The 54,854-nt window shown below is 60.4% G+C and carries 59 protein-coding genes (1 of these 59 running past the window's edge); 25 read left to right on the top strand and 34 right to left on the bottom strand.

Features of this window, described 5'->3' with window-relative positions:
- A protein-coding gene (locus ACR1XU_RS09675) for an FAD-dependent oxidoreductase (protein WP_480906024.1) crosses the window boundary here: on the bottom strand, positions 1–839 show its start. The gene continues 1,189 nt to the left of window position 1, outside the view; 839 of the gene's 2,028 nt are visible here — the first part of the coding sequence; it begins with the start codon at positions 837–839; its stop codon lies off the left edge, out of view.
- Positions 840–977: 138 nt separating this feature from the next.
- On the opposite strand from ACR1XU_RS09675, the gene ACR1XU_RS09670 reads away from it, so the two are divergent.
- On the top strand, positions 978–1,463 hold the full coding sequence (locus ACR1XU_RS09670; protein WP_480906021.1) for an RNA pyrophosphohydrolase: 486 nt from the start codon (positions 978–980) through the stop codon (positions 1,461–1,463).
- Between the two features lie 49 nt (positions 1,464–1,512).
- On the opposite strand, the gene ACR1XU_RS09665 is transcribed toward ACR1XU_RS09670, so the two are convergent.
- The 6 genes from ACR1XU_RS09665 to ACR1XU_RS09640 form a co-directional block, all read right to left on the bottom strand.
- Positions 1,513–2,286 carry an extensin-like domain-containing protein gene (locus ACR1XU_RS09665; protein ID WP_480906018.1) on the bottom strand — a complete coding sequence of 258 codons (774 nt, stop codon included), beginning with the start codon at positions 2,284–2,286 and terminating at the stop codon, positions 1,513–1,515.
- A gap of 126 nt (positions 2,287–2,412) precedes the next feature.
- A complete protein-coding gene (locus ACR1XU_RS09660; RefSeq protein ID WP_480906016.1) occupies positions 2,413–2,628 on the bottom strand; it encodes a hypothetical protein in 216 nt (71 codons plus the stop codon).
- A gap of 7 nt (positions 2,629–2,635) precedes the next feature.
- Positions 2,636–3,625 (bottom strand): adenosine kinase, encoded by a 990-nt coding sequence (locus tag ACR1XU_RS09655; RefSeq protein ID WP_480906013.1) that lies wholly within the window; start codon positions 3,623–3,625, stop codon positions 2,636–2,638.
- Positions 3,622–4,266 (bottom strand): endonuclease III, encoded by a 645-nt coding sequence (gene nth / locus ACR1XU_RS09650; RefSeq protein ID WP_170613035.1) that lies wholly within the window; start codon positions 4,264–4,266, stop codon positions 3,622–3,624. Before nth ends, ACR1XU_RS09655 begins: the two co-directional genes overlap by 4 nt.
- 101 nt (positions 4,267–4,367) lie before the next feature.
- Positions 4,368–5,006: a cysteine hydrolase family protein gene (locus ACR1XU_RS09645; protein WP_480906010.1), complete on the bottom strand. Its 639-nt coding sequence runs from the start codon at positions 5,004–5,006 to the stop codon at positions 4,368–4,370.
- Between the two features lies 1 nt (position 5,007).
- Entirely contained in the window at positions 5,008–5,457 is a 450-nt protein-coding gene (locus tag ACR1XU_RS09640; protein ID WP_480906007.1) for a MarR family winged helix-turn-helix transcriptional regulator, read from the bottom strand.
- A gap of 120 nt (positions 5,458–5,577) precedes the next feature.
- Between ACR1XU_RS09640 and ACR1XU_RS09635 the strand changes: the two genes are divergently transcribed.
- Positions 5,578–6,420, top strand: a complete 843-nt coding sequence (locus ACR1XU_RS09635) for a methylated-DNA--[protein]-cysteine S-methyltransferase (RefSeq protein ID WP_480522952.1) — start codon at positions 5,578–5,580, stop codon at positions 6,418–6,420.
- 54 nt (positions 6,421–6,474) lie between these two features.
- Here the strand turns inward: ACR1XU_RS09635 and ACR1XU_RS09630 are convergent, their stop codons facing one another.
- Positions 6,475–7,914 carry an aldehyde dehydrogenase family protein gene (locus ACR1XU_RS09630; RefSeq protein WP_170619085.1) on the bottom strand — a complete coding sequence of 480 codons (1,440 nt, stop codon included), beginning with the start codon at positions 7,912–7,914 and terminating at the stop codon, positions 6,475–6,477.
- A 202-nt stretch (positions 7,915–8,116) separates the two neighbouring features.
- Here ACR1XU_RS09630 and ACR1XU_RS09625 point away from each other — a divergent pair, with 202 nt between their 5' ends.
- The gene (locus tag ACR1XU_RS09625; RefSeq protein WP_170613045.1) at positions 8,117–8,767 is read left to right on the top strand and encodes a peroxiredoxin; all 651 of its coding nucleotides are present in this window, start codon (positions 8,117–8,119) and stop codon (positions 8,765–8,767) included.
- Between the two features lie 81 nt (positions 8,768–8,848).
- On the opposite strand, the gene ACR1XU_RS09620 is transcribed toward ACR1XU_RS09625, so the two are convergent.
- From ACR1XU_RS09620 to ACR1XU_RS09610, 3 genes are all read right to left on the bottom strand, one after another.
- Positions 8,849–9,571 (bottom strand): glycosyltransferase family 25 protein, encoded by a 723-nt coding sequence (locus tag ACR1XU_RS09620; protein WP_480906004.1) that lies wholly within the window; start codon positions 9,569–9,571, stop codon positions 8,849–8,851.
- A gap of 70 nt (positions 9,572–9,641) precedes the next feature.
- Positions 9,642–10,331: an outer membrane protein gene (locus ACR1XU_RS09615; RefSeq protein WP_480906001.1), complete on the bottom strand. Its 690-nt coding sequence runs from the start codon at positions 10,329–10,331 to the stop codon at positions 9,642–9,644.
- A 222-nt stretch (positions 10,332–10,553) separates the two neighbouring features.
- Positions 10,554–11,861 carry an aminotransferase class I/II-fold pyridoxal phosphate-dependent enzyme gene (locus tag ACR1XU_RS09610; RefSeq protein WP_480905998.1) on the bottom strand — a complete coding sequence of 436 codons (1,308 nt, stop codon included), beginning with the start codon at positions 11,859–11,861 and terminating at the stop codon, positions 10,554–10,556.
- Positions 11,862–11,994: 133 nt separating this feature from the next.
- Between ACR1XU_RS09610 and ACR1XU_RS09605 the strand changes: the two genes are divergently transcribed.
- Positions 11,995–12,879, top strand: coding sequence for a LysR family transcriptional regulator (locus ACR1XU_RS09605; RefSeq protein ID WP_480905996.1), 885 nt, complete (start codon positions 11,995–11,997; stop codon positions 12,877–12,879).
- A gap of 52 nt (positions 12,880–12,931) precedes the next feature.
- On the opposite strand, the gene pnp is transcribed toward ACR1XU_RS09605, so the two are convergent.
- The 9 genes from pnp to rbfA form a co-directional block, all read right to left on the bottom strand.
- Complete coding sequence (gene pnp, locus ACR1XU_RS09600) at positions 12,932–15,082, bottom strand: polyribonucleotide nucleotidyltransferase (protein ID WP_170613054.1); 2,151 nt, start codon at positions 15,080–15,082, stop codon at positions 12,932–12,934.
- Positions 15,083–15,091: 9 nt separating this feature from the next.
- Positions 15,092–15,781, bottom strand: coding sequence for a hypothetical protein (locus ACR1XU_RS09595; protein WP_480905993.1), 690 nt, complete (start codon positions 15,779–15,781; stop codon positions 15,092–15,094).
- 162 nt (positions 15,782–15,943) lie between these two features.
- Positions 15,944–16,213, bottom strand: a complete 270-nt coding sequence (rpsO, locus tag ACR1XU_RS09590; protein ID WP_170613058.1) for a 30S ribosomal protein S15 — start codon at positions 16,211–16,213, stop codon at positions 15,944–15,946.
- A gap of 162 nt (positions 16,214–16,375) precedes the next feature.
- Positions 16,376–17,380 carry a calcium-binding protein gene (locus ACR1XU_RS09585; protein ID WP_480905990.1) on the bottom strand — a complete coding sequence of 335 codons (1,005 nt, stop codon included), beginning with the start codon at positions 17,378–17,380 and terminating at the stop codon, positions 16,376–16,378.
- A gap of 84 nt (positions 17,381–17,464) precedes the next feature.
- Positions 17,465–17,968: a DUF1643 domain-containing protein gene (locus ACR1XU_RS09580; RefSeq protein ID WP_170613062.1), complete on the bottom strand. Its 504-nt coding sequence runs from the start codon at positions 17,966–17,968 to the stop codon at positions 17,465–17,467.
- A gap of 43 nt (positions 17,969–18,011) precedes the next feature.
- Positions 18,012–18,776, bottom strand: a complete 765-nt coding sequence (locus tag ACR1XU_RS09575) for a hypothetical protein (RefSeq protein WP_480905988.1) — start codon at positions 18,774–18,776, stop codon at positions 18,012–18,014.
- A gap of 46 nt (positions 18,777–18,822) precedes the next feature.
- Entirely contained in the window at positions 18,823–19,731 is a 909-nt protein-coding gene (gene truB / locus ACR1XU_RS09570) for a tRNA pseudouridine(55) synthase TruB (RefSeq protein WP_170807001.1), read from the bottom strand.
- A 54-nt stretch (positions 19,732–19,785) separates the two neighbouring features.
- The gene (locus tag ACR1XU_RS09565; protein WP_480813809.1) at positions 19,786–20,529 is read right to left on the bottom strand and encodes a phosphodiester glycosidase family protein; all 744 of its coding nucleotides are present in this window, start codon (positions 20,527–20,529) and stop codon (positions 19,786–19,788) included.
- Positions 20,526–20,921, bottom strand: a complete 396-nt coding sequence (gene rbfA / locus ACR1XU_RS09560; RefSeq protein WP_170613070.1) for a 30S ribosome-binding factor RbfA — start codon at positions 20,919–20,921, stop codon at positions 20,526–20,528. Before rbfA ends, ACR1XU_RS09565 begins: the two co-directional genes overlap by 4 nt.
- Before the next feature lie 103 nt (positions 20,922–21,024).
- Here rbfA and dapB point away from each other — a divergent pair, with 103 nt between their 5' ends.
- On the top strand, positions 21,025–21,834 hold the full coding sequence (gene dapB, locus ACR1XU_RS09555; RefSeq protein ID WP_170679858.1) for a 4-hydroxy-tetrahydrodipicolinate reductase: 810 nt from the start codon (positions 21,025–21,027) through the stop codon (positions 21,832–21,834).
- Positions 21,835–21,872: 38 nt separating this feature from the next.
- Positions 21,873–22,556 carry a DUF2306 domain-containing protein gene (locus ACR1XU_RS09550; RefSeq protein WP_480905983.1) on the top strand — a complete coding sequence of 228 codons (684 nt, stop codon included), beginning with the start codon at positions 21,873–21,875 and terminating at the stop codon, positions 22,554–22,556.
- Here ACR1XU_RS09550 and ACR1XU_RS09545 read toward each other — a convergent pair.
- Genes ACR1XU_RS09545 through tmpA form a run of 3 tightly spaced genes read right to left on the bottom strand, consistent with a single transcriptional unit; the run spans position 22,543 to position 24,931 of the window.
- The gene (locus ACR1XU_RS09545) at positions 22,543–23,211 is read right to left on the bottom strand and encodes an ureidoglycolate lyase (protein WP_480905981.1); all 669 of its coding nucleotides are present in this window, start codon (positions 23,209–23,211) and stop codon (positions 22,543–22,545) included. The genes ACR1XU_RS09550 and ACR1XU_RS09545 overlap by 14 nt on opposite strands.
- Complete coding sequence (gene tmpB, locus ACR1XU_RS09540; RefSeq protein ID WP_480905977.1) at positions 23,208–23,798, bottom strand: (R)-1-hydroxy-2-trimethylaminoethylphosphonate oxygenase; 591 nt, start codon at positions 23,796–23,798, stop codon at positions 23,208–23,210. Before tmpB ends, ACR1XU_RS09545 begins: the two co-directional genes overlap by 4 nt.
- A complete protein-coding gene (tmpA, locus tag ACR1XU_RS09535) occupies positions 23,795–24,931 on the bottom strand; it encodes a 2-trimethylaminoethylphosphonate dioxygenase (RefSeq protein WP_480905973.1) in 1,137 nt (378 codons plus the stop codon). The genes tmpB and tmpA overlap by 4 nt, the downstream gene beginning before the upstream one ends.
- A 98-nt stretch (positions 24,932–25,029) precedes the next feature.
- On the opposite strand from tmpA, the gene ACR1XU_RS09530 reads away from it, so the two are divergent.
- Positions 25,030–25,884, top strand: coding sequence for a LysR family transcriptional regulator (locus tag ACR1XU_RS09530; protein ID WP_170806996.1), 855 nt, complete (start codon positions 25,030–25,032; stop codon positions 25,882–25,884).
- A gap of 4 nt (positions 25,885–25,888) precedes the next feature.
- Here the strand turns inward: ACR1XU_RS09530 and ACR1XU_RS09525 are convergent, their stop codons facing one another.
- Positions 25,889–26,071 (bottom strand): DUF1674 domain-containing protein, encoded by a 183-nt coding sequence (locus ACR1XU_RS09525; RefSeq protein WP_480905970.1) that lies wholly within the window; start codon positions 26,069–26,071, stop codon positions 25,889–25,891.
- Between the two features lie 89 nt (positions 26,072–26,160).
- On the opposite strand from ACR1XU_RS09525, the gene ACR1XU_RS09520 reads away from it, so the two are divergent.
- From ACR1XU_RS09520 to ACR1XU_RS09490, 7 genes are all read left to right on the top strand, one after another.
- Entirely contained in the window at positions 26,161–27,417 is a 1,257-nt protein-coding gene (locus tag ACR1XU_RS09520; RefSeq protein WP_480905967.1) for an RsmB/NOP family class I SAM-dependent RNA methyltransferase, read from the top strand.
- A gap of 90 nt (positions 27,418–27,507) precedes the next feature.
- Complete coding sequence (locus ACR1XU_RS09515) at positions 27,508–29,247, top strand: heparinase II/III family protein (RefSeq protein WP_480905964.1); 1,740 nt, start codon at positions 27,508–27,510, stop codon at positions 29,245–29,247.
- A 22-nt stretch (positions 29,248–29,269) separates the two neighbouring features.
- Positions 29,270–30,859 (top strand): bifunctional phosphoribosylaminoimidazolecarboxamide formyltransferase/IMP cyclohydrolase, encoded by a 1,590-nt coding sequence (purH, locus tag ACR1XU_RS09510; protein ID WP_480905961.1) that lies wholly within the window; start codon positions 29,270–29,272, stop codon positions 30,857–30,859.
- Positions 30,859–31,335, top strand: coding sequence for a signal peptidase II (gene lspA, locus ACR1XU_RS09505; protein ID WP_170613090.1), 477 nt, complete (start codon positions 30,859–30,861; stop codon positions 31,333–31,335). The genes purH and lspA overlap by 1 nt, the downstream gene beginning before the upstream one ends.
- Before the next feature lie 50 nt (positions 31,336–31,385).
- Complete coding sequence (locus tag ACR1XU_RS09500) at positions 31,386–31,904, top strand: DUF3035 domain-containing protein (protein ID WP_170613092.1); 519 nt, start codon at positions 31,386–31,388, stop codon at positions 31,902–31,904.
- Between the two features lie 81 nt (positions 31,905–31,985).
- A complete protein-coding gene (locus ACR1XU_RS09495) occupies positions 31,986–33,326 on the top strand; it encodes a M16 family metallopeptidase (RefSeq protein WP_480905958.1) in 1,341 nt (446 codons plus the stop codon).
- Complete coding sequence (locus ACR1XU_RS09490; protein ID WP_480905955.1) at positions 33,323–34,633, top strand: M16 family metallopeptidase; 1,311 nt, start codon at positions 33,323–33,325, stop codon at positions 34,631–34,633. Before ACR1XU_RS09495 ends, ACR1XU_RS09490 begins: the two co-directional genes overlap by 4 nt.
- A gap of 21 nt (positions 34,634–34,654) precedes the next feature.
- On the opposite strand, the gene ACR1XU_RS09485 is transcribed toward ACR1XU_RS09490, so the two are convergent.
- Genes ACR1XU_RS09485 through deoC form a run of 3 tightly spaced genes read right to left on the bottom strand, consistent with a single transcriptional unit; the run spans position 34,655 to position 38,870 of the window.
- Positions 34,655–35,464, bottom strand: coding sequence for an SDR family oxidoreductase (locus ACR1XU_RS09485; protein WP_480905952.1), 810 nt, complete (start codon positions 35,462–35,464; stop codon positions 34,655–34,657).
- A 25-nt stretch (positions 35,465–35,489) separates the two neighbouring features.
- On the bottom strand, positions 35,490–37,823 hold the full coding sequence (locus ACR1XU_RS09480) for an aldehyde dehydrogenase family protein (RefSeq protein ID WP_170679826.1): 2,334 nt from the start codon (positions 37,821–37,823) through the stop codon (positions 35,490–35,492).
- Positions 37,824–37,871: 48 nt separating this feature from the next.
- Entirely contained in the window at positions 37,872–38,870 is a 999-nt protein-coding gene (gene deoC / locus ACR1XU_RS09475) for a deoxyribose-phosphate aldolase (RefSeq protein ID WP_480905948.1), read from the bottom strand.
- A gap of 199 nt (positions 38,871–39,069) precedes the next feature.
- Here deoC and ACR1XU_RS09470 point away from each other — a divergent pair, with 199 nt between their 5' ends.
- From ACR1XU_RS09470 to ACR1XU_RS09445, 6 genes are all read left to right on the top strand, one after another.
- Positions 39,070–40,023 (top strand): metal ABC transporter solute-binding protein, Zn/Mn family, encoded by a 954-nt coding sequence (locus ACR1XU_RS09470; RefSeq protein ID WP_480905945.1) that lies wholly within the window; start codon positions 39,070–39,072, stop codon positions 40,021–40,023.
- A gap of 4 nt (positions 40,024–40,027) precedes the next feature.
- The gene (locus ACR1XU_RS09465) at positions 40,028–40,831 is read left to right on the top strand and encodes a metal ABC transporter ATP-binding protein (protein ID WP_321249758.1); all 804 of its coding nucleotides are present in this window, start codon (positions 40,028–40,030) and stop codon (positions 40,829–40,831) included.
- 3 nt (positions 40,832–40,834) lie between these two features.
- Entirely contained in the window at positions 40,835–42,040 is a 1,206-nt protein-coding gene (locus ACR1XU_RS09460) for a metal ABC transporter permease (RefSeq protein ID WP_170679819.1), read from the top strand.
- Entirely contained in the window at positions 42,037–42,966 is a 930-nt protein-coding gene (locus ACR1XU_RS09455; RefSeq protein ID WP_480905940.1) for a metal ABC transporter permease, read from the top strand. Before ACR1XU_RS09460 ends, ACR1XU_RS09455 begins: the two co-directional genes overlap by 4 nt.
- A 280-nt stretch (positions 42,967–43,246) precedes the next feature.
- The gene (mutL, locus tag ACR1XU_RS09450; protein WP_480905937.1) at positions 43,247–45,112 is read left to right on the top strand and encodes a DNA mismatch repair endonuclease MutL; all 1,866 of its coding nucleotides are present in this window, start codon (positions 43,247–43,249) and stop codon (positions 45,110–45,112) included.
- A gap of 52 nt (positions 45,113–45,164) precedes the next feature.
- A complete protein-coding gene (locus ACR1XU_RS09445; protein ID WP_170613113.1) occupies positions 45,165–46,394 on the top strand; it encodes a DNA recombination protein RmuC in 1,230 nt (409 codons plus the stop codon).
- A 9-nt stretch (positions 46,395–46,403) separates the two neighbouring features.
- Here the strand turns inward: ACR1XU_RS09445 and ACR1XU_RS09440 are convergent, their stop codons facing one another.
- Together ACR1XU_RS09440 and ACR1XU_RS09435 are read right to left on the bottom strand one after the other, a co-directional pair.
- Complete coding sequence (locus ACR1XU_RS09440; RefSeq protein ID WP_480905934.1) at positions 46,404–47,054, bottom strand: ChrR family anti-sigma-E factor; 651 nt, start codon at positions 47,052–47,054, stop codon at positions 46,404–46,406.
- 7 nt (positions 47,055–47,061) lie between these two features.
- Complete coding sequence (locus ACR1XU_RS09435) at positions 47,062–47,718, bottom strand: sigma-70 family RNA polymerase sigma factor (RefSeq protein ID WP_170613167.1); 657 nt, start codon at positions 47,716–47,718, stop codon at positions 47,062–47,064.
- 149 nt (positions 47,719–47,867) lie between these two features.
- On the opposite strand from ACR1XU_RS09435, the gene ACR1XU_RS09430 reads away from it, so the two are divergent.
- From ACR1XU_RS09430 to ACR1XU_RS09415, 4 genes are all read left to right on the top strand, one after another.
- Positions 47,868–48,638 (top strand): DUF1365 domain-containing protein, encoded by a 771-nt coding sequence (locus ACR1XU_RS09430; RefSeq protein WP_480905931.1) that lies wholly within the window; start codon positions 47,868–47,870, stop codon positions 48,636–48,638.
- Between the two features lie 99 nt (positions 48,639–48,737).
- On the top strand, positions 48,738–49,055 hold the full coding sequence (locus ACR1XU_RS09425) for a DUF3775 domain-containing protein (RefSeq protein ID WP_170613119.1): 318 nt from the start codon (positions 48,738–48,740) through the stop codon (positions 49,053–49,055).
- A gap of 177 nt (positions 49,056–49,232) precedes the next feature.
- Positions 49,233–49,466, top strand: coding sequence for a YjiS-like domain-containing protein (locus tag ACR1XU_RS09420; protein WP_170613121.1), 234 nt, complete (start codon positions 49,233–49,235; stop codon positions 49,464–49,466).
- 54 nt (positions 49,467–49,520) lie between these two features.
- Complete coding sequence (locus tag ACR1XU_RS09415; protein ID WP_170613123.1) at positions 49,521–49,721, top strand: DUF1127 domain-containing protein; 201 nt, start codon at positions 49,521–49,523, stop codon at positions 49,719–49,721.
- A 68-nt stretch (positions 49,722–49,789) separates the two neighbouring features.
- Here the strand turns inward: ACR1XU_RS09415 and ACR1XU_RS09410 are convergent, their stop codons facing one another.
- Genes ACR1XU_RS09410 through ACR1XU_RS09395 form a run of 4 tightly spaced genes read right to left on the bottom strand, consistent with a single transcriptional unit; the run spans position 49,790 to position 53,290 of the window.
- Positions 49,790–50,932, bottom strand: coding sequence for a saccharopine dehydrogenase family protein (locus tag ACR1XU_RS09410; RefSeq protein WP_480905928.1), 1,143 nt, complete (start codon positions 50,930–50,932; stop codon positions 49,790–49,792).
- A gap of 3 nt (positions 50,933–50,935) precedes the next feature.
- Positions 50,936–51,991, bottom strand: a complete 1,056-nt coding sequence (locus tag ACR1XU_RS09405) for a saccharopine dehydrogenase (protein WP_480905925.1) — start codon at positions 51,989–51,991, stop codon at positions 50,936–50,938.
- 14 nt (positions 51,992–52,005) lie between these two features.
- On the bottom strand, positions 52,006–52,620 hold the full coding sequence (locus tag ACR1XU_RS09400) for a glutathione S-transferase family protein (RefSeq protein WP_480905922.1): 615 nt from the start codon (positions 52,618–52,620) through the stop codon (positions 52,006–52,008).
- A 19-nt stretch (positions 52,621–52,639) separates the two neighbouring features.
- On the bottom strand, positions 52,640–53,290 hold the full coding sequence (locus ACR1XU_RS09395) for a histidine phosphatase family protein (RefSeq protein WP_480905919.1): 651 nt from the start codon (positions 53,288–53,290) through the stop codon (positions 52,640–52,642).
- A gap of 155 nt (positions 53,291–53,445) precedes the next feature.
- On the opposite strand from ACR1XU_RS09395, the gene ACR1XU_RS09390 reads away from it, so the two are divergent.
- Positions 53,446–54,648, top strand: a complete 1,203-nt coding sequence (locus tag ACR1XU_RS09390; RefSeq protein ID WP_480905916.1) for a Zn-dependent hydrolase — start codon at positions 53,446–53,448, stop codon at positions 54,646–54,648.
- A gap of 14 nt (positions 54,649–54,662) precedes the next feature.
- On the opposite strand, the gene ACR1XU_RS09385 is transcribed toward ACR1XU_RS09390, so the two are convergent.
- On the bottom strand, positions 54,663–54,854 hold a 192-nt coding region (locus ACR1XU_RS09385; RefSeq protein WP_480813832.1), incomplete at its 5' end, for a hypothetical protein.

Below are 54,854 nucleotides of genomic sequence, written 5' to 3'. Positions count from 1 at the left end.
ACCTTGCCCATCAGCTTTTTGGTCACCCACGCAAAAGCTGCGCGTGGGACGCTGGTGGCAATCGTCGGAATTCGCGCTTCGTGCCAGCCGATTCCGGTATTCAGGATCGTAGCCCCCGCCTTCTCGATCTCCTGTGCCAGTTGCACAACTTCGTCATGGGTCGAGCCGTTGGGGATCAGGTCAATCATCGACAGGCGATAGATGATGATGAATTCGGCACCCACTGCCTCGCGCGTGCGGCTCACAACCTCGATCGGCAGGCGCATCCGGTTTTCGTAGGAACCACCCCAGCGGTCGGTGCGCTTGTTCGTGTGCGTCACAAGAAACTGGTTGAGGAAATACCCCTCGGACCCCATGATCTCGACCCCGTCATAGCCCGCTTTCTGCGCCAGAACGGCGGCAGTCACGATGTCGCTGATCTGCTTCTCGATACCCTCTTCATCCAGCTCATGCGGGGGAAACGGCGAGATCGGGGATTTGACCGGGCTGGGGGCCACGCATTTGGGGCCATAGGCATAACGGCCCGCATGCAGGATTTGCATGGCGATCTTGCCGCCCGCGTCGTGCACGCGCTGGGTCACGATGGAATGGTTCGCCACTTCTGTCTCGTTGGTCATCATCGCCGCCCCGGGCAGCACCGATCCCTCAAGGTTCGGGCCAATTCCGCCTGTCACCATCAGCGCCACGCCGCCCCGCGCCCGGTCGGCATAGAATTCGGCCACCCGGTTCCAGTCGCCGGTTTCCTCAAGCCCCGTGTGCATCGACCCCATCAACACGCGGTTTTTCAGCGTGGTAAAGCCCAGATCCAGCGGGGCCAGCATGTTTGGGTACGCAGTCATGGCGGAACTCTCCCTCGTAAACTCGGCTGATAGATTGACGTTCGCGTCAACATTGTCACGTGAAACCTAACGTCATACTCTTTGCCTTCGCCGTGCCGCTTGTTACAGACGCTACACAGCATTTTCACGAGGCCGCACATGACACCTGAAGAAATCGCCAGTCTGCCGTATCGTCCCTGCGTCGGGCTGATGCTGATGAATGGCGAGGGCAGGATATTCGTCGGTCAGCGCAACGACCGCCACGCCGAGGCCTGGCAAATGCCGCAAGGTGGCGTGGACAAGGGCGAAGACCCCCGCGATGCGGCCCTGCGCGAACTGATGGAAGAGACGGGCGTGACCGCGGACCTGGTTCAGATCGTGGCCGAGACCGACGGCTGGCTGCCCTATGATCTGCCGCATGACATCGTTCCGAAAATCTGGAAGGGCCGCTTTCGCGGGCAGGAGCAGAAATGGTTTCTGCTACGCTTTACAGGTCGTGACGATCAGATCGATATCCAGACCGAACACCCGGAATTTACCCGCTGGAAATGGCAGGAGCCCGCACACCTGGTCGACGAGATCGTTCCGTTCAAGCGGGACGTGTACCAAAGGGTGCTGGAAGCTTTTGAAGAACACCTTTTCTAAGTCAGGCGTCCGTCAGCCGACTTGACTGCGTGATGGCCATGCCTTGCGCCTACCGGCACAACGGCCCACCGCCGCGTCGGGCGGTGTCGAAATGAAAATGGCCTTTGTGAAACCGGTCTGAATCGGGGCCTAGAACTGTTCCGAACAGACCACAGGCACCCTTGTGCAGTTCACGCAAAACGTCGCTGTTGTCCTCATCTGTCCAACCGTCGCCCACCGTGATGATGGTGCCGTCCCAGAGCACAAAGGAAGAAATGTCCACGGCGCGGCCTCTGGCGTGTTCCGACAGGCGCGCGCGCGGCCTGTTGTTCTGCGTCCGACAGGCGTAGTGGCCTGCAAGCCGCATTCCTTTCAGGCCGCCGCCCTGATCCGCGAATGCCGGCTTGGCCGTGTTTTCAATCCAGGTCTTCAGCGTGATTGCGGTTTCGCAATCCATCAACGCCAATTGACTGAGCGCAACATCCGAGATCTTTCGGACACGAACCGGGTTCGCGATCCTGCACCCCCTGTATGGCCCCGATATCTGTTTGAGCGTTTCGCCCAGAATGGTCCAGTCTTTGCACACTGCACCCCGATTGCGCATGCGTTCGCGTCCCAGGGCAATGTTGCGGAACTTGCAGGGCCTTAATTGCGGTCGCCGTGACTCGGTGACTTCGGTCCCGGGTGTTTCGGCAGGCAGGTCCGATGCCTTGTCCGATTCAAGCGCGTCGATTTCAAAGGCAACCAGATCGACCGCGTTTCGCACCGGGCTTTCGGCACAATCCGGTTCGGCCTGCGCTGCGGCGGCCCATAGCACCAGAAGTGCGACCAGACCCCGCCTCAACGCGCTGAATCCACCGAAAGGTTCTTCACCTTCAAATCCCGGGACGCCGCTGACTTGTGGGCACATCTGGATCGGGAACGGGTAAAGAATGGGCCCAGAAAGGAATTATCAGATTTACGTGCCAAATTAAGTTTCGCTTTTCAAACAGTGCCAGAACGCCGGGAGCAGCGAAGGGCTTTGGCTGAATGATAAGAAGAAATGCCTTCTGTTGTTAAACAGTTTTTTCCAAGCGATCAGAACACGTCGGCGCAAGGCTACGCAGAAAAACCCGCGCCCGATCCGCCGATCCTGAAAAAGAAAACCCGCCAGCCGATCCGGCAGGCGGGTCAGGAACGCATCCATGCAGGGGTCAGAGCAATCCTTCTTCCTGCAACAGCGCGACCAGATCCGCTTCGGGCCTCGGTCCGATATGGCTGATGACTTCACGGGCGCAGATATTGCCGATCCGGGCGCATGTCTCATAATCCCGGCCTGTGGCCATACCGAACAGGAACCCGGCAGCGAACTGGTCGCCTGCGCCGGTCGCATCCACCGGTACAACCTTCTGAACGGGAACGTCGATGCGCTGTCCTTCGTGCAGAATAGTCACACCGTCGCCCGAGCGGGTGCATACAACCAGCCGGCAAATCTCGGCGGTTTTGGCCAACGCTTCTTCCAGGTCGTCAGTTTCGAACAGCGATTTGATCTCGGCTTCGTTGCCGATCACGAAGTCCAGCTCGTTCTCGATCAGCAGAAGGAAATCCACCCGGTGGCGTTCAACGCAGAAGGGATCGGAAATGGCGATACCCGCCTTGCCGCCGCCTTTGTGGCAATTGCGCGCGGCCTCAAGGAACGCAGCCTTGCCCTTTTCCTTGTCGAACAGATAACCCTCAAGAAACATGATCTGGCTGTTGCCTGCCACGTCCGCTGGAACATCCTTGGACGACAGTTCCGAGGAAATCCCCAGATAGGTGTTCATCGACCGTTCACCATCGGGCGAGACAAAGATCATTGAACGCGAGGTCGGCAGTTCACCACCCGGGACCGGTGCGTTCACGAAATCCACACCGTCTTCGTTCATCGCGTTGGCATAGAACCGGCCAAGCGCGTCGTCATGCACCCGACCGATGAAGGCAGCGTCCAGCCCAAGCGCTCCGGCCCCGGCGATGGTATTGGCCACCGAGCCACCGGGCGTCTGGACCCGACTGCCCATCGCGGCGTACAGCACCTCGCCGCGCTCGCGTTCGATCAGTTGCATGATGCCTTTCTCGATGCCCATCAGCTCAAGAAAGCTGTCATCGGCTTGGGAAATCACGTCAACGACGGCATTTCCAATGCCGACAAGCTGGTAGGTTTTCATAGGTTCTTGTCCTCGAATTGACAGAGATCGCGGATAATGCAGGTTCCGCACAGAGGTTTGCGCGCTTTACAATGATAGCGGCCGTGCAGGATCAGCCAGTGATGCGCGTGCAGCTGGAAATCGGCCGGAATGTTGTCTTCGATGGCACGCTCGACAGCATCCACGTCCTTGCCGGGGCAGATCCCGGTTCTGTTTCCAACGCGAAAGATATGGGTGTCCACCGCCTGCGCCGGTTGCCGCCACCACATGTTCAGCACCACATTGGCCGTCTTGCGCCCCACCCCCGGCAGCGATTGCAGCGCGGCACGGGAGTTGGGAACTTCGCCGCCATATTCCTCGACCAGAATTCGGCTCAGCTTGATGACGTTCTTGGCTTTCTGACGAAACAATCCGATGGTCTTGATGTGTTCGGTCAGACCCTCTTCGCCCAGCTCCAGCATCTTCTGCGGTGTATCTGCGATCTTGAACAGCGCGCGCGTGGCCTTGTTGACACCCGCATCGGTTGCCTGCGCCGAAAGCGCCACCGCCACGACCAGGGTGTAGACATTCACATGTTCCAACTCGCCTTTGGGTTCCGGGTCGGCTTGTTGAAAGCGTGTGAAGATCTCTCGGATCGTGTGGTAGTCGAGTTGTTTAGCCATCCAGCACGGTATGCCCTGCCGGATCGCTGCCCGCAATTAAAAAGGCGGGAAATTGGCAATACGAATGGCCGAGTGTCGGGGCTGCTATCGGAGTTTCACGCCTATAGCCCTCGGAGCTCCGCCCCATTTGACTCCAACCGCTCCTTGACCTTCGCCCAATGTGCTGGATTGGCCGCCAGAACAGCCGTCGGGTCGATGTAAACCTGATAACCCCGGTTCAGCGCCCCTTGCGCCGTCTTGTTGACGCAATGACAACCATCAAGACCGGTCAGGATCAGTGTTCCGATCCGATTGTCTTCCAAAAACTGTTCAAACGCACTCGAGGAAAAGGCATCACCTATGGATTTCACAAATTCCGCGTCCGCATCCAGCCCGAGGCGCGGATCGGTCTCGATCCCGGCCGACCCTTCATTGCCACGCCCCTGATTAAACCAGCCGTTCAGAAGGTTCGCCAGCTTTCCCTTGAAAACGTGCCGTATGGCGATCACGGGCATCCTGTCCTCGCGGGCCTGCCTGACGGAGTCTCTGATGTTCGAAATGGCACCATCCAACTCCGCTGCATCCCATCCGGGTATTGAGGTGAAATCAGTCTGCATGTCGATCACCACCAGCGCCGTTTCAGGACGAGCGGCCAGATCAATTGCCGGTCCGGTTGTTGGCGTGCCGATCCTGCGAATTTCATTGAGAACATAGAGAACCGCGATCACACTTCCAGTGACGATGATCCAAAGAACCGACATCTCATACCTCCTCAGTCAGATTGGCAAAAAACCGAGTGAGCGCCAGTTGCACCTTGTGGTAAGTCGCAAGCTCTTCGGGAGAGAAGTCTGTGGAAAAACTGGCCAGTTTTGACATTTCATCTGTTCTGATCGCAGTGATGATGTCTTGGCCCGCAGGTGTCAGCCGATAGCAGTAAGAACGCGCGCGCTTGGGGTTGGCGCGACTGTCAACCAGACCGGCCTTCATTACTTCCTGCAGGATGCGCGCGACGTATTGCCGTTTTAGCTGCAACTCGGTGCACAACTGTGGGGCTGTCGCTCCGGGGAAAAGGGATAGCCCCTCAAGGATCGCACGTTGTCCAACAGTTACGCCTTCGCGATTGCTGCCGCGTTCAACCGCGGCTGTAATGTTGCGCAGCAGGGGCCGCGTGGCCTGAACTGCCTGATAGAGCTGATCCAACGAATGTTCCATGCCCTCAATCTTGATGGGTGCGAAACGATTCGTCAACTCAGTTGACAAGAATATGCGCAGGTTCCGGGTCGCGGCATTGGTCTGAGCGCGGTAATGTTAATGCAAGCGAAGAGGTGCAACATGAACGTCCAGAATCCAGAAACCGGCTATCACTACAACGTCATGCGCCGGGCCATCGATCTGATCGACCAAGGCGGCGAAGCGCTCAGCCTCGAAGAGCTTGCTCGCCAGATGGACATGAGCCCCGCGCATTTTCAGCGGTTGTTTTCGCGCTGGACCGGGGTGTCGCCGAAACGTTACCAGCAATATCTGACGCTGGGCCATGCAAAGGCACTGCTGAGGGAACGGTTCACCACATTGGAAACCGCGCACAATGTCGGCCTGTCCGGCAGTGGCCGCCTGCACGATCTGTTCCTCAAATGGGAATCCATGAGCCCCGGCGAATATGCCCGCAAAGGCGAAGGACTGGCGATCTTCTGGGGCTGGTTCGAAAGCCCCTTTGGCCCGGCTCTGGTCATGGGAACGGAAAAGGGCATCTGCGGTATCGCGTTTGCGTCCGAGACGGGCGGGGAAGCAGCGATGGAGGACATGGTCGCGCGCTGGCCGAATGCGGAGTTTGTGGAAAATTCCGAACGCCTGAACCCTTGGGTGCAGGGCGCCTTCGGGCCCAGCCGCGCCGAGACGCCGCTGCACCTGCTTGGCTCACCTCTGCAGATCAAGGTGTGGGAAGCGCTGATGCACATCCCGTCGGGTCAGGTCACGACCTATTCCGAGATTGCGCAGCGGGTCGGTTCGCCACAAGCCGTGCGCGCCGTGGGAACAGCCGTGGGCCGCAACCCGGTCAGCTGGCTGATCCCCTGCCACCGCGCGCTGCGCAAATCCGGCGGGTTGGGCGGCTATCACTGGGGGTTGCCGGTGAAACGCGCGATGCTGGCATACGAAGCCGCGCAGGCGGATGCCTGACGCCCAGTAAGCGAGGCACCCTCGGGTGCCGCGCATCTGACTTGTTGTGGCGCGTTACTCTGCCGCCCAGCCGCCGACGGCTTTGACTTCCAGAAAATCCTCAAGCCCCCAGACGCCGCCTTCGCGCCCATTGCCGGATTGCTTCATGCCGCCAAAGGGCGAGCCGGCACTGCGGGACTGGCCATTCATCTCAACCATGCCGGACCTCAGGGCGCGGGCCATCCGGTTGGCGCGCGCACCGTCCTGTGTCTGGACATAGTTCGTCAGGCCGTAGGGCGTGTCATTGGCGATCCCGATGGCCTCTTCCTCGGTGTCGAAGGGGATCATGGTCAGAACCGGGCCAAAGATCTCCTCGCGGGCGATGGTCATCTGGTTGTTGGCATCGGCAAACACGGTGGGCCGCACATAGTAGCCCTTGTTCAAACCTTCAGGCCGACCGGTGCCGCCCGCGACCAGGCGTGCGCCTTCGTCAATGCCTTTCTGGATCAGGTCCTGAATCTTGGTCCACTGCACCTCATTCACGACCGGGCCAATGTGGCGACCTTCTTCGGCGGCGCTGCCGACAGTGACCTTACCTGCCACTTCGGCCGCCGTTTCGACCGCCTGATCATAAATCGGACGTTGCACCAGCATACGGCTGGGCGCGTTGCAGCTTTGGCCCGTGTTGTTCATCATGTGCAGAACACCGCGCTTGACCGCCTTTTCGTCCGCGTCGGCGAAGACGACATTGGCGCCCTTGCCGCCCAGTTCCAGATGAACTTTCTTCAAGGTATCAGCCGCGCTTTTCGAAATTGCGGTTCCAGCACGGGTCGAACCGGTAAAGCTGACCATATCCACATCCGGATGCGCAGACAGTTGCGAGCCGACCCCGGCGCCGTCACCGTTGACGAGGTTGAACACACCGGGCGGAAAGCCTGCCTCGTCCATCATCTCGGCAAAGATCATCGCGTTCAGCGGGCTTTGTTCCGAGGGTTTCAGCACCATGGTGCAGCCCGCGATCGCCGCCGCACCGACCTTGAGCGTGATCTGGTTCATCGGCCAGTTCCACGGGGTGATCAGGGCCGCCACGCCGACGGCCTCGTAGATGATTCGGTCATTTGGGGCGTGATCGCCCAGCGGACGCTCGAACTCAAAGGCTTTGGCGGCTCGGATGAAGTTCTTCAGGTGCCAGATACCTGCACCTGATTGCTGGGTGCGCGCCATGTCGATGGGCGCGCCCATCTCAAGCGACATCGCCTGCGCCAGATCTTCGCTGCGGGTCTGGTAGATATCTGCAAGTTTTTCCACCATTGCGATCCGCTGCGCCACCGGTGTCGCCATCCAACCCGGCAGAGCCGCCTTGGCAGCAGCGACTGCAGCGTCGGTATCCGCCTGCGAGCCCAGTGAAATCACCGCGCATGGTTCCTCGGTCGAGGGGTTGATGACGTTGAAATCCTGGGGCGCTGACGGCGCGACCCACTGTCCGTTGATGTAGAAATTGCGTTTCTCGATCATGGCCTGTCCTCCTGATCCTGTTGCCCCGGCTTCGGGCTCGGCGTCACTCTGTCACTGCCGCCAAATACGGGCAAGAGATAATTTGATCAAATTATTTCTGCGAATTGCTGACTGCTTTGCCCTGCATATGGTTTAACAATTGCGGAAAGTGTTTAGGTTTACGGCAACCGACTCGGTTTTTTCACAGGAAAGGAGATGCCCCATGGGTTTGCGCATCAACGATACCGTCCCGAATTTCACTGCAGAAACGGATCAGGGCACTGTTCAGTTCCACGATTGGATCGGCGACAGCTGGGCCATCCTGTTTTCGCACCCCAAGGATTTTACCCCGGTCTGCACCACCGAATTCTCGGCTGTGGCGCAGCTGAACGATGAATGGGCTGCGCGTAACACCAAAGTGATCGGCGTGTCTGTCGACGGTGTGGAAGATCACAAGAAATGGAAAAAGGACATCGAGGCCTATGGCAATGCCAACCCCGGTTTCCCGATTATCGCCGATGACGGTCTGGCGGTATCAAAGGCCTTTGACATGCTCCCTGCCGAAGCCTACCTGCCCGATGGCCGCACACCTGCCGACAGCGCCACGGTGCGGTCGGTCTTTATCATCGGGCCGGACAAGCAGCTGAAGCTGTCCATGACCTATCCGATGACTGTCGGCCGCAACTTTGCTGAAATCCTGCGCGCGCTGGACGGGCTGCAGATGAGCGCGAAGGGCGTTGCGACCCCGGCAAACTGGGTGCCGGGTGAGGATGTGATTATCCCGCCCACCGTGTCGAATGAAGATGCCAAAGCGAAGTTTGGCGAGTTCGAGACGATCTTCCCATATCTGCGCAAGACCAAGGCGCCGTCGTAACGGCTGCTTGGGTCCAGGGGGGGCTGCCCCCCCCATCGCGCCCCTCGGGGCGCGATTTCCCCGAAGGTACTTTCTATCTGATTACGGCAGTGGTCTCTGTGGGTGCAGGTGTAGCTTCGCCCGGTAGGCAGCGCGCTTGAATTCCCGTGTCAGCTTGTCGCTGAGCGGCGGTTTTGTCTGAATGGTGGAGCCGCCGATTTCCCGCGCCACTTCACGGTTGCCGCTGCCCAGCAGGGCGTGGATCGGCTGGCCGGTCAGCCAGTGCATTTGCTGAAACGTGTCCACGGGGCGGTCGATTTCGTTGGTTGCGGCCAGCAACCGTTCTGCGGCGCGCCGGCCAACCATCTGGCACACGCATTGCAGTCCGATGACTTTTGGCAGGATCAGTTTCAAACCGTTCTTCTCGGCCAGGGTCTGCACCGGCACTTCGCGCTGTTTCACCGGGATGCGGATATATTGGTCGGGGGTCGCAAGAGAGTCCAGCATGTCCAGTGCTTGGGCCATGCGGGGGGGATTTATGCGCAGATCATCCTCGGTGATGATGGCCAGATCGATCTGTTCATCGACCATCTTTTTCCAGATCCGCCTGTGGCTTTCGAAGACGCCGATTTCAGCGGGGCGCAGGGGAAACGGATAATGGGGGCGGTGCAGGTTGCCGGGATGCAGTCTGACATGCGCGATCTGGTCCGGGTCGCGACCGTTCACGGCCTCGAACAATTCGGCATTGGGAAGGTCTTGGCACAGCTGATCGGCATTGGCGCGGCGCGCTGTGCTTGAGGACATATGAATGACAAAGGATCGCATGCCCCCGTGCATAGATCACGAGGGCACGCGGGGAAAGCGAAACCGGAGGGAAACACTTTCCCGTACCGCGTCAGAACTTGTAGCGCAGGCCGAGATTTATGCTGAACGTATCCAGATCGTCCTCGACCGACCCGGTCAGCGCGCCGTTTGGCGCCAAACGATCGGACGAAACATCAAAGGCGCGCGAATAGCGGGCATCGACGATGAAGGCGGTGTTGTCATTGATGTCATACGCCGCCCCGGCAATCAGTTGTGCGGCAAAATCGGTGCCGCTGTCGTTCAGCTCAACCCCCGGACCATAGGCGAAGTCCAGATCTGAATAGGTCGCACCCAGACCAAAGCCGAAATAGGGTGTCAGCGGTCCGCTTTGCTTGATGTCGAACAGGATGTTTGCAAACAGCGAGGTCTGAGTGACATCGCCCGAAATATTGCCCTCGGTCGCCGGTCCGTTGCCAGTGAAGTTCACCCCTTCCACATCATTTTCGCGATAGGACAATTCCAGCTCGATCCGGGTTCCGATCCTGTTGTTGGACCATTGCGGAACTTCCGTTCCGATTGCCAAGCCAAGCCCATAGCCCGCGTCGAAATCGGTATCAACTGACTGGGTCGCGCCACCGATCGAGCCCGAAAAATCGCTGTCCTGCAACTGGCTGTAGCCGGCGAAGCCCTGAATATAAGCGCCCTCGGTCAGGCTTTGCGCGCCAGCGGCGGAAACGCCCAGGCCCAATGCGGCAGAGGCGAGGATGAAACGGGTGATCATGGTCATGTCCTTTGTTCCGTAAGATGCACGGGGCACATGTGGGGCGGATCGGAACAAACGAAAGCCGGTCCCCGATCAACTCGGGTCACGGTGGATTTGAACAGCGTGAGTGAATAATTTCGCCGGCGGCATCGGCCCTATTGGCAATGGTGCAAGCCGCTCTAATGTATGAGGAAAACAACCGCAGGCGCATGAGATTGCGGCTCACGCGCCCGCATCGTCTTAGTGCATGAAATGCAGGGTCGAAAAGCTTTGCCGCCAGTCCGAAACCTGCCCTGCGATATCCTTTTTCGCCAGACCGTCTGCAATCAGCGCGGCCAGATGTTTGGCGTCGGCCGCAGTCATGCCCCACCGGACCAGTTCCGGTGTTCCGATGCGCAGGCCGTTCAGATCGCCGGCGATGGCGTCAACGGGCAACCCGATGCCACAAGCCAGGAAACCCGCATGCCGCAGTGTTTTTGAGGCCGTCTGTCCGCCGCCAAAGGACTCCGCCAGCGCGGCGAACTGATGCGAGGCGGTAAAGCCCCCGGCACCCGCAAAAACCGGAACCCCTCTGGCATCCAACGCTTCGGCCAGCGCTTTGGCCATCGCAATCATCGCCGCCGCGTATTCGGCACCAAAATCGCGCCAGTCCAGCATCGTCACAGCCAGGGCTGCCGATTTGGCCGCGTCGAAATTTGCGGTCATGCCGGGAAAGGCGATGCGATCCAGCGCCTGCGCAATCTCGGCGTCATTGCTGACGATCAGTCCCCCTGCAGGTCCGCCCAGGCTTTTGTAGGTGCTCATGGTCATGAAATGCGCGCCTTCGGCCAGCGGGTTGCGCCAAGCCTTTCCGGCAATGATCCCACATTGATGCGCGGCATCGAACATGACCCTGGCATCGATTTCATCAGCGATGGCACGGATTTCGGCGACCGGATGTTCAAACAGGTTCAGGCTGCCGCCAATCGTGATCAGGCGAGGCCGTTCCGTCAGCGCGATCTGCCGCAACTGGTCCAGATCGACCGTATACCCATCGGGATTGACCGGCGCTTCGATGGTTCGCAGGCCGAACAGCCCGGCACAGCCGGCCAGGTGATGGGTGACATGCCCGCCGATTGACGCGGGTGGTGCGATGATCGTGTCGCCCGGTTTGCAGGTGGCCATAAAGCCGTAAAGATTCGCAATCGCCCCAGAAGGTACCCGGATTTCGGCATATTTCGCATCGAAAATCTCGGCACACAGCTCGGCCGCGATCACCTCGATCTCTTCAATGGCTTCCAGGCCCATCTCGTACTTGTCGCCGGGATAGCCCAGCGAAGGGCGCGAGCCGATGCCCGAGGCCAGCAATGCCTCGGCCTTCGGGTTCATCACGTTTGTGGCAGGGTTGAGGTTGAAGCACTCTTTCTCGTGGATGTCACGGTTTCGTGCCACAAGCTGGTCAATCCGCCCCAGGAGATCTGCCGAGGACGCCTGTGCCGTCCTGGCCGCGATATCCTGCACAAGTGTCTCGCATGCCGCAGGGACCCAGGCCCGTTGTTCGATTGTCATATCCGTGTCCTCCATTTGCGGCCAAGATTGATCACTTCGAATGACAGCGCAAATCAGATTTGCTATTTCTTGGCGTAGAAAAGCTAAGGCTAGGAATTTGCCCGTTTCACCACGCCGCCCCAAGGGGCCACCCATGAACGCCCTGCGCGCCTTCGAGGCCGCGGCGCGTCACGGCAGTTTTGTCGCCGCTGCGGATGAACTGAACGTCACGCCCGGTGCGATTTCCCAGCATATCAAGGCGTTGGAGGGCTGGGCAGGGGTGACATTGTTCCGCCGGAATGCGCAGGGCGTACAGTTGACCCCGGCTGCCCGCAGTCTGAGCCGCGAATTTACCGAGGCCTTTGACGCGCTTGCATCCGCGACGCAAAGCCTGAGGAACCAGCAACCCAATGCGGATATCCATATCGCCGCTCTGCCGTCGGTCGCGCAGCTTTGGCTGCCCGCCCGGCTTGGGCGGATCCGGAAAATCTATCCTGATATCAATTTCTCGGTCACCGCGCTGGAATCACCGCCCAACCTGACGCGCGAGCTTTTCGACCTGTCCGTATTCTTCGCCATCCCCGATGGCAGCGCCGAGCAGGTGGTCCTGGCCAGGGATATCACCTTTCCCGTCTGCACTCCGGCATTGGCCGAAGACGTCGCAAAGGGTCGCGATCTGGGCACCCTTCCATTGTTGCACGATCAGACATGGCAGGACGATTGGGCGATTTGGTCGGATAAATCCGGGCGGGCGCTGGCTGATCCGCAAAAAGGACCGCGCTATTCCCTGTACAGTCTGGCTGTCGAGGAAGCCAAATCCGGGGCGGGGGTCTTGATGGGCCATGCCTGCCTGATCGAACAGGCGCTGCACACTGGATTGCTCTGCCCGTTATTTCCCGAAAGATGCGAGAGCGGCCTCTCACTGGTCCTGAACCGCCCGCACAGGACCCGGCGCAGGCCAGAGGTCGATGAAATCGCCGACCTGCTGAAACAGAGCGTGCAGTCGCCGGAAACCCGACCTGAAAACCAAAGCCCATAAAAAAGACCCCGGCCAAAGCCGGGGTCTTCTGTATTTCTGAAAAAGGGGCAGATTACTCTGCGCTTTCCTCTTTCTTTTCTTTCTTCTCGGGGACGATCTCTTCACCGGTTTCCTGATCGACGACTTTCATCGACAGGCGAACCTTGCCACGATCGTCAAAGCCCAGCAGCTTGACCTTCACTTCCTGACCTTCCTTCAAAACATCCGACGGATGGTTCAGGCGGCGATTTTCGATCTGGGACACGTGCACCAGGCCGTCGCGCTTGCCAAAGAAGTTCACGAAGGCACCGAAGTCGACGATCTTGACCACCTTACCGGTATAGACCTGACCTTCTTCCGGCTCGGCCACGATCGAATAGATCATGTCATAGGCCTTCTTGATCGATTCACCATCCGGCGAGGCGATCTTGATGACGCCGTCGTCGTTGATGTCGACCTTGGCACCCGAAACCTCGACGATCTCGCGGATGACCTTGCCGCCCGAGCCGATCACTTCACGGATCTTGTCGGTCGGGATGTTCATGGTCTCGATGCGCGGAGCGTGGACCGAGAATTCGTTGGTCTCGGACAGCGCTTTGCCCATCTCGCCCAGGATGTGCATCCGGCCTTCTTTGGCCTGTGCCAGAGCAGTTTCCATGATCTGCGGCGTGATGCCTGCGACCTTGATGTCCATCTGCAGCGAGGTGATGCCGTTTGCGGTACCCGCCACCTTGAAGTCCATGTCGCCCAGGTGGTCTTCGTCACCCAGAATGTCGGTCAGAACAGCGTACTCGCCGTCATCTTCCAGGATCAGGCCCATGGCCACACCGGCAACCGGCGCTTTCAGCGGAACGCCTGCATCCATCATCGACAGCGAACCGCCGCAGACAGACGCCATCGAGGACGAGCCGTTGGATTCAGTGATCTCCGACACCACGCGGATGGTGTAGGGGAAGTCGGTCGGCGCAGGCAGAACAGCCTGCAGCGCGCGCCATGCCAGCTTGCCGTGGCCGATCTCACGACGGCCGGGCGAACCGACGCGGCCAACTTCGCCAACCGAATACGGAGGGAAGTTGTAGTGCAGCAGGAAGTTCGATTTGAAGTTGCCGTGCAGCGCGTCGATGAACTGCTCATCGTCACCAGTGCCCAGCGTGGTCACGGCCAGCGCCTGCGTTTCACCACGGGTGAACAGGGCGGAGCCATGCGTACGCGGCAGCAGCGAGGTTTCGGCTTCGATGGCGCGGACATCGGTGGTCGAACGGCCGTCGATGCGCTTGCCGCCTTTGACGACGTCGCCGCGCAGGATGCCAGCTTCCAGCTTTTTCATCGCGGAACCCAGGTTCGCGTCTTCCAGCTGTTCCTCGGTCAACGCTTCCTTGATCGCTTCACGGGCAGCGGCAACAGCGGCGGTGCGCTCCTGCTTGTCTGTGATCGCGAAGGCGGCGCGCATTTGCTCTTCACCGGCTGCGGCAACAGCGGCGTAGAGGTCCGAATAATCGGGCGCTTGGAAATCGAACGGCTCTTTAGCGGTTTCTTCGGCCAGATCGATGATCAGGTCCAGAACCGGCTGAATCTGCTCGTGCGCAAAGTTCACGGCGCCCAGCATTTCGGCCTCGGACAGCTCGTATGCTTCGGACTCCACCATCATCACGGCGTTCTTGGTGCCGGCGACAACCAGATCCAGACGCTGTTCGGGGTTCAGGCGCAGGTCCTGCATGTCGTCCACGGTCGGGTTCAGGACGTATTCGCCATCCACGAAACCAACGCGGGCACCAGCGATCGGGCCCATGAACGGCGCGCCCGAGATGGTCAGAGCAGCCGAAGCAGCGATCATCGCAACGATGTCGGGATCGTTGACCAGATCGTGGCTCAGCACGGTGCACATCACCAGAACTTCGTTCTTGAAGCCGTCAACGAACAGCGGGCGGATCGGACGGTCGATCAGACGCGCGGTCAGCGTCTCTTTCTCGGTCGGGCGCGCCTCGCGCTTGAAGAAGCCACCCGGAACCTTACCGGCGGCATAGTATTTCTCTTGGTAGTGCACGGTCAGCGGGAAAAAATCCTGACCGGGCTTTTGTTGCTTGGCAAAGGTTACGTTCGCCATGACGCTGGTTTCGCCCAGCGTGGCGATCACTGTGCCGTCGGCCTGACGGGCAACCTTGCCGGTTTCCAGTGTAAGCGTCTCCTCGCCCCACTGAATCGATTTCTTTGTTACATCAAACATATGCGTATCCTAGAAGGGAGCACTCCCGGCCCTCCGGGTCTCCCGTTTGCATGGCGGCCCCATTGCCGCCGACCCCACTTTATCTTCCATTCGAGTGCCGGGGTCAGGGCACAACGTCTCAGATACCCGCGCGCATACATGAGTTTTGGCTCGAAGGGAAGGGAAACCGGATGCCGATAGCGAAAGGGTGCCGAAAGCGTTTAGAAAGACCGTTCGCGCGATTTGCGCAGCGCGCGGATGTCTTGCGCGGGCTCTGCCGTCGGCGCGGTTGTGGCACTTGGTGCCCACTGCGATTAGCGCGAACGAGACCTGCGTGCTTTCGGCGGCATTTTGCAGCGCGCTCCAAGAGAAGGGCTCACCCGCCTGCCAGATGGCAAACAAGGTAGCGGACAGGTTCACGATGAAGGACAGGCACCACAGTGCCGCCGCAAAGAACAACCCGTACATTACCGAATACAGAACCAAAGCCCTGTAATCCGTGCGCCGCGTTTCCCCCTTCAATGCCAGAGCAGCGCGTATCCCGAACAGGCTGATGAAGGCCCTTGTAATCGGCTCGCTGACATGACCGGCCAGCCCGAGGGTGAAAATATCTAGAACCATCCACACAACTATTGAGGCGAGGCTGATCGCAAGGGTGGGAAAAACCATGCGGGGAGTGACGCGGAGCGACAGCGCGATTGAGTTCAGAATTAGAAGCATTAAACAGGCTTTTGGCATAACCTTAAGTTGTGCAGGTGGATACACCTCAACCCATTGGCAATGTCAAATGCGTGGGTCGACCGCTTTGAAAAAAGAGGTTCGATGGCCACAACAAAAAACGCCCGCCAAAATGGCGGGCGTTTGAAACAAATGCAAAAGCGATTAGCGGCGGATGCCCAGCTTTTTGATCAGGTCCTGGTAACGCGCTTCTTCCTTGCCTTTCAGGTAGTCCAGCAGCTTACGGCGCTGAGCAACCATCTTCAGCAGACCACGACGACCGTGGTTGTCTTTCTTGTGGGTCTTGAAGTGCTCGGTCAGGGTGTTGATGCGCGAGGTCAGGATGGCAACCTGGACTTCAGGCGAACCGGTGTCGCCCTCTTTGGTTGCGAATTCTTTCATGACGCGTGTTTTTTCAGCGGCAGTGATCGACATCGGGGTCTCCTTTGAAAGGTTAGAGTGAATGGCGCAGGCCGGGATGTCGTCCAGCGCAGGCCCATGGAGAAAACCGCACCGATTCCGATGCGGATGCGCGCGTATAGGCGCATTTGCGGCAAATGGCAAAGGGAATCTCCTGGCTCAGTCCGGAAGGCCCAGCTATTCCAGTTCTGCTTCGGTCATGAATTGGATATCATCTGCCGTGATACCTTCGGCGCCGAGCAGATGCGCCACATCCTGCCCGTTGACCATCACCCGGATCAGATTTTCGTCTTCGGCGTCGGTTTCCAGGCGAATATTGGGTTCTTCAACGTCATTCCAGGACATCAGCAACTTGTCCTGCCCTGGCTGAAAATCCATCACTGTGACCTGATCGTCGTCGTCCTCGGGGCTCAGAACAAATGTATCCGCGTCCTGTCCGCCAGTGACGATATCGCCGCTTTCCGCCAGAATCGTGTCTTCCCCTGCGCCACCGTTCAGGAAGTCTGCTGATTGCTCCGCGTCGCCATCGTCGCCTGAAATAAGATCATCGCCATCGCCGCCGAAAACGACGTCTTCACCGGCCCCGCCGCTTAGCGTGTCATTGCCATAGCCGCCCTGCAGCACATCATCGCCTTCCCCGCCGGTCAGAATGTCATCACCTTGCCCACCAATAAGCGTGTCGTCACCCTGCCCACCGTGCATCTCGTCCGAACCGCCATGTCCGTAAAGCTCGTCATCCCCGCAATCGCCATTCAGAAGATCATCCCCATCCATGCCATGAATCAGGTCATCGCCTTCCGCACCGGACACGATGTCGTTGCCGGTGTCCCCGAACAACATGTCGTCCTCATGGCTGCCTTCGATGATCAAATTGTTGTCCTGAACGTCAATCGGATCATCCCCGGACGCGTCTGTTTGCGTCTCGGTGTCATCGCCCGTTTCGGGGACTTCAGTGCCCTCGAACTCGGGTTCTTCAGTTCCGGTGGGCAGGTCTTCAACCTCGGGAGGGGCCGGGTCATCGACATTGTCGTCGATTTCCAGAAACGCCCCCTGGCCAGCGTCATCCGGCTGATCCAGTGCGACGTCGTTATCTGATTCTTCATCTTCGGACGAAAAGATATCGCTGACCGCGTAGGCGGCACCGCCCACGGCCGCCAGTCCAAGCAAACCGATCAGAAACATGAAAATCCTCCGAAAGCCTGGTGAAATATCCCATGGATTCAGAAGTTTGGTCAAAGCAAGCCTGAGGGTGTGGTTAACCTTTTGTCACCACGCTTGGGGCTGCTGAGAGTAGGCGATGTAGAGGGGATGCTTGGGATGCCCGTCTTTTGTCAGCCCAAGATGAAACAGGGGCTGGCCGGTTCCGCGCAGCAGGTTTTCAACGGCAGGGCCACGCTCAAGATGTGCGCCGTGGGTGCCCCAGGCGGCGATGACCTGGTCGGCCCATTGGACACCGTCCAGAATGGCCGCGTCATTCTCGGGTCCGACCGGATCGGGGGCGGCTCGCATCTTGCGCGGGTCGGTGTCGCGCCAGGCAAAGATGTTGGTCACCTGAAATGCGCCGAACCCCAATGCCCGCGCCCGACGTTCGCACCGTTCCACCGTTGGGTCGTTCTGTACCTCGGTCGCGGTCGATGGGTTCAGCATGACGAACAGCGCCTTGCGCCCCGTCGGATCCCAGATGCGTGTCAGGCTATAGCGATAGTTCTCGCAATCGGAATACACGGCGGTCGAGGGCGCGTCGCCTTTGGTGTGGGAACGGGTGATCATGATGGGTTAGTGACCAATTGCGCCGGCTTTCGCAAGCGCAAGCTCAGCGGTCGGTGTATTTGTCCAAACCTTTGTCGACCCAGTTCAAGGCATATCCTGCTGGCCCGCGTATGCCCTGTTTCGGATTTGTGGGACAATCAAGCTGCACATGCGGATTGTCACGCAGAAGCGTGAGCGCGTTCCTGGCCGCCCCCAACTGGTCCTTGGTGACTTTGGGCACGTCGCTGTGCTTGACGGCTGCCAATGTCATCCGATGCAGCGCCGAAGCCAGTGTCCAGACCGTATGATACCGCAGGCCTTCCAGTTTTGGGTGCGCCGCGATGCGGGCGATGACGGCAACCAAAACGTCATAGAAGGTCAGGTCCCTGTTTGTCCGCAAAATCTCGGCGGCCACGTAAACATCTGCAGGGTCCGCGCCGGGTTTCAACCCGTCATGGATCGGCGCCGTATCGTGCAGGTTCCCCGCCAGGACTTTCAGCGACTGCCGGGTTTCTTCCAGTTCGGACACCGGCGCGTGAATGTCGAAGGCCGAATACAACGTGTTCAGACGCGCGTTTTCCTCTTCCAACTCGGCGACATGCGCCTCTGTTTCGTCGAGCTTTTGTTTGACTTCACGAAGCTGAACTTCGAACTCGCCAAGCTTTGCGGACGAAATGTAGCGTGGGATCGCCTTAAGGCGCTCGGGCTTGCGGATGATCCATATGACCAGCCCCAGGGCGATCAGCGACCAGATCGAGATGTTTTCAAGAAACAGCTTCAGGTATTGGAAGACCGCATCGTTTTCCAACGTGAACCCCCATCGTTGCAATCGGTAATCCGACCGTAGCGACAAAACCGAGTTGGGGGAACATCGCTCAGCTATCGACGAACACGCGGCTGGGATGCAATTCGCCGGATTTGTAGATGCCCACGGCCACAGCCTTGCCATCCAGTGAGGCCCAAGCCTCATCGCCGTATTCAACGTCCGATGCCAGAACCATGCCCGGATTGCCATTGCGCAGGCGGGTAGCACCTTCGGGGGTGCATTTCAGCTCGGGCAGGTCGGACAGGCCGGTCTCCAGCGGGTGCAGGTAATCGTCCAGTGCCTCGGTCTTGGCCATTTCATCGATCTGTTCGATGCTCAGTCCGTCTTCGGCCTCGAACGGGCCGGACCAGATGCGGCGTAGCTCTCTGACGTGGCCGTGACAGCCCAGTGCCTCGCCCAGATCGCGTGCGATCGAACGGACGTAGCCGCCCTTGCCGCATGTCATTTCCAGCACGACGTGATCTTCGTCGGGGCGGTCGACAAGTACCAGTTCCTCGACCCATAACGGGCGGGCGGACAGGTCCACATCCTCGCCGTCGCGGGCCAGCTTGTAGGCGCGCTGGCCGTCGATCTTCACGGCTGAGAACTTGGGCGGCACCTGCATGATGTCACCCAGAAACGGGGCCAGTGCCTGTTTGATGTCGTCATCCGAGGGGCGCGCGGGACTTTCAGCGATCACCTCGCCTTCGGCATCGTCGGTGTTGGTGGCCTGACCCAGACGCACGGTGAAAGTATAGGCTTTCAAAGCATCGGTGATGTAGGGAACGGTCTTGGTCGCCTCGCCCAGAGCTACGGCCAGAACACCGGTCGCTTCAGGGTCAAGTGTACCTGCATGGCCCGCCTTTTTTGCATCCATCGCCCAACGCACCTTGTTGACCACTGCGGTCGAGGTCATGCCCGCGGGCTTGTCCACCACCAGCCAACCGGAAATATCGCGGCCCTTGCGTTTGCGTCCCATACTGCACCTAGAAGATTGCTGAGGCGCGCGGGTTAGCGGATCGCCTCACTGCTGTCAATTTGCTGGCGCATCCTCGACCACGCCGACGATTGGCCCCAGCGAAAACCCGACATCGGACCGTTTGTTCGCCCGGTCATACATCCGAGAGATATTGCCGTCGAAGAACAGCGCGTTGGGCGTACCCAGAAGATCCCGGAACAGGCCGCCGAACTCGTGGAAAGTGACGTAATCATCCGAAATTGCAAACACAGCGCGGGTGCCGTCGGCACTGGTGCCCACACCGTTGCGCACATAGAGCGAGGTCGAATCGGGCAGGAAGCGCGGATGCAGCTCTCCGTTGATGACCAGCATCGGGCCGGATTGTGTGGCAAAACGGCAGTCGGGAACCTGATCGACGAAATCCAGTGTCTCGAATACGTCGGCGCGCCCCTCGCGAATGCAGAACACGCCATTGGGCAACAGACCGAAATTGCCGGGGCCCGGATTGGCGATCACGCGCATCTGTTCCTGGCCGTCTTCGACATAGTGACCGACAGGTGAGCGGTCTTCGTGATACATGCCCGCATTCATCGCGAAGGCAAGCCGTTTGCCGCCCGGTTTCAGTGCATCATTGACGGAAGAGAAGTGCCCCAGCAGCTCGCCGTTTTCATCGTTCAGAAACAGACGCAGATCTTCGTTCGCGGCATCCACCTCGCAGACGGTGTACCGCTTGCTCTCATGGGTCAGCTTCTCACAGGTCACCGCAGAGGCTTGCGCGGCCCAGAAGGCCGCGATCAGCGAGACGGCGGGGCGGATCACTCGTCCAGATCGCGGCGCACCGCGTCCTGATCGAACATGCGGCGGGTGTCGTCCAGCCGGTCGAACGTGTCGTCCAGCCGGAACCGCAGATCGGGCGAGAATTTCAGACCGACCTTCTTGCCGACCATGCGCCGCAGCTCACCCTTGTTGCGGGCGAGCAGCGCGATCACGTCCTCCTGCCCTTTGCCGCCCAGCGGCAGCACGTAGGCAGTGGCAATCTTCAGATCGGGCGAGGTGCGCACCTCGCCCACGGTGATCGACATGCGATTCAGGTCGGGGTCGTGGACATCTCCGCGCGCCAGAACCTCGGACAGGGTGCGGCGGATCAGCTCGCCGACGCGCAGCTGTCGTTGGGACGGGCCGGGGCCATCGTGGAATTTGTTCTTTGCCATAAACCCCGATCTAAGCGCAAAGCGGGGCTTTGCCAAGCGGGCGCGAACGGGGTAGGAGGCTTTGAGCCGACCATCCGGCAGGCAACGCGAAAGGACCAGCGCAATGACCCATATTCCGGGGATCGTCATCACAGGGGCTTCGGGCCGTATGGGGCAGATGCTGATCAAGACCGTAACGGACAGTGATCAGGTTCGTCTGGTCGGCGTGGTCGAGCGTAACGGCCACGACTGGATCGGTCAGGATGTCGGCGAGGCGATGGGTGGGCAGGCGCTGGGCGTGGCCGTGACCGATGACCCGCTCGAGGCTTTCGCGCAGGCGCAGGCTGTCATCGATTTCACCGCACCCGAGGCGACGCTGGAATTTGCCGCCCTGGCAGCGCAAGCGCGTTGCGTGCACGTGATCGGCACCACCGGCATGACCGAAGAACAGATCGCGGCGCTGGAACCGGCCGCGCGCCATGCCGTAATCGTGCGGGCCGGTAACATGAGTCTGGGGGTCAACCTGCTGGTACAACTGACCAAAAAGGTTGCCGCCGCGCTGGATGAGGATTTCGATATCGAGATCATCGAAGGCCATCATCACCACAAGGTCGATGCACCTTCAGGTACCGCGCTGATGTTGGGCGAGGCGGCCGCCGAAGGACGGGGCGTCAATCTGGCCGATGTGTCCGACCGGGGCCGCGACGGCATTACCGGCGCGCGCAAGCGCGGTGACATTGGGTTCCACGCCATTCGGGGCGGGGACGTTGTCGGCGAGCATGACGTACTGTTCGCAGCCCCCGGCGAACGCATCGTATTGCGCCATCTTGCCTCGGACCGCGCCATCTTTGCACGCGGTGCGCTGAAGGCGGCGCTGTGGGGGCAGGGCAAGGCGCCCGGTCAGTATGACATGGTGGATGTGCTGGGGCTCTGACCCGTAGACAGGTCGCAAGCCGGCGCTAAAGTCCGGGTATGCGTATCCTGAAATCCCCAGTGGCGTCCGGCCTGTTGCTCGTGGCGTTTTACCTGACGCTGCTGCCTTTTCTGGTGCATGGGTTTGGCATGATCGGTATTGGGCTGTCTGACGATGCAGCCCAGCGCAGCTATTTGTTTGCCGACGGTCAGAGCATCGGCAATACGATGATGATGGTGCACATACTGGCCGGAACGGTGCTGGTGGCATTGGTGCCGCTGCAACTGATCAAAAGGCTTCGGCTTGGATTCAACCGATTTCACCGTGCATTGGGTTCTGTTCTGATTTCGCTGGCATTGATCACAGGCGCGGCGGGAATGGCCTATATCCTGTTGCGGGAAACGATTGGTGGCCCGGTGATGTCTGTGGGCTTCTTCCTCTATGGCCTGTGCCTGTTTGTTTCGGCTCTGATGCTGGCCCAAAAGGCAATGGCAGGTGATCGCGCTGGTCACTGGGCGTGGGGATTGCGACTGTTTTGGCTGGCGCTTGGGTCTTGGTTATACCGTGTGCACTACACATTATGGTACCTGCTGACCGGAGGCCTTGGGTCAGAGCCCGATTTTTCGGGCCCTTTTGATCTGGCGCAGAATTTCGCGTTCTTTCTTCCCTATCTGCTGGCCGTGCAGGTTTGGATTTCAGGGCGACGTAACGACCATCAGCGGGCGTTGGTCACAGATTCCTGATTTTGTTCGCACGCAGCGGGCAGGCGAGGTAGACGCCGAATTCCTTCCCGATGTCAGCGCTGACCCGGGCGTGGACTTTGCCTTGACGGTCCAGGAACCGTTGATTGTCCTCAACGGGAAAAATCCCCTCGTGCCAGATGCCGGGATGGATATAAAGACCGCGCGAGCCGTCGCACCAAAACGCCACCACCTTGTCGGGGGTCAGGTTATCGCCGGGCAGCGCGGCAGGCACGATGAACGGTCTGTTATCCAGCGGCCAGAACATCTGCCCGCCATCCGGGTGATAGTTCATGTGCCACAACAACACCTGATCGCGCGGCGCGGTTTGCTGTTGCGATTGCGCTTGCTGCGGATCGGTCGACCAGCCAAGCACATAGTGACCATTGACGGCCTCGTTTCGACCATAAAGCACATCACCCTTCCATTCCCCATGGAATGTGCCCTCGACCCAGCCACCTTCGTCACCGGTGCCGTCGTCGATCGGCCGCCAACCCTGTTGCGGCCAGCGGACGATTTCGATTTCGAACGTATCAGGATCATCGACCAGGCAGCCGTAGCCTTTTACCGACTGCTCTGTCGCCCGGATCAGCGGAACCTCATGCCATGGCAGTGACGGCTTGGAGCTCGCTTCGAAGATGTATTCCGGCGCGTTCATGATGCCCCCAAATGTCTGTCGACCATACGCTGCACCATCGGTGCGAAATGGGCGAATCCCGGAGTTTCCATGTCGGCACGCTTGCCCGCCTCATCCAGATACCGCACCTGAATAATCTCTTTCAGGTTCGGGTTGGCCTCGAACTCTGCCACTTCATCGGCACTCATGGGTCCGCCCTGCAGTTCCAGCGTGTGGACCGACGCGGCGGACAGGCGGTTGAAGTATTCGGGCTTGGTGGCGCAGAGATAGCGCTTGGCCGCGACGTGATAGCGGCAACAATCGGTGATGACCGACGGAAAAAACTGCTCCAGCACCTCGGCACCAGCGTCCTCGTGGTGGCGATCCTCGGTGTCGTCGGGATGATAGGTGCCGAATTCGGACGTGAAATGGCCGATATCGTGCAGCAATGCTCCGACGATGATCTCTTCGGTCTGGCCGTTCTGCTCGGCAATCGTGGCGCCCTGCAACATGTGCTGAGCCATGGTGACGGGTTCCCCCAAATACTCCTCTCCGCCACGGCGCTCGAAAATATCACCGATGAAGGCCACGATATTGTCGCGGTTCAAGGTCGAGAAATCGGGTTTCATTCCGCCGCCTCCGGTTGTGCCATCTCCATCGCGGCTAGAGTGGACAGCAATCCATCCTTGTCGGCATAACACCCCTGCAGCCAGCGTGATCCGGCACCGGAATAGCCCAGACGGGCGTGCAGCACGCGGGTGTTGTCGACGATAAAGCTTTCGCCCGGTTCCAGCTTGAACGACACGCCCATGGCCGGGTCGTCGATGATTTCACCGAACTGCCGATAGGCGGCGTAGTAGGCTTCCATCTTGTCGAACGGCACATCCACAAACGGCGCGGATGAGCGGTTGTTAAAGCGGATGCTGATCAGTTCTCCGTCAGGCGAAAGCTCGATCATCGGGCGGCGTGAGCGCAGGCAGACACCGTCCGAACCCTTATACTCGAACCGCGCCGGATAGCCCGCCAGCAGGGCGAAACCTTCAGGATTCAGGTCCCGCAGCTTTTCAGCGGCCCGGAAGCCATCGACCACGATCGAGTCACCGCCTTCGGCGCTGTTTTCCAGGCAATAGAGGATTTGCAGCGTCGGAACCGGATCACGGTAGGGATTGTCGGTATGGGCCTGCAGACCAAGGCCGGTATAGGCAAGGTTGGTGGGGTTCACCTCGGTCCGGACCTCGAAATAGGGGCCGTAGTTTGTTTCGCGGACGTAACCGAACAGATCGGCCACTTTCAGCAGCGATTCCGGTTCGGCGGGACCGCCGGTCAGTTTGGCAAAACCGAACTCGGCCACTGCGGCCAGCCAGTCCCGTTTGGCACCGGGGTTGACGTGAACCGCAGTCCAGTCGCCAGAAGGCGCCTCCATGCCGCGTTCCCAGGTTGTGATGCCGTGCGCGACGCGCCCGACTGCACCGCCGTGATCGTGATCATAGTCGTGGTCGGCCAGCCAGTCGGCCGGGAAGGAAACGGTCTTGTCTTCGGGCTGGAACGTGACCTGCAGATCGCCGCCGACAATTTCCGCCGCACTGACCGAAACATCTGCGGGAATGTCACCGATGGTGATCAGACGTTGTCCGTTGCCCGGCGCGCGGGTGTCGGGGTCCAGCGCGTTGTCACGCAGCCAGATGGCGTGAAAGCGCGATTGGGACGCGTCGGCAAAAGTGACAGTTACGACGGAAGGGGAGAAAGTGGCGGTGCGCAGCATTGGGAATCTCCTGTTCAGCGCGGCTTTGGTTGAGGAGATACGGTGCTTGTGGCATTAATACAATTAATCCTTCTTTCTGCTGAGGCCCGGAAAAACTAATGGATAGAAAGAAAGTCGGTCTGCCCCCTTTGGATTGGCTGCGCGTGTTCGAGGCCGCCGGGCGTCTTGGCGGGTTTTCAGCCGCCGCGCGTGAGTTTGGCCTGACGCAGGCGGCGGTAAGCCAGCGGATCGGCAACCTTGAATCCTGGCTGGGCCGAACATTGTTCGTGCGCGAAGCGCGCGGCGTGTCCCTGACTGTTGAAGGCGAAAGTTACCTGCCGCTGGTGCAAGACAGCCTGCAGGCACTGGAGCGAAATACAGAAGATCTGTTCGGCAAATCCCCGCGAGAGCTGCGTGTCGCGGGCCTGTCCTCGAACATCCACGCACTGGTTCTGCCGGCCGTCGCGCGGTTTCAGGAGGTGCGGCCCAAGGTGCGGGTGATGACCGACTCGGTTGCGCGCCGGTCGTCGCTGGACGAGGAGCGGACATGGCTGCAAATCCGCTACGGCCGCGGAACCTGGCCCGGGCGCGATGCGGCGCTGATCGCGCGTGAGGTTCTGGTGCCGATGGCCGCGCCGGGTGTCGAATGGGGCGCGCCGCTGATTGATCTGCGCGGGGAACGACCGGCATGGCGGGACTGGGCGCGCAAGACGGACAATGCGGAATTGCCGCCGTCAAAGATCAGTCTCGATTCAATGGAGCACGCGATTTCGGCAGCTCGGCAGGGGATCGGCGTGGCGCTGGGTTCGGTGCCTCTGGCCCATTCGGACTTACATGCGGGACGATTGTGCAGGCTGGATCTGCCCGAGTTGCCGACCAAGGATGGCTATTGGCTGACATGGCCCGAAGAGCGTGCGAAATCGAACAAGCAGCGCGCGCTGATCGCTGATTTTCTGCAGGCTTTGCGGGGCTGAACGATCAGAAATCGATGGCGATGCCTTTTTTCTCCCAATCGCCATAGCGGGCCGGGTCGGGGCCGTCGCGCCCGCCCAGTTCCTTTGGCATTCCCTTGGCTTCGGTCTCGGCCTTCTTGCGGCGTTCTTCGGCTTCGGCCAGCGCGCGCTGGGCAGCAGGCGGCAGGTCTTTGCGCTGATCGGTCATGACATCGGGTTCCTTTCCGTGCATGGGCTTGATATACGCCCGCGTCCGCCCTTGGCAATGCGGGCTTGGGTCACAGGAAAGGCGAATCCATGTCTGACAGCGCAACAGCGGCGCGGCGCAGCGCGATCTATCTGCTGGATCAGATTTTGGGAGAAGGGCGATTGCTGTCGGAATGCCTGGCCGCAGGCGCGCTGGATCGTCTTGAACCCGAGGACCGTGCAAGGGCTCAGCGTCTTGCGCTGCAAACGTTGCGCGGGTTGGAACGGGCGGACCGCCTGCTGGACAATCACCTGAACCGGACACCGGCGCTGACTGTCCATAACGCCTTGCGTCTTGGCGCAGTCGAGTTGTGTCACGGCGAGGCGGCACATGGTGTCGTCAACTCCATGGTCGAGATCGTAGGCCGGTCGCGCAAGCATGGACGCCTAAAGGGCTTGGTGAACGCCGTGCTGCGTAAAGTCGCCGCCGAAGGCCCGGACGCCTGGCCAAGAATGCGAGTGCCGCGCCTGCCGGAGTGGCTGCGGGAACCGCTGATCATGGCCTGGGGTCCCGATGCCGTTGCGGGCATGGAGGTGGCTCATTTCAACGGCGCGCCGCTGGACATCACGCTGAAGCCCGGCGCGACCGGACCCGGTGAGGCTTTGCCAACGGGTTCAATGCGCGTTCACGATGCAGGCCAGGTATCGACCCTGCCCGGATATAACCGGGGCGCGTGGTGGGTACAGGATGCAGCGGCGGCCTTGCCCGTGCGGGTACTGGCGCCGAAAGCGGGTGAGCAAATTCTGGACCTTTGTGCCGCCCCCGGCGGCAAGACGTTGCAACTGGCGGCGGCAGGGGCAGACGTCACCGCGCTGGACATCTCGGAAGGGCGGCTGGAGCGGGTGCGCGAAAACCTTGCCCGCACCGGTTTGTCAGCGAAGGTCATCGCCGGCGACGCGTTGGAGCATCAGGGACAGTATGATGCCATCCTGCTGGATGCCCCCTGTTCCGCCACGGGCACCATTCGTCGGCACCCTGACCTGCCCTTTGCAAAGGATGGTTCGGAATTTGGCGGGCTGATCGAATTGCAGGCCCAGATGCTGGCCCATGCCTGGACCCTTCTGAAACCCGGCGGGCGGCTGGTCTATTGCACCTGCTCGCTGCTGCCGGATGAAGGCGAGGTGCAGGTCGAAGAGGCGCTGGAACAATATCCCGATATGCAGATCGACCGAGGCGCGCTGGGCATCGAAGGTGTCGATTCCGACTGGATCACACAGGAAGGCGGGTTGCGCCTGCGGCCAGACTTTTGGGAGGATCGGGGCGGCGTGGACGGGTTCTATATCGCCTGCCTGAACAAATCCGCCTGAAGGCACGCTTTTCGATGACTTGACGCGCCGCCCGGTCTATCGTTGGGTCTCAGGCGCCAGCAGAGCGCAAGGGGCAGAGAAACAAGCGTCATGTCGAAGTCGGACACCATGGCCAACCGGTGGATGCGGTTTCAGAACCGTTTCTACGCGCGCCTCAGCCAGCGGCAGAAGGCCGTCACCGGATTTGTCAGCCAGCCCGAACCCCGCGCTGTCGGCTCATTCGCGCGCGGCAGGCAGCTGGTGGCCGGGAACCTGCTGTTCGCCGGTTACTTGGTCGAGGCGCAGGATACCGGGCTGTGGGATGTCGCAGCGCCCAGCGCCGGTTTTGACAATGAGCGTCACGGATTTGCTTGGTTGGACGATCTGGCCGCAGTTGGAGACATGCGCGCGCGGGAAAAAGCCCAGCGTTGGGTCTGGGGTTGGATCGCGACACATGGCAGGGGGCAGGGACCCGGCTGGGCGCCCGACCTGACAGGTCGCCGGGTGATCCGCTGGATCAACCACGCCATTTTCCTGTTGCGCGGCGTGGACGAGCAGCACAGCAGGCTGTTCTTCCGCTCTCTGGCGCAGCAAACGTGGTATCTGTCCAAACGCTGGCACGCCGCGACGCCGGGCCTGCCCCGGTTCGAAGCGTTGACCGGTCTGGTGCAGGCCGGTCTGGCGCTGGAGGGATTGGAGAGTCTGGCCGATCCGGCCCTCAGCGCATTGTCGCGGGAATGCGAGCGGCAGGTGGATAAGCAGGGCGGGATCAGCACCCGGAACCCCGAAGAATTGCTTGAGGTTTTTACGCTTCTGTCCTGGACGTCTGCTGCGCTGAGTGAACTGGGCCGGGGGACGCCGGGATCTCAGCTGAACGCGATCAGACGCATTGCACCGACCCTGCGCAGCCTGCGCCATTCGGACGGCGCGCTGGCCCGGTTTCATGGTGGCGGGCGCGGCCTCGAAGGGCGGCTGGATCAGGCCCTGGCGCAAAGTGGCGTGAAGCCGGACAATTCAACCGGGCTGTCAATGGGATATGCCCGTCTCTACGCCGCACGAACCAGCGTGATCATCGATGCCAGCGCACCGCCCAAAGGGGCTGCATCCTATAACGCGCACGCTTCCACCCTGGCGTTTGAGCTGACATCCGGACGCAGGCCTCTGGTCGTGAATTGCGGGTCCGGCGCTAGTTTCGGGCTCGAGTGGCGTCGGGCCGGGCGGGCGACCCCTTCGCATTCTACCCTTTGCCTGGACGGGTATTCCAGCGCCCGCCTGACCGATCCGGCCCCGGGCACTGAAAACGAAGCGCTGGTCGATGCGCCCTCGCAGGTCCTGACCGAGGTTGAGGCCGGTTTTGAAGGAACCCGCTTCATGGCTGGTCATGACGGGTACGCAAAAGTGTTTGGTCTGACCCACGCCCGTACTTTTGAACTGCGTTTTGACGGCCGTGAACTTGTGGGTGAGGACATTTTGCTGACCGCAACCGACAAGGCGAAGCGGCAGTTTGACAAGGCGATGGATGCCTCGGGCCTGTCGGGGATCGCGTTTGATATCCGGTTTCACCTGCACCCCGACGTGGATGCGGCGCTGGATTTGGGGGGCGCTGCGGTGTCGATGGCTCTCAAAAGCGGTGAGATCTGGGTTTTTCGCCATGATGGCGCGGGAAAATTGTCAGTCGAGCCAAGCGTTTACCTTGAGAAAGGGCGTTTGAAGCCGCGCGCGACAAAACAGATCGTTCTATCCGGGCGCGCAATGGAGTATGCGACCCGCATCCGGTGGACGCTGAGCAAGGCACAGGATACAGCCTATGCCGTGCGCGATCTGCACCGGGACGAGCCCGAGTTTGACTGACGCCAAAAGGACCTTTGGACCCATGACCGACCTTCACCCCGTGCGCCGCGCGTTGCTTTCCGTTTCCGACAAGACCGGGCTGATCGAGCTGGGAAAGGCGCTGGCCGAGCGCGGAGTCGAGTTGCTGTCGACCGGCGGCACGGCCAAGGCGCTGCGCGAGGCAGGGCTTGAGGTGAAGGACGTCAGTGAGATCACAGGCTTCCCCGAGATGATGGATGGCCGTGTGAAAACCCTGCATCCGATGGTGCATGGCGGGCTGCTCGCGCTACGCGACAACGACACCCACGTTGCTGCGATGGAAGAACACGGCATCGGTCCAATCGACCTGCTGGTGGTGAACCTCTACCCGTTCGAGGCGACAGTGGCCAAAGGTGCTGGTTACGACGAATGTATCGAAAATATCGATATCGGCGGACCTGCGATGATCCGCGCGGCCTCCAAGAACCACGCCTTCGTGAACGTGGTTGTGGATGTTGAGGACTACTCCTCGCTGCTGGATCAGTTGGAAGAGAATTACGGCAAGACGTCGTACGGGTTCCGCCAGTGGCTGGCGCAAAAGGCCTACGCCCGCACTGCGGCGTACGACACTGCGGTTTCGAATTGGATGGCCGACGCACTGCAGCTTGAAGCGCCCAAGCGCCGATCTTTTGCGGGTGAGCTGAAACAGACCCTGCGCTATGGCGAGAACAGCCATCAACAGGCGGCTTTCTACACTGATGGAACCAACCGTCCGGGTGTGGCGACTGCCGTTCAGCACCAGGGCAAGGAACTGAGCTACAACAACATCAACGACACGGACGCGGCTTTTGAACTGGTGGCCGAGTTCGATCCGGCAAAAGGTGCGGCCTGTGCGATCATTAAGCATGCCAACCCTTGCGGCGTAGCCACAGGCACGACCTTGCTGGAAGCGTATAGGTCAGCCTTCGACTGTGACCGGACTTCGGCCTTTGGTGGGATCGTGGCACTGAACCAGCCGCTCGACGCCGAGACTGCGCAGGAAATCACCGGGATTTTCACCGAGGTCGTGATCGCCCCCGGCGCGTCGGACGAGGCAAAGGCGATCTTCGCGGCCAAGAAAAACCTGCGTCTGCTGACCACCGAAGGCCTGCCGGATGTAACGGCCGGTGGTAAAACCGTGCGTCAGGTGGCCGGCGGCCTGCTGGTGCAGGACAAGGACAATGGGTTCATCGGAATGGATGACCTGAAGGTTGTCACCAAAAAGGCCCCGACCGAAGAGCAGATGCGCGACCTGCTGTTTGCCTGGAAAGTCGCCAAGCACGTCAAATCCAACGCCATCGTCTACGTCAAAGACGGTGCGACCGTGGGCGTGGGCGCGGGCCAGATGAGCCGCTTGGACTCTGCCATGATTGCCGCCAAGAAGGCCGAACGAATGGCCGATGCGCTTGGCTTGCCGCAACCGCTGACCATTGGCTCGGCCGTGGCGTCCGATGCGTTCTTCCCCTTCCCTGACGGGCTGATGGAGGCCGCCGAAGCCGGCGCGACCTGCGTGATCCAGCCGGGCGGCTCGATGCGCGATGACGAGGTGATCGCTGCGGCGGACGAGGCAGGCCTTGCAATGGTCTTCACCGGCATGCGCCATTTCCGTCACTGATGCGTTATCGCCTGCTGCTCTGGGCCGCGCTGGCGGCACTGTTGATCGACCAGATCAGTAAATATCTGGTCGTTCATGTGATGCGCGTGGCCGAAAGGCCCGGGGGTGTCGACGTGTTGCCGCCGCTGCTTGTGTTCAAGTACGGCGAGAATCGCGGGATTAACTTTGGCCTGTTTCAGGGGAACACGGACGCAGCCCGCTGGTTTCTGATTGGCATATCGGTCGTGATCTGCACGGCCGTTCTGATCTGGTTGATGCGGACGACGCCGCCGAAGCTGATGCAGATTTGCGGCGGCTTGCTGATCGGCGGGGCGCTTGGAAATGTGGTGGACCGGGTTCTCTATGGCTATGTCCTGGATTTCCTGAACATGTCCTGTTGTGGCATCGAAAACCCGTTTGTCTTCAATCTGGCCGATGTGTTCATTTTTGCCGGAGCGCTGGGGCTTGTTCTGTTTGACGGCAAAAAGCCCTCGTGACGCGCCGGACGATATGCGATAAAAGCGCCTCAAACAGGCTGGAGACACAAATGCGGATGCCGCTTGCCATACTTGCACTGACACTTGCCGTTGCCGTGGCGGGCTGTTCCAAACGTGGTCTGCGCGATCTTCAGCCACCCGGACCGGGTCCGGACGAGTTTTCGGTGCTGCCGGTCAAGCCGCTGACGGCGCCTAAAGATTACAGCTTCCTGCCGGCCCCCACACCGGGCGGCGGCAATCTGGTTGATCCGACGCCCAAGGCGGATGCTGTCGTGGCGCTGGGGGGCAGTGCGGCGGCGCTGAACTCGAATACCAGCATTCCGTCTTCGGATGCGGCACTGGTCACCGCCTCCAGCCGTTATGGCGTTCCGGCCAATACGCGGCAGGTCGTGGCGCAGGAAGATGCGGATTTCCGCAAGCGCCGTGGCCGCTGGACTGGTCTGAAACTGTTCCCGGTTGACCGCTATGAGCAGGTTTACGAGCGGCAGGCGATCAACGCGAATGCACAAAACGAAGCAGCCCGCGCGGCAGGGATTGAGACCCCCTCGGCCCCGCCTGCCGATGAATAATTCTTAACTTTCCGTCATCGCCCTTGAACCCGCGCGGCGCCACCGTAGTTTGAAACGCATAAACCAAACGGAGGATGCCGCATGGTTCGGGCACTGGCGTTGATTGCCGCCCTGATGACCGCGACCCCGCTTCTGGCCGAAGAAGGGCAGGAGGCAGTCACGACTTTTACACTGGATAACGGCATGGATGTCGTGGTGGTCGAGGATCATCGCGCCCCGGTCGTACAGCATATGGTCTGGTATCGGGCCGGTTCGGCGGACGAGCCCATCGGCGCGTCCGGCGTGGCGCATTTCCTGGAACACCTTCTGTTCAAGGCCACCGACACGCTTGAGGCCGGAGAGTTCTCGGCCACCGTGGCGGCCAATGGCGGCAATGACAACGCGTTCACGTCGTATGATTACACCGCCTATTTCCAGCGCGTCGCCGCTGACCGGCTGGAACTGATGATGCAGATGGAATCGGACCGGATGCGCAACATCCGCCTGACCGAAGCCGATATCGAAACCGAACGCGATGTGATCCTAGAGGAACGCAACCAGCGCACGGAAAACAACCCTCGTGCCCTCTTCGGCGAGCAGATGGGCGCGGCGCAGTATCTCAACCACCGGTATGGTGTGCCGATCATCGGCTGGAAACACGAGATGGAGGAGTTGGATCTGGACGATGCGCTTTCCTTCTATCGGATACACTATTCGCCCAACAACGCGATTTTGGTGGTCACGGGTGACGTCGACCCGGAGGAGGTCCGCGTTCTGGCCGAAAAATACTATGGCGTGATCCCGGCCAACCCCGACCTGCCTGAACGGGTCCGCTCACAGGAGCCGCCGCAAACCGCCGAACGACGCCTGACCTTCAAGGATCCGCGCGTGGCGCAGCCCTACCTGCAGCGCAGTTATCTGGCGCCGGAACGTGACGCAGGTGCTCAGGAAAAGGCCGCAGCGCTGTATTTGCTGGCCGAATTGCTGGGCGGCGGCACCACCTCGTACCTCAATGAAAAACTGCAGTTCGAGAAGCAGATGGCCGTCTATGCAGGCGCGTTCTATCGGGGCGTATCGCTGGATGACACGACCTTCGATATGGTGGTCGTCCCGGCCGAGGGCGTCTCGCTGCAAGATGCTGAGGATGCGATGGATCAGGCGGTTGCGGACTTCATTGCCGAAGGTGTGAACGCAGAGGATCTGGACCGGATCAAGATGCAGCTGCGTGCCGCCCAAACCTATGCCCGCGACAATGTCGACGGGATCGGCAACCGCTATGGCCGCGCGCTGACCACCGGTCTGACGGTCGAGGATGTGCAGGCCTGGCCCGACATTCTTCAGGCCGTGACCGGAGAAGAGATCATCGCGGCCGCCCGCGAAGTGCTGCAGCCCGAAGCGTCTGTCACCGGATGGCTGATGCGTGACGATGAGGTGACGCAATGAAACGGATATTCGCAACCCTGATCGCCTTGGTCATTGCGATGCCTGCATGGGCCGAGATCGAGATCCAGGAAGTCACCTCGCCCGGCGGCATCAAGGCCTGGCTGGTCGAGGACCCATCGATCCCTTTCACCGCGTTGGAGTTGCGGTTTCGCGGCGGCACCTCGCTGGATGACCCGGACAAGCGTGGCGCGGTCTATCTGATGAGCGGCCTGATCGAGGAAGGCGCGGGCGACATGGACGCGCGGTCCTACGCGCGAGAACTGGAATCGCTTGCGGCCTCATTTACCTACAACGCCAGCGATGACACGGTTTCGATTTCGGCACGGTTTCTGACCGAAAATCGGGATGAAGTGATCGATCTGCTGCGCACCACGATTCATAAGCCCCGCTTCGATCAGGACGCGATTGACCGGGTTCGCGCTCAGGTACTGTCCGGTTTGCGGTCGGACGAGACCGATCCTAACGACATAGCTGGCCGCAGCTTTGCCCGTATGGCCTATGGGGACCATCCCTACGGGTCCGAGGGCAAAGGAACGATCGAAAGCGTTTCCGCCCTGACGCGCGACGACATCGTTGCGGCCTACGACAACGTCTTTGCCCGGGACCGGCTGTATGTCGGGGCCGTCGGCGACATATCGGCAGAAGACCTGGGTGCACTGCTGGACAGGCTGCTGGCCGATCTGCCCGAAACCGGCAAACCGATCCCGGACAAGGCGCAGGTTTCAATCACGGGCGGCATCAGCGTCGTTGATTTCGATACCCCGCAATCGGTCGCCCTGTTTGCCCAGAAGGGGATTGACCGTGACGATCCGGATTTCTTTCCCGCCTTTATTCTGAACCACATTCTGGGTGGCGGCGGATTCGAAAGCCGCCTGATGCAGGAGGTTCGCGAAAAACGGGGCCTGACCTATGGCGTCGGAACCTATCTGGTGCCCAAGGATCTGGCCTCGGTCTATCTGGGATCGGTGTCATCGGCCAATGACAGGATCGCAGAAGCGGTCGAGGTGATTCGCGATGAATGGGCGCGCGCCGCGTCCGAAGGCGTGACCCAGAAGGAACTGGATGACGCCAAGACCTACCTGACAGGAGCCTATCCGCTGCGCTTTGACGGCAACGGCCAGATTGCCGGGATCATGGTCGGGATGCAGATGGAAGGCCTGCCCATCGATTATATCGCCACCCGCAACGATAAGGTGAATGCGGTGACGCTTGAGGATGTGAACCGTGTGGCATCCGAACTGCTGGACCCCGAAGGCCTGCACTTTACCGTCGTGGGCAAGCCGGTCGGTCTGGAAACAACAAACTGATGATCAGGGGCTGAGCGAAGCTCAGCCCTTTTTCATGCTCCGCAACATCTCACCCATCATCTGTCCGAACTTACCCGACCCACGCTGATAAAGTGCTCCGTCAACGGCCAGAACCGTGCCGCTGATATAGCTGGCCAGGTCAGAGCCGAGGAACAGACAGGCATTGGCCACATCCTTCGGCTGTCCCCAGCGGCCCAAGGGCACGTCCTTGCGAAGCTCTTCGTGGGCGTTTTCGGTGGGGGCCAGACGTCTGGCCCCTTCTGTGCCTTCGATGAATCCGGGCACGACCGAGTTCACGCGGATGCCCTCGACACCCCATTCCATCGACAATGTGCGGGTGATCTGATCGACGCCCGCCTTGGCGGCGCAGACATGCGCCTGACCTTCGTAAGGCAGATAGGATTGCGGGGCCGAGATGTTGATGATGCTGGCCCCGGGGCGTTTGAGGTAAGGATAGGCCCCCTTCATCACGTGGATCGTGCCCATCAGATCAATATCGATTACGGTCTTGAACGCATTGACCGACATCTCGGCCGCCAAGGCGGGGAAATTGCCCGCCGCGCCCGACACCAGAACGTCGAAATCTCCAAATGCCTCGTGGAATTGCTTGAGGCCCTCAGCCACAGCCTCAGGGTCACGCACGTCAAACGCCGCACCGACGGCATCCTGTGCGCCCGCAGCTTTCAGTGCGGCAACCGTATCATCGACCTTCTCCTGCGACCGGCTGGCAACGGCCAGTCTGGCACCCGAGGCCGCAAAGGCCTCGGCAATACCCCGGTTGATACCGCTGGTTCCGCCGATGACGATGACGGTCTTTCCTGAAAAGTCCATGTAGGCCTCCCGAGATGCGGGAGCCCTACTCGCCGTAAGGCACCCAGATGTTCTTCACTTCCGTGGCAGCCTGCAGGAAGCGGCGGGAATGGTCCATGCTCCAGTCAAATGCCGTCGCGTTATTGACCCAGGTCCGTTTCAGGTTCCCGGCCGAGACCACCTCGATCTCTTTCGACAGGTCGGTGGAAGAGAACGACCAGACCGCATCGACGTTCAGATGCGAGGCCAGCGGTTTCGCTAGTTCCGCGTGGCTGCCGGTCAGGATGTTGACCACACCAGCGGGCACGTCCGAGGTTTCGAGGATCTGGTAGAAATCGGTTGCCGCCAAAGGATAAGGCTCCGAGGCCAGCAGAACCGTGCGGTTGCCCATCGCAATCGCCGGAGCCATTACAGAGACCAGACCCAGCAAAGGTGTCTCATCCGCACAGAGCGCACCGATCACGCCAACGGGTTCCTTCATGGCAATCGCCACGCCGCGGATCGGAACGCCGTGCACCTGACCGTCATACTTGTCGGCCCAGGCAGCGGCAGTGAACAGGCGCTGGATTGATGATTCAACCTCTTTGGCGCCGTCCTTCTTTCCGGTCATGGCGTCGATACGAGCGGCGAACTCATCAGCACGGGCCGAGAGGTTCTCACCGATATAATACAGGATTTGCGCGCGCAGATGGCCGGTGGTCTTTGACCAGCCTTTGGCCCCCGCTGCAGCTTCAACCGCATTGCGAACGTCTTTGCGGTTGGCAAGGCCGACATGACCCAGCAGGCCGGATTTGCCCCAGACCGGTTTCGAATAACCCCCATCGGGCCGCGCCTGCTTGCCGCCGACATACATCTTGGCGGTGCGGTCGATGGGGTCGACCGGTGCGCCTTCGCCCGTCGTTGCTTCGACCTTCGCCAGTGGCTTGGCCTTGCCCTTGGGTTTGGTATAGGCCGCCAGACCTTCCCAGCCGCCTTCACGGCCAAAGCCGCTTTCGCGCACGCCGCCGAATCCGGCTGCCGCGTCGAACAGGTTGGTGGCATTCACCCAGACCACACCCGCGACCAGCTTGGGAGCGATGTCCAGTGCGAGGTTCACATTCTCGGTCCACACAGTCGCGGCCAGCCCGTAGCGGGTGTTGTTGGCCAGTTCGACCGCCTCTTCCGGCGTGCGGAAGGTCGAGGACACCAGCACGGGACCAAAGATCTCTTCCTGCATCAGCGGATCGGACGTCTCCAGCCCCGAGATCAGCGTCGGAGGATAGTAGCAGCCGTTCGCGGGCAGCTCGCAAGCGGCCTGATGCACATGACCAGCCGTGTTGCTTTCGACCATGCCCTTGATGGTTTGCAACTGAACCGGGTCCACAACGGCTCCCACGTCGATGCATTTGTCCAGCGGATTGCCGACGCGCAAACCGTCCATGCGTGCGCGCAGCTTGTCGTGGAAGCGGTCGGCAATGCCTTCCTGCACCAAAAGGCGCGATCCCGCACAGCAGACCTGACCCTGATTGAACCAGATCGCGTCAACCAGACCTTCGATGGCGCTGTCGATATCGGCGTCGTCAAACACGATGTAGGCGGACTTTCCGCCCAGTTCCAACGTCAGTTCCTTGCCCGATCCAGCTGTCGCTTCCCGGATCCGGCGGCCAACGACGGTCGAGCCGGTAAAGGCGATCTTGTCAACGTCCGACGCCACGATCATCTCGCCCACTGCACCATCACCGGTTACAATGTTGACCACCCCTTTAGGCAGGCCCGCCTGCGAGCAGATATCGGCAAATAGCAGCGCAGTCAGCGAGGTGTATTCGGCTGGCTTCAGAACCACCGTATTCCCCATCGCCAGCGCCGGAGCGATTTTCCACGCCAGCATCAGCAGGGGAAAGTTCCACGGAATGATCTGGCCGCAAACCCCCAACGCCTCGGCACCGGGCAATTCGCTCTCCATCAGCTGCGCCATGCCCGCGTGGTAATAGAAATGCCGCTGCGCCAGAGGGATATCGATATCGCGCGACTCGCGGATCGGCTTTCCGTTGTCCAGGCTCTCCAGAACCGCAAACAGGCGCGAATGTTTCTGCAAAAGCCGTGCAATGGCATAGAGATACCGCGCACGTCCAGCGCCACCCAGTTTCTCCCATTTCGGCTGCGCCGCGCGTGCGGCAGCAACAGCGGCGTCCACGTCTGCCTGTTTGGCCTGCGTCAGCCTGGCCAGCACTTCTCCGGTGGCTGGATTGCGGCTGTCAAAGCCCTTGCCGGGCTTGGTGAAGGCGCCATCGATATAGTGACCGAACTTGTCGCCCTGATCGACCAGCCAGGCCAGCGCCTCAGCAGCGCTTTCGGGGGCGGGGCCATAGTCCATGGTTTCGAATATCTCTTTGACTGTCATGACTTCATCTTTTCCCAAATACTCACTGTCCAGACTTCAAAACGGGGCTCAGCCCATAGAATGTCTGTAACCAGCCGAGTAGGCCCCGGTGACATAGTGTTCCAACTGCCGTTCGATATCGCCCAGCAACGATGACGCGCCAAAGCGAAACAGATCGGGTTCCAGCCAGCGGTCCCCCAGCTCATCCTTGATCAGCGACAGGTACACCAGCGCATCTTTGGCCTTCGAAATTCCGCCCGCAGGCTTGTAGCCAACCCGATAGCCGGTGCGGTCATAGTAGTCACGGATCGCGCGGATCATCACCAGCGACACGGGTAAAGTGGCGTTGACGCTTTCTTTCCCGGTCGAGGTCTTGATGAAGTCCGCCCCGGCCATCATGCAGACCAGCGAGGCGCGCGCGACATTGCGCAGGCTGCCCAGTTCTCCGGTTGCAAGGATGGCTTTGACATGTGCATCGCCACAAGCCACGCGGAAGGCCTTCATTTCCTCGTACAGCGCCTGCCAGTCGCCCGACAGCACGTGACGGCGCGAGATCACGATGTCGATCTCTTCGGCACCAGCCTTCACGCTTTCTTCAATCTCGGCCACGCGCAGGTGGAAGGGTGACAAACCCGCGGGAAAACCAGTCGAGACAGCCGCAACCGGAATGCCCGTTCCTTTCAGCGCGTCCACGGCAGTTTCGATCATGTCGTGATAGACACAAACCGCCCCTGTGGTGATCGGCGGCATATCCAGCGCTTGCAGAGCTGAAGGTGCCACAGGCTGCCGGGCCTTGGCGCACAGGCGACGCACGCGGCCGACGGTGTCGTCGCCGGACAGGGTCGTCAGGTCGATCATGGTGATCGCCTTGAGCAGCCAGGCCGCCTGATATTCCTTTTTGACTGAACGTCGGCCGGGCAGCGTCGCCGCGCGGCGCTCGATCGCCGAGGTGTTGGCCTGAACGGCGCGCACCCAGTCCATGTCCAGCTCCATGCCGGGGTTTCTGGGTTCTGTCACTTGCGGCAGATGCGCGGTGCGCACGGGGCTTTCTGAGCTCTGCGTATCCATCATCACGTCCTTTGGGAGGTTTGCGCCAAAATCGCACGGGACGAGGTGAAAGGGAAGGTGTTCGGCTGCTCTCGGCACATATTTTTTGACCATTTGGACAAAAACAGGCGTTTTCTTGCGAGTAATTCGCAATAGCATTGACTTAGTTGCGAATGGTTCGCATATTCATTCTCAAGAGGATGCCATTTTGGGGCTGAATATGATTCGTCGCAGCTTTCTTGCAGTACTGGCCGTGGTCGCCATTCTGCCTTTGTCCGCCTTGGCCGAAGCGCCGCTGAAGGTGGTCGCCACTACCGGCATGATTGCCGATGCCGCCCGTCAGGTCGGGGGTGATCAGGTCGAGGTTAAGGGCCTCATGGGCCCCGGCGTCGACCCGCATGCATATCGCCAGACTCGCAGCGACATCGTTGCGATGACCCGCGCCGACCTTATTCTATGGCACGGTCTGTACCTTGAAGCGCAGATGGAAGATTTCTTTCATGACCTTGGCCGCAAGCGCACCGTCGTTGCCGTTGCCGAAGGAGTCGACAAATCCAAGCTGCGCGCGCATGACGATTATGCCGACAAATACGACCCGCATGTGTGGATGAGCCCGGCCCTGTGGCGTGATGTTGTGATCGAAGTGCAAGAGGCGCTGACTGAGGCGCGCCCCGAAGCGGCGGGCATCTTTGCCGCCAACGCACAGGCACATCTGGCCGAACTCGAACAGCTCGAAGCCTATGCCGGTCAGGCCCTGGCGTCTGTCCCGAAAAACAACCGTGTACTTGTCACCGCGCATGATGCCTTTGGCTATTTCGGGGCCGAGTACGGCTATGAAGTGATGGGAATACAAGGCATCTCGACCCAGTCCGAGGCCGGTCTGAACCGGATCGGAGAGCTGGTGGATGCGCTGGTCGAGAAGCAATTGACCGCTGTTTTCGTGGAAAGCTCGGTCTCCGACCGCTCGATGCGTGCATTGATCGAAGGCGCCGCTTCCAAGGGCCACGAAGTGGGCGTTGGTGGCGAGCTGTATTCAGATGCCATGGGCGAACCGGGCACGTATGAAGGTACCTATATCGGCATGCTGGATCACAACATCACGGTTATTGCCGGGGCGCTTGGGGCCGATGTGCCTGCACGCGGCATGAACGGCAAATTGTCGGCGGGGTTCTGAGGCGATGCTTGAACTGGCCGCAAATCAGGGTGTTTCAGTGACCGACCAAAGCGCCGGAGACAGCCCGCTGGCCATTCGCGGACTGACCGTTTCCTATGGTCAGAAACCGGCGGTGTTTTCGGTGGATATGACAGTCCAGCCGGGGGCGATGACGGCGATTATCGGGCCAAACGGTGCTGGTAAGTCGACCCTTCTCAAGGCAGCTCTGGGGATCGTGTCGCCTTTGTCGGGGCAAGTCACGGTCTATGGTCAGCCGCTTGAGAAACAGCGCGCTCGTATTGCTTATGTACCGCAGCGCGCCAGCGTGGATTGGGATTTTCCGACCCGCGTGATTGATGTGGTGCTGATGGGGCTGTCGCGCGAACTTGGGCTGCTGGGCCGCGTACGTGCGCGGCATATGTCGCGGGCGATGGACTGCCTGCACCGCGTCGGGATGCGCGATTTCGCCGATCGTCAGATCGGCCAGTTGTCCGGCGGGCAGCAGCAACGTGTGTTTCTGGCCCGCGCGCTGGCGCAGGATGCCGATCTGTATCTTCTGGACGAACCCTTTGCCGGTGTCGACGCAGCTACCGAAAAAGCTATCATCGCGGTTCTGAAATCACTGAAAGAAGCCGGCAAGACTGTTGTGGTCGTGCATCATGATCTGGCCACCGTCACCGACTATTTCGACCATGTTTTCCTGATCAACACCCGTAAGGTTGCCGAAGGCCCCGTGGCGCAGGCCTTTACGGCCGAAACCCTGCAATCCGCCTATGGAGGTCGTCTGGCAACCGCACAGATCGACCAGATTTCGCGCGCGCTGGGGTAAATCATGCTTTGGGACGCCCTGACCCTGCAGCTTGGCTATAACGCCACGCTGGTCGCCATAGGTGCAAGCTTGCTGGGCGTGTCTGCCGGTGTGGCTGGAACCTTCTTGTTTCTGCGCAAACGCGCGTTGGTAAGCGATGCGATCAGCCATGCGACCCTTCCGGGCGTGTGCCTGGCCTTCATGGTGCTGGTTGCGCTGGGCGGCGACGGGCGCAATCTGATTGGCCTGCTGGCGGGGTCGGCTGTATCTGCCTGGGTGGGTCTGCTGTGCATGAACTGGCTGACCCGGCACACCCGTCTGGCCGAGGATGCCGCCATCGGCGCCGTCCTGTCCGTGTTCTTCGGGATGGGGATCGTTCTGCTGACCGTGATCCAGACCATGGGTGTAGGCCGTCAGGCCGGGTTGGAGGGGTTCCTGCTGGGCTCGACCGCAGGGATGCTTTGGGCTGACGCACTGATCATCGCCATGGGCGGGGCGGTTACGCTGCTGCTGGTGATGATTATTCGCCGCCCCATGATGATGGTGGCCTTTGACCCGGAATACGCGGCCGCCCGAGGAGTGCCGGTGCACCGGGTCGATCTGGCCATGATGGGGCTGGTCATGGCCGTCACGGTTGTGGGCCTGAAAATCGTTGGGCTGATCCTGATCGTCGCCCTGCTGATCATCCCGCCCGTGACTGCGCGGTTCTGGTCCGACCGGTCGGACCGCGTCGTCCTGCTGGCCGGGTTGACCGGTGGGATGGCTGGGTATCTGGGTGCTGGGATTTCAGCCTCGGCCCCCAATCTGCCGACGGGGCCGATCATCGTGCTGGTCAGCTTTGGCTTTTTTGCCCTGTCGCTGCTTTTTGCGCCGGTTCGCGGCGTTCTGGCCGCGATTTTGCGCCACCTGAGGTTCCAGCGTCGCGTTCATATCCGTCAGGGTTTGCTGGCAATGGCGCAGGGGCAGAAGATATACGAGCCGTTGACCTTGCGGTTGCTGCGCCGGGCCGGGCTTGTGCGTGCCGATGGCGTGGCGACTGAGGCGGGCAAGGCGCGCGCCGCAAAAGCCCTGCGTGATGAAAAACGGTGGGAGATCGTGCGTGCCGATCAGGCGCACGAGGCAACAGCAGCACTTTATGACGGGTTGCGCGACATCGAATCTGTTCTGACCCGCGATCAGATCACTGAAATCGACCGCCGCATCGGTGGTCCGCAAGAGGTCATGCCATGAGCGGTGAAGAATTCGTCCCGCTGTCCCTGACGCCATTGCTGATCGGAACGTTTGCGGCGATTGCATGCGCCCTGCCCGGCAACTTTCTGGTGCTGCGCAAGCAGGCGCTGATCGGGGATGCCATCAGCCATGTCGTGCTGCCCGGCATCGTTGTTGCCTTTCTGCTGACCGGAGCGATTTCGACCTGGCCGATGATGCTGGGTGCAGCGGGTGCTGCGGTTGTCGCCGTGGTGATGATCGAGGCGATACGGCGCCTTGGTCAGATTGAACCCGGCGCAGCGATGGGCGTGGTCTTCACCACCATGTTCGCCGCTGGTGTGCTGTTGCTGGAACAGACCGACACCTCGACCGTGCATCTGGACGTAGAGCATGCGCTTTACGGTAACCTGGAAAGCCTGATCTGGCTGGACGCTACGGGCTGGGCCTCGCTGCTGGACGCTACGGCGCTGGCAGGCCTGCCGCCGGAACTGCCGCGCATCGCCCTGACGCTGGCCGGTGTGGTTCTGTTCACCTGGCTGTTCTGGCGACCGCTCAAGATCTCGACCTTCGACGAAGGGTTCGCGCGCACGATGGGCATACGAACGGGTGCCTTGGGTATGGCGCTTGTGATCGTGGCGGCGGTCGCAGCGGTCGCGGCGTTTGATGCAGTAGGGTCAATCATCGTGATCGCGATGTTCATCTGCCCGCCTGCCGCGGCGCGGATGATGACAAACCGGCTGGAAACCCAGATCGCATGGAGTGTTCTGTTTGCTGTTTTGTCCGCCGTTTCCGGCTACATACTGGCCGGGTACGGGCCACTGTGGTTGGGCGGTGCGGATGCGGTCAGCGCGGCAGGGATGATTGCGACCATGTCGGGTCTGATACTGGCGTTGGCCGCCGTATTCGGCCCGTGCCGGGCCCGTGCCGGGGCGCCTGCGACTGCCTGAAGCGGCGCTTTCCCGCCAACCGTTGACGTGACGTCTCGGCCAAAACCTGCCCAAGTGAATGCGCATTCAGAGTTAACGCGAAATTCATCAGGTCCCGTGCTAGGGACGGGTCAATTGAACTTCGAACGACCACCACTCACCAAAGAACGTTCGGGCAATTGTGATTATGACGCCGCTATCAGACCGGCGCGATGCAATTGTCCGAACGCCCCCTCGTATCCCGAAATACAGGTTTCAAACCGGTGGCAGAATCGCTCGTGATTGTGCTAGGTCTGGTGGTATGGCGCAGGCATACCCCAATATCGGCGAAAATCGCCCCAAAATCCGTCAACTTGACGACGCGGCGATTAATCGTATCGCTGCGGGTGAAGTGGTGGAGCGCCCTGCCTCGGCGGTTAAGGAGCTGGTCGAAAACGCAATTGATGCGGGGGCGACGCGGATTGCCATAGATATCGCCGATGGCGGCAAGACGCTGATTCGAGTCACAGACGATGGCTGCGGCATCGCGCCCGAGGATTTGCCGCTGGCCTTGTCCCGCCATGCGACGTCAAAGATCGATGGGACGGATCTGCTGAACATCCACACCTTCGGCTTCCGGGGTGAGGCACTGCCGTCGTTGGGTGCCGTTGGCCGCCTGACCATCACAAGCCGCGTGCCGGGGGCGGATGCGGCACAGGTCCATGTGTCGGGCGGGAAGATGGAGCCGGTTAAACCTGCGGCTCTGCGCGCAGGCACCGTGGTCGAATTGCGCGACTTGTTCTTTGCCACACCCGCGCGCCTGAAGTTCATGCGCACCGACCGGGCCGAGGCACAGGCGATCAACGACACGGTCAAACGTCTGGCCATGGCCGAGCCCTCGATCACTTTCGTCCTGCGCGACGTCTCGGGCGGGGGAGAGGGGCGTGTGACCTTCCGCGCGGACCGCGAGAACGGCGATCTGTTTGACTCCCTGCACGCCCGTCTGGCCCGCGTGATCGGGCGCGAGTTTGCCGAGAACGCGTTGCAGATCGATGCCACGCGCGAGGGCATCCGGCTTTACGGTTACGCCGCGTTGCCGACCTATTCCCGGGGGGCAGCGGTGGCGCAGTACCTGTTCGTGAACGGGCGACCCGTGCGCGACAAGATGCTGACCGGCGCGTTGCGGGCAGCCTATTTCGATTTCCTCAGCCGAGACCGCCATCCGGCAGCAGCCCTGTTCATCGATTGTGATCCAACGCTGGTGGATGTGAACGTACATCCCGCCAAATCCGAAGTGCGGTTCCGCGACCCGGGTCTGGCGCGCGGGTTGATCGTGTCCGCCCTGCGTCATGCGCTGGCTGATGCCGGGCACCGGGCGTCCTCGACCGTGGCCAATGCCACTTTGGGTGCCATGCGGCCGGAACCGGCGCAACCGGCGCCGGCGCGGGTCTACCAGATGGACCGGCCTTCACCAGCCGCGCGTCAGGCAGCCTACCGGGCGCAGGCCCCGGGCTTTGCCGAACTGGCAAACGACTACAGCGGCAGCATCGTTGACGCGACGCCCTTGGCGTCTGCGATTGCGACGGTGGAAGAACCGCCTGCACAGGACCTGCCGTTGGGTACCGCGCGCGGGCAGGTGCATGAGAATTACATCATTGCCCAGACCGCCGATGGCATGGTGATCGTTGATCAGCACGCAGCGCATGAACGGCTGGTCTATGAAAAGCTGAAAAACCAGATGGCCGCAAATGGCGTTGCCGCACAGGCCTTGCTGATCCCCGAAATCGTTGAAATGTCCGAAGGGGATTGTTCGCGTCTGATGGCGGTGGCCGAAGATCTGTCCCGCCTTGGTCTGACGATCGAGCCCTTTGGAGGCGGCGCAATCGCCGTTCGCGAAACCCCGGCCATTCTGGGTGAGGTCGACGCCAGGGCAATGATCCTGGATATCCTGGATGAGCTGACCGATCAGGGCGAAAGCCAGAAGGTACAGGCGCGGATCGAGGCGATCCTTAGCCGGGTGGCCTGCCATGGTTCCGTCCGGTCAGGCCGTCGGATGCGGGCCGAAGAAATGAATGCTCTGCTGCGCGAGATGGAGGCCACTCCACATTCCGGCCAGTGCAACCACGGTCGACCCACCTATGTCGAATTGAAGCTGAGCGATATCGAACGCCTGTTCGGGCGCAGTTGATCCTGCGCCCAAGACAGGCTAAGGGGAATAAAACAAGAACATCCGAGGCAGCATGATCGAGATTGCAGGTACCCAATACGCGTTGAACGACCCATTGATTCTGATCGTGGGTGGAGTGGTAGCGCTGATCTTGCTGCTGTTGTTCCTGTCGCTGCGGGCGGCCAACCGCTCAGCCCGGATGGCGGAACCGCTGGCGCGGCAGATGGCGCATCTGGGCCAGCATGTGCAGCAGTTGGGGCAAGGGCAGGAGCAGCTGCGTGGCGGGCTGCAGCACGTGTCGGACACGCAGGCCAATGCGCAGGTTCAGGTGATCCAGACGGTCGAGGCGCGCCTGTCTTCGGTCCAGCAGCAGATGAACGACCGGCTGGCGGACAACGCGATGAAATCGGCCCGCGCCCTGGCCGAGATGCAGGAACGGATGAAGGAATCGCTGCACGGGTCGTCGAAACAGACCGCGACCTCGCTGACCCAATTGCAGGAAAGGCTGGCCGCCATCGACAAAGCGCAGGACAACATCACCAAGTTGTCAGGGGATGTGCTGTCCTTGCAGGATATTCTTTCCAACAAACAGCGGCGCGGGATGTTCGGGGAAATCCAGCTGAACGACATCGTGTCCAAGGCTTTGCCGACCGACAGCTATTCGTTGCAGGCCACCCTTTCGAATGGCAAACGGGCGGATTGCCTGATCCACCTGCCCAACCCGCCCGGCCCCATCGTGATTGACGCAAAGTTTCCGCTGGAGGATTTCGAAGCGCTGGCCGCTGCTCAGACTCGGGCCGAAGTGGACAGATGCCTGAAGGCCTTTGGTGCGGCGGTGAAGGTGCACATCAGGACGATTTCCGAGAAGTACATTCTGGACGGTGAAACAGCCGACGGTGCGCTTATGTTTGTTCCGTCCGAAGCCATCTATGCCGAATTGCACGCGCGCCTGCCCGAAGTGGTCCGCGAAGGGTTCGCGGCCCGTGTCTGGATCGTTTCACCCACGACCTGCATGGCAACACTGAACACGATGCGCGCGATCCTCAAGGACGCCCGGATGCGCGAACAGGCTGGCGCGATCCGCCGGGAGTTGGGGATGCTGCACAAGGATGTCGAAAGGCTGGGCGATCGCGTGGCCAATCTGGACCGGCATTTCGGGCAGGCCGCCAAAGACATCTCGGACATCAAGATCAGCGCTGAAAAGGCGGGACGCCGGGCACAACGTCTGGACAATTTCGATTTTGAGGAACTGTCCCCGGACGATCACGCCAACGTGGTGCCCTTGGGCAAAACCGAGGCCTGATCGCGCGGGTCAGATCCGCAGGAATGGCTGGAACAGGCGCGGCATCAGTTTGGTGAATTTCAGGGGCGCGTCCGTCACCGCCAGACAGATGCAGTCGGCCGAGATGTCGGCCACCGGCATGTGATGCAGGTCCTGATCGGCGATTTCGACATCACCACGCGCAAAGTGGTCGACCTCATCCGAAAACGCGCCCTGCAACACCATGGTCAGTTCTGTTCCATGGTGGCTGTGATCCGGTACGGCAGACCCTGCAGGGATAAACAGCAACCGGGCCGTTGACTCGCGTGTCGTCGGCAGGATCGCTTGCTTGACGCCCATGCCAATCGGCCTCCAGCGGATCGCGTTGACATCGCCACCAACGTAATCCTGCAAGGGCGCGGGCAGAACGGAACAGGCTGGCCGTGCGGGCTTGGGCCTCGGCGCGCCCTGGGAAATCAAGGCCATGGTCGCCGCCAAAGAGTCTTCGCTCATTGTGGGCATCTCGGCCTGATCCTCCAAAACCTCACCACCAATGATGTTGTAGCTTTCAGCCGCAGCCCGGCAGCGGTCGCACAGTGACAAATGTGTCGCGACCATCAGATCGAATGCTTCGGGCAGCGTACCTGCTGCATAGGCCATCAGCAGGTCGTCGGTCAGGTGATGTTTAATGGCTTCTGTCATCGTTTTCTCAGTTCATCGCATGGCGCAGGCGATCCAGCGCCAGTCTAATTCGTGATTTGATTGTTCCCAGCGGCAATCCGGTTTCCGACGCGATTTCGCGGTGACTCAGATCGCCGAAATACGCTTTTTCGATCAGTTGGCGCTGCGCTTCGGGCAGAGCTTTCATCGCAATCCGCAATTGATCGGTTTCCTGTTGCAGGGCAACAACCTCGGTTTGATCCGGTTCGGCTTCGGGTCCCCAGCCCAGATCCTCGGGTTCGGGGCGGCGTTGTTTGCGCAGGATGTCGATCCGCTTGTTCCTTGCAATCGTGAACACCCAGGTTGCCACAGTGGCGCGGGTCGGATCGAACAGATGCGCCTTGTGCCACAACGTTGCCATCACCTCCTGCGCGCATTCTTCAGCGGTGGTGCCATCGGCACCGGATTTGATCAGGAACGCCTTGATACGTGGTGCAAAATGCCGGAACAGCTCGGCAAAAGCCGCCTGATCCTGCGTGTCACGGATGCGCTTGACGTGATCAACCCATTCGGACCTGACACCGCACTTCTTTTGCGTTCCGTTCAATTGTTTACCCTTGATGCGTTTCTTTGCGACCCAAGGCTGGCCCGCGCCACTTGGGGGCGCAGGATCGTCGAGCGTCGCGGTGTCGATCTCGGTAAACATAACCACATTACGTGGCAGCGCCAAAGCCGGATCATTTAGCCCTGCATTTTTTGATCCGATTTGCCTATCTGGCCGTAACAAAACTGAAATCAGCGCATTAAGTTTGCAGAAATTGCATTATTGTTAGACTGACAGGAACCCGTAGCCGCATGAACAAAATCGACCATATCGCGGGACACACCTATCACAGCCGGAAAGGTGAGATTGAGAACGCGTTTCGGTATTCGGTCGATTTCATTCTGTTCGACCCCGAAAACTTGCCGAAAACACCATATCTGTTCTCGTTTCGACGTGCCAACCTGATGAACTGGCGCGACCGCGATCATGGTGGCAGTCCAGGTGAAGGGCAGGGCGTGAACTGGCTGCGCAGCAGGCTTGAGGAGATGGGTTTGCCCTCGCCGTCTCGAATCTTGCTGCTGACGCAACCGCGCGTATTAGGGCACGTGTTCAACCCGGTCAGCTTCTGGCTTTGCCTTGACCCGGACGCGCAACTTTTCGCAGTGATCGCCGAAGTGACCAATACCTATGGCACGCGGCACAGCTATCTTTGTCATAAGCCCGACCTGTCGCCGATCCAGCCCGAAGATCGAATAGTGGCGGACAAGAAGATGCATGTTTCTCCGTTTCAGAAGATTGAAGGGACGTACAGCTTCCGGTTTGACTTCCGACCGGACCGAGTTGGCGTCATGATCGACTATTCCCGGAAGGATGGCGGATTGGTGGCAACCCTGACCGGGTTGCGGGCACCGTTAACCAACCGCTCTATCCTGACGGCGCTTGTCCGTCGCCCCTTTGGGGCGCGCCGGGGATTTGCCCTGATCCTGTGGCAGGCTTTGAAGCTGTGGATCAAGAAGGCCACGTTCCGACCCTTTCGAACCGCACCGGTGCCAGATCAGCCGGTGTCGCGCCCCCGCATGTAAGATTCCCTCAGACCAGGCGACGTTTGCGTAAGATCAAAGACGCGGCCGTTGCGTCGTGATTGTGATAGCCTGAAACCCGCGAACATAAGGAGATGGGACATGCTGGAAATTTCGGCCAGAAAGGTTGCCCAGGTGGCAATGATGGGGCGCGAACTGGGGCGTGCCGAAGCAGAGCTGCGCGCTTTCGTCGACCGCATGAGCGAAGACGAGCAGGCCGAGCTGGTGGCGATCATGTGGATCGGCCGCGAGAGCTTTTTCGCCGAAGATCTGGCCGAAGCCATCGCAACCGCAAAATCCGAGGCCTCGACCCCCTGTGCCGACTACCTGATCGGCACGCCGCACCTGTCGGATCACCTGGAAAACGGGCTGGATGCGCTGGGGATTTCGGCCGAGGATGTCGAGAATGACCTGATGTAGGCTCCATATGCCTGAACCATCGAACAGGGCCAGAGCCGTCTGATCCTAACTTTGGATTTCGAATACCCGCAAGCCGAACATTAATTCGGATTAATCCGGTGTTTTGGCATCGTTAACACTCCGCTCCTTTATCTGAACTGTGACCAGAAACGTTGTTCGGATGAGAAGGAGAAGGCGATGGCACATGTACACACAGCCAGACCGCAGCGTAGCTTCTTTGCCGGTCTGAGTTCAGAATGCCGCGCGCTCAGGGATGAGTTTGCGCGTCGCCGGCAGGTCGCTGAGTCGATGCAAACGCTGGAAAAAATGACTGACCGACAATTGGACGACATCGGCATTCCGCGCCATCGGATCGCACGATCCGCCTATCAAAGCGTCTATGGTCAGTCCCCGGTGGAACTGCGTCGCTAAGCTGGTTCGTCCCGACACGGATCGATCTTTGTCTGCAATTCAAGGAACAAAACGATGTTAGATACTATTGGAGTACACCAGGAGCGCCCCATTGCCAGCGCATTGCTGCTTTTTGACCGGGCCATGCAAATCCGTGCTGTTCGGTCCGATATTGTGCGGGCCGCTCAGGAACTGAACCGTCTGTCCGATAACCAGCTGTCCGAGCTTGGAATCAATCGGTCTGACCTTGATGAAACGATCCAGCTTTACATCTGAAAGCGGGATGCCGGAACAGCCGCATCGTCACGCCGATGCGGCTGTTTTCTTGCGCGCTGAGAAAAAGCTCAGCTTGTGTGATCCACAATCTGCAAATGCTGCGCCAGCGTGTCGATTTCGCCCATCCACGCCGCCACCAGCTTGGGATCGCTGGGCGCCGCATGAACGCCAGCGGGGATGGCGCGGTTCAGGACGGCTTCGACGGCCAGTGAGACCGGAATCGATACCAGACGGGCCATGGCAGTGCCGCGTTCATCGCCCCAGGCGTCCATGACGTAGGTTTTGTGCCAGACCTCGGCCCCGTCTTTTTCGGCCTTCAGGCCGACGCACAGAACCACGCGGTCGGGTTCGCCGTCGTCATAGGCGTTTTCTTCCCAGAACTGATCGGACATCTCTTTCAGCCGCGCATCGCCGTCCGGTCCGGTCAGGGTTTCGATTTCGCGGAACACGTCCGACCAGGCATCCGCCCAGCCGTTCAGACGCAGAGTGCCGCGCACAAACTCTTTGACCGGCCAGTGATCCTCGAAGTGATACTGCGCCATGAACGGGATCGAGTCACGGTTCGGGTAAACCTCAAAGCTTTCCGGCGCTGGAAGCGGCGCGATATAGCTGCTGATCGCATCCCATGGGCGTGCGACATCCAGCGGGGCGTAATCGCGGATCGATTTCGAGGGCGAGCGCAGCGCCTTGAGCACACCCAACGGCGACCAACTGAACTTGTACCGGAACGGGTTGGGGTTCTTCGGGATACCGCCGCAATACGAGATGAAGCTCAGGTGGTTCTGCGGATCGAACGCGTCCGAGGCGCGGTACTCATCGACCAGTGCATGTGCCATCAGGTGGTCGATACCCGGGTCCAGTCCGACCTCGTTGACCAGCGCCACGCCGGCCTCGCGCGCCTTGTCGTCCAGCGCGCGCATTTCGGGCGCGATATAAGACGACGAGACAAAATTTGCCCCTTTCGAAATCGCCAGCTCCGCCAGCGGCACATGCCAGTCGCCCGGCAGCATGGAGACGATCACGTCGCCCTTTTCCAGTACCGCACCAATTGCGTCGATGTCGAAGGCGCGGATGTCATCCGTCAGGTCTCCGACCTCGGCTTTGGCTTTTTCGATGGTCCGGTTCCAGACAGTGATCTTGTGCCCGCCCTCGAACAGGCGGCGCAGGCCGGGAATGGCCGATAGGCCGGTGCCACACCAGTGAATCGTCATCGCTCAGATCCCTTCGATATGTGTTTTGTAAGTTGCTTCTGCCCGGCCCCAGACACCACTTTCCAGATCGGTCAGGGTCAGCAGAGAGGGCAGCAGTTGCGCCGCGTAGTCTTCGGAACTTTCAACCGGCAGCATCGACGGCAGGTTGTCGATCGCCATCACATCCATCACCGGATCACTTGCCACGCGCAGGGCGGGGACGTCCCAGGTGGTGGCCCGGTCATAGACCGGAACCGGGTTGTAGTCGCTGTCCGGGTCGCAGGCCACGTCACCGATGGCGGTCAGCTTGCGAGTTGCGGTCAATGCCTCACGCGGGACGAAGACGGGCGTACCGGGGCGGGCGAAGATGCAGTTCAGGAACAGGTCGTGGTCGAGAATTTCCGGAAAGGGCCCGCCGCTGGCGGTTTCGGCCATGTCCCATTTGGTAACAGTAACGCCCATGGCTTCGCACAGATCAGCCGCGCCCGTGCCAACGCGGCCCAAGGCGCCGATGACAATGGCACGGGGGCGGTCGGTGCCGGTCGCGTCCAGTTCGGCCAGAAGCTCCGCGTTCAGCGCATCTTTGCTGGGATAGACACCCACGGGTGGACATACCTCATTTCGCTGCTGTGCGGCCCACGTCTTCAGCGTCACCGCTGCGCCTGCGTACCCGGCCCAGTACCCGAAAGCCGCAACCCGGCGGTCGTTTTCGTCGACCAGATATTCCAGGTCATAAAGCGTGCCGCCACCGGTCTTGAACCGCTCCAGCAGCGCGCGGCCAGAATGCTGACCCTTAAAGGCGTGGCCGAACATGATGTGTCGATGCGGCAGGGGCGTGCCATCCTCGGGCAGTTCTTTGAGGCCGAAGATGATCGCATCACGCGGGGCGTCGGGCCATGAATTCTCGGCCGCGATCTCACACCCGGCGTCCTTGTAATCGTCGATCGGGATCGCACGGACATGACTTTCCTCGACCGTCACGCGGATGCCCGCGGCAATCAGCGCGGCGGCGCCTTCGGGGGTCAGGCCGACCCGTTCTTCGTTCGGGCGCTGTTCTGCCCGGACCCACAGATGTGTCATTCGTTGTCCTTTTGTCAGAGCATTCCGGTGGCGCGCACCGCCTGTACCGATGCGCGTGCTTCCATCGCCTCGCGGAAGGCGACAATCTTGGAAAAGGCCGAGACGTCCACGCCGTCGCCCTCAAGCCAGCTGCAGACAACATAAAGATAGGCATCAGCCAGCGAGAACGCCTCGCCCAGCACAAACGGTCCGCGCAGACCGTTCGACGAGATATAGTCGCAGGACGCGGTCATCGTCTGCGGTACCTTGTCCTTCATATCCTTCCAGCTGGCTTTCTTGTCTGCCCAACGTGGACCGCGCAGCTTGTGCGCGTGGTTCACATGCATGGTTGAGGCCAGATAGTACATCACCTCGCGCATACGGGCCGCCATGACCGGGTCGTCAGGCACCAGCCCGGCTTCGGGCGCTTTGGCCGCGATGAAGTCCAGCAGCGCGCCTGTTTCGGTCAGAATGCCGCCGTCAACGGCCAATGCCGGCACGCGCCCTTTGGGGTTGATCTGCTTGTAGGCCGGTTTGGTCTGCTCGGCTTCTGCAAAATCCAGACGTATGGCCTCGTATTCCAGGCCCGCTTCTTCCAGCGCGATGGCGACGGCGACCGATATCGTGCGGGGCGCGTAGTAGAGTTGCATCAGATGGCCTCCGGTTTCCTTACAGATGGGTCTGGGCAAACTGCCGGTCGGGCGCTTCCAGATGTGGCACCGCATTGAACAGAACCGTGCTGAGCTGCGGGCCGATCGGATGCAGACGATGCATGGACGTGTTCATGATGGCAAGAGCCACGCGAGCCATGGAAGGTATGTCCAGCCCCATCGCCTGCCGCACGACCATGGAAATCAGTCCCCCCGAGGTGACAACGATGGCCGGGCCGCCCTCGGTTCCGATATCCCGCAATGCCGCCGAAACCCGGGCTTCGAATTCAGCGAAGGTCTCTGGTGTGTTGCGGATATCGCCGCTTGCCCAGGCCGCAAAGGTTCGGGGCAGGTGTTCGACAAAACCTTCCCGGTCCGTCGGAATGGCCACGCCATGCTGTTCTTCGAACAACTTCGCGATTGTGAAATATTCAATCTCGTTCAGCCGCGCGTCGCGCACCGGGTTGAGCAGGCCCATACTGGCAGCGGTCTCCACATGCCGGGTCAGGGTGCCACAATACGCCCGCGTGTGATGCGTATGCGTTTCCTTGAGGTACCCCCCAAGCCACCGCGCCTGCTGATGGCCCAGCTCGCTGAGCTTGTCATAGTCTTTTTCATCACGCGCAGAGGTGTTGGCCTGTCCGTGACGAACCAGTGTAATATGTGACATGGTGGTTCCTCTTGGCGTCATGTCTTAAGACAGGTTCATTGCCGGGGCCAGTGGTGTTGCACCCGCCCGGAGTGAAAAATCGCGGATCCGATGCAGCGGAAGACTTGCAGGCCAAGGCGCGGCCCATAAGTTTGATCGGGACAAAGGGGGCAATTATGGCTGTCGATGAAAACCGGTTTCTGGCCGATCTGCACAAATTGCGCTCGTTTGGGGCGGCGGGTGTTGGGAAGGGCGTGGTCAGGCCCGCCTATTCCGACGCGGACATCGCGGCGCGCCGCTGGCTGGCCGGTCGGATGGAAGACGCCGGACTGCGCCCGCATTTCGATCCTGTCGGAAACCTGTTTGGGTTGGCCGCCGGTCCGTCGCTGCTTATGGGGTCGCATTCCGACAGCCAGCCAGAAGGTGGCTGGCTGGATGGTGCGCTGGGCGTCATCGCGGCACTTGAAGTGGCGCGCGCAACGGATCGCGCGATTTCGGTCGTCAGCTTTCAGGATGAAGAAGGGCGGTTTGGCGTGACCACCGGGTCTGCCGTGTGGTCGGGAACGCTTCCTTTGTCCGCGGCTGATGCGCTCACCGATCATGAAGGCACAGCATTTTCCGAGGCCCGCGCCCTGATGAGTGGTCTGGCTCAGGACTTCGTCGATCCCGGTCGGTTCACCGGGTTTCTCGAGATGCATATCGAACAGGGGCCCGCGTTGGACACCAGCGGGGATCAGATCGGTGTCGTGACCGACATCGTTGGCATCCGCGACATGAAAATCACCTTTGAGGGACAGCAGAATCATGCGGGCACTACACCGATGCATCTGCGTCGGGATGCGTTTCAGGCAGCGTCCCTGTTCAATTCGCTGATCAACGACCGGTTCCGGAATGTGGTAGCCCCCGAAACGGTCTGGACCATTGGCCATGTCGATCTGCATCCCAACGCCTCGTCCATCGTGCCGGGGGTTGTTCGCTTCTCGATGCAATGGCGCGACGGTACATCTGACCGGCTGGAACGGATGGAGCAGATCATCCGCACGACCGCGCAAGAGGTCGCCGATCGAATGAACATGGCGTTGACCTACGGGCCGTTGCTGGGGCTGGAGCCCGTGGCGATGGATCGGGAACTCCGCGCGGCGCTGGAACAGGGGGCGGAAAGAATTGCCCCATCCCGCTGGCGCTCCATGCCGTCCGGCGCGTTGCATGATGCAACCAATGTGTCCCGCCTGATGCCGGTTGCTATGCTGTTCGTGCCGTCGATCAACGGGATTAGTCATGACTTCTCAGAAGATACGTCCGAACATGATCTGATCGCGGGGCTGCATGTTCTTGAACATGCAGTCAACGCGCTGCCTTCGGGCAAATCCGTTGCCTGACGGAGAAAAGTTTCCTAAAGGGGAATTGCTGGTTGTATATCCTGGTATACAACTGCTGCCAAAAACAACGTTTGCGCCTCAGCCATCTGAGATTGTGTCGTTGCCGTTTGTTTTGCAAAACTACAAGCGTTGAAGTCAGGAGAGAACAGGAATGTCGACGTATTATTCTGAAGAGCACGAGTGGCTGCGAGTTGAAGGAGAAGTTG

Source organism: Ruegeria sp. D1(2025) (genome assembly GCF_056536425.1).
This window is presented reverse-complemented; position numbering and strand designations above follow the sequence as displayed.

Excerpts from the sequence above, each read along its gene's own strand:
- ACR1XU_RS09425 (WP_170613119.1), top strand. The coding sequence starts at position 48,738 with ATGCTGGAAATTTCGGCCAGAAAGGTTGCCCAGGTGGCAATGATGGGG.
- ACR1XU_RS09605 (WP_480905996.1), top strand. The coding sequence starts at position 11,995 with ATGAACGCCCTGCGCGCCTTCGAGGCCGCGGCGCGTCACGGCAGTTTT.
- lspA (WP_170613090.1), top strand. The coding sequence starts at position 30,859 with ATGCGTTATCGCCTGCTGCTCTGGGCCGCGCTGGCGGCACTGTTGATC.
- ACR1XU_RS09625 (WP_170613045.1), top strand. The coding sequence starts at position 8,117 with ATGGGTTTGCGCATCAACGATACCGTCCCGAATTTCACTGCAGAAACG.
- ACR1XU_RS09655 (WP_480906013.1), bottom strand. The coding sequence starts at position 3,625 with ATGAAAACCTACCAGCTTGTCGGCATTGGAAATGCCGTCGTTGACGTG.
- ACR1XU_RS09595 (WP_480905993.1), bottom strand. The coding sequence starts at position 15,781 with ATGCTTCTAATTCTGAACTCAATCGCGCTGTCGCTCCGCGTCACTCCC.
- ACR1XU_RS09550 (WP_480905983.1), top strand. The coding sequence starts at position 21,873 with ATGCGTATCCTGAAATCCCCAGTGGCGTCCGGCCTGTTGCTCGTGGCG.
- ACR1XU_RS09620 (WP_480906004.1), bottom strand. The coding sequence starts at position 9,571 with ATGCGATCCTTTGTCATTCATATGTCCTCAAGCACAGCGCGCCGCGCC.
- ACR1XU_RS09635 (WP_480522952.1), top strand. The coding sequence starts at position 5,578 with ATGAACGTCCAGAATCCAGAAACCGGCTATCACTACAACGTCATGCGC.
- ACR1XU_RS09400 (WP_480905922.1), bottom strand. The coding sequence starts at position 52,620 with ATGCAACTCTACTACGCGCCCCGCACGATATCGGTCGCCGTCGCCATC.
- rpsO (WP_170613058.1), bottom strand. The coding sequence starts at position 16,213 with ATGTCGATCACTGCCGCTGAAAAAACACGCGTCATGAAAGAATTCGCA.
- ACR1XU_RS09525 (WP_480905970.1), bottom strand. The coding sequence starts at position 26,071 with ATGACCGATCAGCGCAAAGACCTGCCGCCTGCTGCCCAGCGCGCGCTG.
- ACR1XU_RS09670 (WP_480906021.1), top strand. The coding sequence starts at position 978 with ATGACACCTGAAGAAATCGCCAGTCTGCCGTATCGTCCCTGCGTCGGG.
- ACR1XU_RS09435 (WP_170613167.1), bottom strand. The coding sequence starts at position 47,718 with ATGTTTACCGAGATCGACACCGCGACGCTCGACGATCCTGCGCCCCCA.
- ACR1XU_RS09430 (WP_480905931.1), top strand. The coding sequence starts at position 47,868 with ATGAACAAAATCGACCATATCGCGGGACACACCTATCACAGCCGGAAA.
- ACR1XU_RS09515 (WP_480905964.1), top strand. The coding sequence starts at position 27,508 with ATGTCGAAGTCGGACACCATGGCCAACCGGTGGATGCGGTTTCAGAAC.
- ACR1XU_RS09490 (WP_480905955.1), top strand. The coding sequence starts at position 33,323 with ATGAAACGGATATTCGCAACCCTGATCGCCTTGGTCATTGCGATGCCT.
- purH (WP_480905961.1), top strand. The coding sequence starts at position 29,270 with ATGACCGACCTTCACCCCGTGCGCCGCGCGTTGCTTTCCGTTTCCGAC.
- ACR1XU_RS09420 (WP_170613121.1), top strand. The coding sequence starts at position 49,233 with ATGGCACATGTACACACAGCCAGACCGCAGCGTAGCTTCTTTGCCGGT.
- ACR1XU_RS09470 (WP_480905945.1), top strand. The coding sequence starts at position 39,070 with ATGATTCGTCGCAGCTTTCTTGCAGTACTGGCCGTGGTCGCCATTCTG.
- ACR1XU_RS09610 (WP_480905998.1), bottom strand. The coding sequence starts at position 11,861 with ATGACAATCGAACAACGGGCCTGGGTCCCTGCGGCATGCGAGACACTT.
- ACR1XU_RS09395 (WP_480905919.1), bottom strand. The coding sequence starts at position 53,290 with ATGTCACATATTACACTGGTTCGTCACGGACAGGCCAACACCTCTGCG.
- ACR1XU_RS09460 (WP_170679819.1), top strand. The coding sequence starts at position 40,835 with ATGCTTTGGGACGCCCTGACCCTGCAGCTTGGCTATAACGCCACGCTG.
- ACR1XU_RS09530 (WP_170806996.1), top strand. The coding sequence starts at position 25,030 with ATGGATAGAAAGAAAGTCGGTCTGCCCCCTTTGGATTGGCTGCGCGTG.
- ACR1XU_RS09640 (WP_480906007.1), bottom strand. The coding sequence starts at position 5,457 with ATGGAACATTCGTTGGATCAGCTCTATCAGGCAGTTCAGGCCACGCGG.
- tmpB (WP_480905977.1), bottom strand. The coding sequence starts at position 23,798 with ATGAAACCCGATTTCTCGACCTTGAACCGCGACAATATCGTGGCCTTC.
- ACR1XU_RS09495 (WP_480905958.1), top strand. The coding sequence starts at position 31,986 with ATGGTTCGGGCACTGGCGTTGATTGCCGCCCTGATGACCGCGACCCCG.
- ACR1XU_RS09465 (WP_321249758.1), top strand. The coding sequence starts at position 40,028 with ATGCTTGAACTGGCCGCAAATCAGGGTGTTTCAGTGACCGACCAAAGC.
- nth (WP_170613035.1), bottom strand. The coding sequence starts at position 4,266 with ATGGCTAAACAACTCGACTACCACACGATCCGAGAGATCTTCACACGC.
- ACR1XU_RS09545 (WP_480905981.1), bottom strand. The coding sequence starts at position 23,211 with ATGAACGCGCCGGAATACATCTTCGAAGCGAGCTCCAAGCCGTCACTG.
- ACR1XU_RS09415 (WP_170613123.1), top strand. The coding sequence starts at position 49,521 with ATGTTAGATACTATTGGAGTACACCAGGAGCGCCCCATTGCCAGCGCA.
- ACR1XU_RS09390 (WP_480905916.1), top strand. The coding sequence starts at position 53,446 with ATGGCTGTCGATGAAAACCGGTTTCTGGCCGATCTGCACAAATTGCGC.
- dapB (WP_170679858.1), top strand. The coding sequence starts at position 21,025 with ATGACCCATATTCCGGGGATCGTCATCACAGGGGCTTCGGGCCGTATG.
- ACR1XU_RS09445 (WP_170613113.1), top strand. The coding sequence starts at position 45,165 with ATGATCGAGATTGCAGGTACCCAATACGCGTTGAACGACCCATTGATT.
- ACR1XU_RS09405 (WP_480905925.1), bottom strand. The coding sequence starts at position 51,991 with ATGACACATCTGTGGGTCCGGGCAGAACAGCGCCCGAACGAAGAACGG.
- ACR1XU_RS09485 (WP_480905952.1), bottom strand. The coding sequence starts at position 35,464 with ATGGACTTTTCAGGAAAGACCGTCATCGTCATCGGCGGAACCAGCGGT.
- ACR1XU_RS09630 (WP_170619085.1), bottom strand. The coding sequence starts at position 7,914 with ATGATCGAGAAACGCAATTTCTACATCAACGGACAGTGGGTCGCGCCG.
- deoC (WP_480905948.1), bottom strand. The coding sequence starts at position 38,870 with ATGGATACGCAGAGCTCAGAAAGCCCCGTGCGCACCGCGCATCTGCCG.
- ACR1XU_RS09585 (WP_480905990.1), bottom strand. The coding sequence starts at position 17,380 with ATGTTTCTGATCGGTTTGCTTGGACTGGCGGCCGTGGGCGGTGCCGCC.
- ACR1XU_RS09500 (WP_170613092.1), top strand. The coding sequence starts at position 31,386 with ATGCGGATGCCGCTTGCCATACTTGCACTGACACTTGCCGTTGCCGTG.
- truB (WP_170807001.1), bottom strand. The coding sequence starts at position 19,731 with ATGGGACGCAAACGCAAGGGCCGCGATATTTCCGGTTGGCTGGTGGTG.
- ACR1XU_RS09410 (WP_480905928.1), bottom strand. The coding sequence starts at position 50,932 with ATGACGATTCACTGGTGTGGCACCGGCCTATCGGCCATTCCCGGCCTG.
- ACR1XU_RS09580 (WP_170613062.1), bottom strand. The coding sequence starts at position 17,968 with ATGATCACCCGTTCCCACACCAAAGGCGACGCGCCCTCGACCGCCGTG.
- pnp (WP_170613054.1), bottom strand. The coding sequence starts at position 15,082 with ATGTTTGATGTAACAAAGAAATCGATTCAGTGGGGCGAGGAGACGCTT.
- ACR1XU_RS09440 (WP_480905934.1), bottom strand. The coding sequence starts at position 47,054 with ATGACAGAAGCCATTAAACATCACCTGACCGACGACCTGCTGATGGCC.
- rbfA (WP_170613070.1), bottom strand. The coding sequence starts at position 20,921 with ATGGCAAAGAACAAATTCCACGATGGCCCCGGCCCGTCCCAACGACAG.
- tmpA (WP_480905973.1), bottom strand. The coding sequence starts at position 24,931 with ATGCTGCGCACCGCCACTTTCTCCCCTTCCGTCGTAACTGTCACTTTT.
- ACR1XU_RS09615 (WP_480906001.1), bottom strand. The coding sequence starts at position 10,331 with ATGATCACCCGTTTCATCCTCGCCTCTGCCGCATTGGGCCTGGGCGTT.
- mutL (WP_480905937.1), top strand. The coding sequence starts at position 43,247 with ATGGCGCAGGCATACCCCAATATCGGCGAAAATCGCCCCAAAATCCGT.
- ACR1XU_RS09455 (WP_480905940.1), top strand. The coding sequence starts at position 42,037 with ATGAGCGGTGAAGAATTCGTCCCGCTGTCCCTGACGCCATTGCTGATC.
- ACR1XU_RS09520 (WP_480905967.1), top strand. The coding sequence starts at position 26,161 with ATGTCTGACAGCGCAACAGCGGCGCGGCGCAGCGCGATCTATCTGCTG.
- ACR1XU_RS09645 (WP_480906010.1), bottom strand. The coding sequence starts at position 5,006 with ATGTCGGTTCTTTGGATCATCGTCACTGGAAGTGTGATCGCGGTTCTC.
- ACR1XU_RS09660 (WP_480906016.1), bottom strand. The coding sequence starts at position 2,628 with ATGGATGCGTTCCTGACCCGCCTGCCGGATCGGCTGGCGGGTTTTCTT.
- ACR1XU_RS09480 (WP_170679826.1), bottom strand. The coding sequence starts at position 37,823 with ATGACAGTCAAAGAGATATTCGAAACCATGGACTATGGCCCCGCCCCC.